At 47.7% G+C, this 57,671-nt stretch carries 56 protein-coding genes, 1 tRNA gene and 1 riboswitch (1 of these 58 running past the window's edge); of the genes, 14 read left to right on the top strand and 43 right to left on the bottom strand.

All coding sequences use genetic code 11. From position 1 onward, the window contains the following. The 11 genes from MOZ60_RS02895 to MOZ60_RS02845 form a co-directional block, all read right to left on the bottom strand. Window positions 1-1,200, bottom strand: the 5' portion of a protein-coding gene (locus MOZ60_RS02895) for a DUF6273 domain-containing protein (protein WP_370595587.1). Its footprint begins 237 nt before the window's first position; the window shows 1,200 of its 1,437 coding nt (coding positions 1-1,200); the start codon lies at window positions 1,198-1,200; its stop codon lies beyond the left edge, outside the window. Window positions 1,201-1,615: 415 nt separating this feature from the next. After that, a complete protein-coding gene (locus tag MOZ60_RS02890) occupies window positions 1,616-2,329 on the bottom strand; it encodes a class B sortase (RefSeq protein WP_370595586.1) in 714 nt (237 codons plus the stop codon). Then, window positions 2,326-2,805, bottom strand: a complete 480-nt coding sequence (gene lepB / locus MOZ60_RS02885; RefSeq protein ID WP_370595585.1) for a signal peptidase I — start codon at window positions 2,803-2,805, stop codon at window positions 2,326-2,328. Before lepB ends, MOZ60_RS02890 begins: the two co-directional genes overlap by 4 nt. A 134-nt stretch (window positions 2,806-2,939) precedes the next feature. Further along, complete coding sequence (locus tag MOZ60_RS02880; protein ID WP_370595584.1) at window positions 2,940-4,244, bottom strand: DUF7601 domain-containing protein; 1,305 nt, start codon at window positions 4,242-4,244, stop codon at window positions 2,940-2,942. A gap of 437 nt (window positions 4,245-4,681) precedes the next feature. Next, window positions 4,682-4,867 carry a RepB family protein gene (locus MOZ60_RS02875; RefSeq protein WP_370595583.1) on the bottom strand — a complete coding sequence of 62 codons (186 nt, stop codon included), beginning with the start codon at window positions 4,865-4,867 and terminating at the stop codon, window positions 4,682-4,684. Then, a complete protein-coding gene (locus tag MOZ60_RS02870) occupies window positions 4,868-6,067 on the bottom strand; it encodes a restriction endonuclease subunit S (RefSeq protein WP_370595582.1) in 1,200 nt (399 codons plus the stop codon). Beyond that, window positions 6,057-7,739, bottom strand: a complete 1,683-nt coding sequence (locus MOZ60_RS02865; protein ID WP_370595581.1) for an HsdM family class I SAM-dependent methyltransferase — start codon at window positions 7,737-7,739, stop codon at window positions 6,057-6,059. The genes MOZ60_RS02870 and MOZ60_RS02865 overlap by 11 nt, the downstream gene beginning before the upstream one ends. Before the next feature lie 11 nt (window positions 7,740-7,750). Then, window positions 7,751-10,813 (bottom strand): DEAD/DEAH box helicase family protein, encoded by a 3,063-nt coding sequence (locus MOZ60_RS02860; RefSeq protein WP_370595580.1) that lies wholly within the window; start codon window positions 10,811-10,813, stop codon window positions 7,751-7,753. Between the two features lie 195 nt (window positions 10,814-11,008). Further along, a complete protein-coding gene (locus tag MOZ60_RS02855; RefSeq protein WP_370595579.1) occupies window positions 11,009-11,251 on the bottom strand; it encodes a hypothetical protein in 243 nt (80 codons plus the stop codon). Window positions 11,252-11,338: 87 nt separating this feature from the next. Continuing rightward, window positions 11,339-11,710, bottom strand: coding sequence for a helix-turn-helix domain-containing protein (locus MOZ60_RS02850; RefSeq protein WP_370595578.1), 372 nt, complete (start codon window positions 11,708-11,710; stop codon window positions 11,339-11,341). A 165-nt stretch (window positions 11,711-11,875) separates the two neighbouring features. Further along, window positions 11,876-12,568, bottom strand: a complete 693-nt coding sequence (locus MOZ60_RS02845; RefSeq protein WP_370595577.1) for a hypothetical protein — start codon at window positions 12,566-12,568, stop codon at window positions 11,876-11,878. 150 nt (window positions 12,569-12,718) lie between these two features. Between MOZ60_RS02845 and MOZ60_RS02840 the strand changes: the two genes are divergently transcribed. The 4 genes from MOZ60_RS02840 to MOZ60_RS02825 all read left to right on the top strand — a co-directional run bounded on the left by MOZ60_RS02840 (window position 12,719) and on the right by MOZ60_RS02825 (window position 18,590). Further along, the gene (locus tag MOZ60_RS02840) at window positions 12,719-13,834 is read left to right on the top strand and encodes a tyrosine-type recombinase/integrase (protein WP_370595576.1); all 1,116 of its coding nucleotides are present in this window, start codon (window positions 12,719-12,721) and stop codon (window positions 13,832-13,834) included. Window positions 13,835-14,204: 370 nt separating this feature from the next. Next, entirely contained in the window at window positions 14,205-16,043 is a 1,839-nt protein-coding gene (locus MOZ60_RS02835) for a tyrosine-type recombinase/integrase (RefSeq protein WP_370595575.1), read from the top strand. Continuing rightward, window positions 15,985-17,832, top strand: coding sequence for a tyrosine-type recombinase/integrase (locus MOZ60_RS02830; protein ID WP_370595574.1), 1,848 nt, complete (start codon window positions 15,985-15,987; stop codon window positions 17,830-17,832). Before MOZ60_RS02835 ends, MOZ60_RS02830 begins: the two co-directional genes overlap by 59 nt. Next, window positions 17,829-18,590 carry a DUF6262 family protein gene (locus MOZ60_RS02825; RefSeq protein ID WP_370595573.1) on the top strand — a complete coding sequence of 254 codons (762 nt, stop codon included), beginning with the start codon at window positions 17,829-17,831 and terminating at the stop codon, window positions 18,588-18,590. Before MOZ60_RS02830 ends, MOZ60_RS02825 begins: the two co-directional genes overlap by 4 nt. A 167-nt stretch (window positions 18,591-18,757) precedes the next feature. Here the strand turns inward: MOZ60_RS02825 and MOZ60_RS02820 are convergent, their stop codons facing one another. The 12 genes from MOZ60_RS02820 to MOZ60_RS02765 form a co-directional block, all read right to left on the bottom strand. Continuing rightward, entirely contained in the window at window positions 18,758-19,306 is a 549-nt protein-coding gene (locus MOZ60_RS02820; RefSeq protein ID WP_510969404.1) for a DEAD/DEAH box helicase family protein, read from the bottom strand. Window positions 19,307-19,362: 56 nt separating this feature from the next. Next, window positions 19,363-19,509: a hypothetical protein gene (locus tag MOZ60_RS02815; protein WP_370595571.1), complete on the bottom strand. Its 147-nt coding sequence runs from the start codon at window positions 19,507-19,509 to the stop codon at window positions 19,363-19,365. Beyond that, entirely contained in the window at window positions 19,506-20,147 is a 642-nt protein-coding gene (ispD, locus tag MOZ60_RS02810; protein WP_370595570.1) for a 2-C-methyl-D-erythritol 4-phosphate cytidylyltransferase, read from the bottom strand. The genes MOZ60_RS02815 and ispD overlap by 4 nt, the downstream gene beginning before the upstream one ends. Before the next feature lie 66 nt (window positions 20,148-20,213). Beyond that, window positions 20,214-20,498 carry a hypothetical protein gene (locus tag MOZ60_RS02805; RefSeq protein ID WP_277010242.1) on the bottom strand — a complete coding sequence of 95 codons (285 nt, stop codon included), beginning with the start codon at window positions 20,496-20,498 and terminating at the stop codon, window positions 20,214-20,216. A gap of 3 nt (window positions 20,499-20,501) precedes the next feature. After that, window positions 20,502-21,509, bottom strand: a complete 1,008-nt coding sequence (locus MOZ60_RS02800; RefSeq protein ID WP_370595569.1) for an ABC transporter ATP-binding protein — start codon at window positions 21,507-21,509, stop codon at window positions 20,502-20,504. Continuing rightward, complete coding sequence (locus MOZ60_RS02795; protein ID WP_277010245.1) at window positions 21,506-22,498, bottom strand: ABC transporter ATP-binding protein; 993 nt, start codon at window positions 22,496-22,498, stop codon at window positions 21,506-21,508. Before MOZ60_RS02795 ends, MOZ60_RS02800 begins: the two co-directional genes overlap by 4 nt. A gap of 15 nt (window positions 22,499-22,513) precedes the next feature. Then, a complete protein-coding gene (gene opp4C, locus MOZ60_RS02790; RefSeq protein WP_108775165.1) occupies window positions 22,514-23,416 on the bottom strand; it encodes an oligopeptide ABC transporter permease in 903 nt (300 codons plus the stop codon). A gap of 10 nt (window positions 23,417-23,426) precedes the next feature. Continuing rightward, window positions 23,427-24,392, bottom strand: coding sequence for an ABC transporter permease (locus MOZ60_RS02785; RefSeq protein ID WP_108775166.1), 966 nt, complete (start codon window positions 24,390-24,392; stop codon window positions 23,427-23,429). Between the two features lie 162 nt (window positions 24,393-24,554). Next, window positions 24,555-26,204 carry an ABC transporter substrate-binding protein gene (locus MOZ60_RS02780; protein WP_370595568.1) on the bottom strand — a complete coding sequence of 550 codons (1,650 nt, stop codon included), beginning with the start codon at window positions 26,202-26,204 and terminating at the stop codon, window positions 24,555-24,557. Between the two features lie 296 nt (window positions 26,205-26,500). Continuing rightward, a complete protein-coding gene (locus tag MOZ60_RS02775; protein ID WP_277645669.1) occupies window positions 26,501-27,913 on the bottom strand; it encodes a glycoside hydrolase family 1 protein in 1,413 nt (470 codons plus the stop codon). Window positions 27,914-27,925: 12 nt separating this feature from the next. After that, entirely contained in the window at window positions 27,926-28,585 is a 660-nt protein-coding gene (locus MOZ60_RS02770) for an HAD-IA family hydrolase (protein WP_370595567.1), read from the bottom strand. After that, the gene (locus MOZ60_RS02765) at window positions 28,578-29,741 is read right to left on the bottom strand and encodes an alanyl-tRNA editing protein (protein ID WP_370595566.1); all 1,164 of its coding nucleotides are present in this window, start codon (window positions 29,739-29,741) and stop codon (window positions 28,578-28,580) included. Before MOZ60_RS02765 ends, MOZ60_RS02770 begins: the two co-directional genes overlap by 8 nt. Before the next feature lie 45 nt (window positions 29,742-29,786). Between MOZ60_RS02765 and MOZ60_RS02760 the strand changes: the two genes are divergently transcribed. Further along, window positions 29,787-30,095, top strand: a complete 309-nt coding sequence (locus MOZ60_RS02760) for a holo-ACP synthase (protein ID WP_370595565.1) — start codon at window positions 29,787-29,789, stop codon at window positions 30,093-30,095. Here the strand turns inward: MOZ60_RS02760 and MOZ60_RS02755 are convergent. The 5 genes from MOZ60_RS02755 to MOZ60_RS02735 form a co-directional block, all read right to left on the bottom strand. Continuing rightward, a complete protein-coding gene (locus MOZ60_RS02755) occupies window positions 30,085-31,194 on the bottom strand; it encodes a GGDEF domain-containing protein (protein WP_370595564.1) in 1,110 nt (369 codons plus the stop codon). The genes MOZ60_RS02760 and MOZ60_RS02755 overlap by 11 nt on opposite strands. Window positions 31,195-31,244: 50 nt before the next feature. Next, a riboswitch (cyclic di-GMP riboswitch) is annotated at window positions 31,245-31,321 on the bottom strand. An 89-nt stretch (window positions 31,322-31,410) separates the two neighbouring features. Next, window positions 31,411-31,821, bottom strand: a complete 411-nt coding sequence (locus MOZ60_RS02750) for a peptide deformylase (protein WP_370595563.1) — start codon at window positions 31,819-31,821, stop codon at window positions 31,411-31,413. A 66-nt stretch (window positions 31,822-31,887) separates the two neighbouring features. Continuing rightward, window positions 31,888-32,604, bottom strand: a complete 717-nt coding sequence (locus MOZ60_RS02745) for an acyl-[acyl-carrier-protein] thioesterase (RefSeq protein ID WP_370595562.1) — start codon at window positions 32,602-32,604, stop codon at window positions 31,888-31,890. Further along, window positions 32,597-32,851 (bottom strand): acyl carrier protein, encoded by a 255-nt coding sequence (locus MOZ60_RS02740; protein ID WP_370595561.1) that lies wholly within the window; start codon window positions 32,849-32,851, stop codon window positions 32,597-32,599. The genes MOZ60_RS02745 and MOZ60_RS02740 overlap by 8 nt, the downstream gene beginning before the upstream one ends. Further along, complete coding sequence (locus MOZ60_RS02735; protein WP_370595560.1) at window positions 32,851-34,185, bottom strand: class I adenylate-forming enzyme family protein; 1,335 nt, start codon at window positions 34,183-34,185, stop codon at window positions 32,851-32,853. The genes MOZ60_RS02740 and MOZ60_RS02735 overlap by 1 nt, the downstream gene beginning before the upstream one ends. 94 nt (window positions 34,186-34,279) lie before the next feature. Between MOZ60_RS02735 and MOZ60_RS02730 the strand changes: the two genes are divergently transcribed. After that, window positions 34,280-35,635, top strand: coding sequence for an FAD-dependent oxidoreductase (locus tag MOZ60_RS02730; RefSeq protein WP_370595559.1), 1,356 nt, complete (start codon window positions 34,280-34,282; stop codon window positions 35,633-35,635). 3 nt (window positions 35,636-35,638) lie between these two features. On the opposite strand, the gene MOZ60_RS02725 is transcribed toward MOZ60_RS02730, so the two are convergent. Next, entirely contained in the window at window positions 35,639-36,289 is a 651-nt protein-coding gene (locus tag MOZ60_RS02725; RefSeq protein WP_370595558.1) for a phosphatase PAP2 family protein, read from the bottom strand. A gap of 59 nt (window positions 36,290-36,348) precedes the next feature. Then, window positions 36,349-37,359, bottom strand: coding sequence for a sigma-70 family RNA polymerase sigma factor (locus tag MOZ60_RS02720; protein WP_108775180.1), 1,011 nt, complete (start codon window positions 37,357-37,359; stop codon window positions 36,349-36,351). A gap of 231 nt (window positions 37,360-37,590) precedes the next feature. Here MOZ60_RS02720 and MOZ60_RS02715 point away from each other — a divergent pair. The 3 genes from MOZ60_RS02715 to MOZ60_RS02705 all read left to right on the top strand — a co-directional run bounded on the left by MOZ60_RS02715 (window position 37,591) and on the right by MOZ60_RS02705 (window position 39,117). Beyond that, a tRNA-Pro gene (locus tag MOZ60_RS02715) sits at window positions 37,591-37,664 on the top strand. Between the two features lie 76 nt (window positions 37,665-37,740). Further along, window positions 37,741-38,235, top strand: a complete 495-nt coding sequence (locus MOZ60_RS02710; protein ID WP_277644958.1) for a VanZ family protein — start codon at window positions 37,741-37,743, stop codon at window positions 38,233-38,235. 21 nt (window positions 38,236-38,256) lie between these two features. Further along, window positions 38,257-39,117, top strand: coding sequence for a polyphosphate kinase 2 family protein (locus MOZ60_RS02705; RefSeq protein ID WP_370595557.1), 861 nt, complete (start codon window positions 38,257-38,259; stop codon window positions 39,115-39,117). 31 nt (window positions 39,118-39,148) lie between these two features. Here the strand turns inward: MOZ60_RS02705 and MOZ60_RS02700 are convergent, their stop codons facing one another. From MOZ60_RS02700 to MOZ60_RS02685, 4 genes are read right to left on the bottom strand one after another with little or no spacing between them, the layout of a single operon-like run. Further along, entirely contained in the window at window positions 39,149-39,457 is a 309-nt protein-coding gene (locus MOZ60_RS02700; protein WP_370595556.1) for a PTS lactose/cellobiose transporter subunit IIA, read from the bottom strand. Beyond that, the gene (locus tag MOZ60_RS02695; protein WP_370595555.1) at window positions 39,438-40,916 is read right to left on the bottom strand and encodes a glycoside hydrolase family 1 protein; all 1,479 of its coding nucleotides are present in this window, start codon (window positions 40,914-40,916) and stop codon (window positions 39,438-39,440) included. Before MOZ60_RS02695 ends, MOZ60_RS02700 begins: the two co-directional genes overlap by 20 nt. Then, window positions 40,916-42,247, bottom strand: a complete 1,332-nt coding sequence (locus MOZ60_RS02690; RefSeq protein ID WP_370595554.1) for a PTS sugar transporter subunit IIC — start codon at window positions 42,245-42,247, stop codon at window positions 40,916-40,918. The genes MOZ60_RS02695 and MOZ60_RS02690 overlap by 1 nt, the downstream gene beginning before the upstream one ends. After that, on the bottom strand, window positions 42,244-42,528 hold the full coding sequence (locus MOZ60_RS02685; protein WP_277634352.1) for a PTS sugar transporter subunit IIB: 285 nt from the start codon (window positions 42,526-42,528) through the stop codon (window positions 42,244-42,246). The genes MOZ60_RS02690 and MOZ60_RS02685 overlap by 4 nt, the downstream gene beginning before the upstream one ends. Window positions 42,529-42,809: 281 nt before the next feature. On the opposite strand from MOZ60_RS02685, the gene MOZ60_RS02680 reads away from it, so the two are divergent. Further along, window positions 42,810-43,319, top strand: a complete 510-nt coding sequence (locus MOZ60_RS02680) for a DUF3284 domain-containing protein (protein WP_370595553.1) — start codon at window positions 42,810-42,812, stop codon at window positions 43,317-43,319. A 7-nt stretch (window positions 43,320-43,326) separates the two neighbouring features. On the opposite strand, the gene MOZ60_RS02675 is transcribed toward MOZ60_RS02680, so the two are convergent. Genes MOZ60_RS02675 through MOZ60_RS02660 form a run of 4 tightly spaced genes read right to left on the bottom strand, consistent with a single transcriptional unit; the run spans window position 43,327 to window position 50,061 of the window. Next, window positions 43,327-45,777 (bottom strand): PRD domain-containing protein, encoded by a 2,451-nt coding sequence (locus MOZ60_RS02675; RefSeq protein ID WP_370595552.1) that lies wholly within the window; start codon window positions 45,775-45,777, stop codon window positions 43,327-43,329. Window positions 45,778-45,828: 51 nt separating this feature from the next. Continuing rightward, complete coding sequence (locus tag MOZ60_RS02670; RefSeq protein WP_370595551.1) at window positions 45,829-47,487, bottom strand: nucleoside kinase; 1,659 nt, start codon at window positions 47,485-47,487, stop codon at window positions 45,829-45,831. A 5-nt stretch (window positions 47,488-47,492) separates the two neighbouring features. Further along, window positions 47,493-49,625 carry a polyphosphate kinase 1 gene (gene ppk1 / locus MOZ60_RS02665; protein ID WP_370595550.1) on the bottom strand — a complete coding sequence of 711 codons (2,133 nt, stop codon included), beginning with the start codon at window positions 49,623-49,625 and terminating at the stop codon, window positions 47,493-47,495. Between the two features lie 4 nt (window positions 49,626-49,629). Then, a complete protein-coding gene (locus MOZ60_RS02660; RefSeq protein WP_370595549.1) occupies window positions 49,630-50,061 on the bottom strand; it encodes a GNAT family N-acetyltransferase in 432 nt (143 codons plus the stop codon). 94 nt (window positions 50,062-50,155) lie between these two features. Here MOZ60_RS02660 and MOZ60_RS02655 point away from each other — a divergent pair, with 94 nt between their 5' ends. Further along, window positions 50,156-51,007, top strand: a complete 852-nt coding sequence (locus MOZ60_RS02655) for a pyridoxamine kinase (RefSeq protein WP_370595548.1) — start codon at window positions 50,156-50,158, stop codon at window positions 51,005-51,007. Continuing rightward, a complete protein-coding gene (locus MOZ60_RS02650; RefSeq protein ID WP_370595547.1) occupies window positions 51,000-51,410 on the top strand; it encodes a hypothetical protein in 411 nt (136 codons plus the stop codon). The genes MOZ60_RS02655 and MOZ60_RS02650 overlap by 8 nt, the downstream gene beginning before the upstream one ends. 39 nt (window positions 51,411-51,449) lie before the next feature. Here the strand turns inward: MOZ60_RS02650 and MOZ60_RS02645 are convergent, their stop codons facing one another. The 4 genes from MOZ60_RS02645 to MOZ60_RS02630 form a co-directional block, all read right to left on the bottom strand. Beyond that, window positions 51,450-52,685, bottom strand: a complete 1,236-nt coding sequence (locus tag MOZ60_RS02645; protein WP_370595546.1) for an ATP-binding protein — start codon at window positions 52,683-52,685, stop codon at window positions 51,450-51,452. Window positions 52,686-52,881: 196 nt separating this feature from the next. After that, the gene (locus MOZ60_RS02640) at window positions 52,882-53,085 is read right to left on the bottom strand and encodes a hypothetical protein (protein WP_370595545.1); all 204 of its coding nucleotides are present in this window, start codon (window positions 53,083-53,085) and stop codon (window positions 52,882-52,884) included. Between the two features lie 231 nt (window positions 53,086-53,316). Beyond that, window positions 53,317-55,074 carry a dihydroxy-acid dehydratase gene (gene ilvD, locus MOZ60_RS02635; RefSeq protein WP_370595544.1) on the bottom strand — a complete coding sequence of 586 codons (1,758 nt, stop codon included), beginning with the start codon at window positions 55,072-55,074 and terminating at the stop codon, window positions 53,317-53,319. A 27-nt stretch (window positions 55,075-55,101) separates the two neighbouring features. Next, on the bottom strand, window positions 55,102-55,452 hold the full coding sequence (locus MOZ60_RS02630; RefSeq protein ID WP_370595543.1) for a FadR/GntR family transcriptional regulator: 351 nt from the start codon (window positions 55,450-55,452) through the stop codon (window positions 55,102-55,104). Between MOZ60_RS02630 and MOZ60_RS02625 the strand changes: the two genes are divergently transcribed. Then, complete coding sequence (locus MOZ60_RS02625) at window positions 55,452-55,601, top strand: hypothetical protein (protein WP_370595542.1); 150 nt, start codon at window positions 55,452-55,454, stop codon at window positions 55,599-55,601. The two genes, MOZ60_RS02630 and MOZ60_RS02625, sit on opposite strands and share 1 nt — an antisense overlap. A gap of 69 nt (window positions 55,602-55,670) precedes the next feature. After that, window positions 55,671-56,996 (top strand): MATE family efflux transporter, encoded by a 1,326-nt coding sequence (locus MOZ60_RS02620; RefSeq protein WP_370595541.1) that lies wholly within the window; start codon window positions 55,671-55,673, stop codon window positions 56,994-56,996. Between the two features lie 40 nt (window positions 56,997-57,036). Here MOZ60_RS02620 and MOZ60_RS02615 read toward each other — a convergent pair whose 3' ends face one another. Then, on the bottom strand, window positions 57,037-57,462 hold the full coding sequence (locus MOZ60_RS02615; protein ID WP_108775203.1) for an RrF2 family transcriptional regulator: 426 nt from the start codon (window positions 57,460-57,462) through the stop codon (window positions 57,037-57,039). Between the last annotated feature and the right edge of the window lie 209 nt (window positions 57,463-57,671).

Genomic DNA, 57,671 nt, shown 5'->3' with positions numbered 1-57,671 from the left:
GTTCTGTGCACCTAAAGCGACATTTCTCTGATACATTCCTTTGTGGCTCTCATCAGATCTAGAATAGTCATTCTCAACGCCCTCATAGATCTGATTTCCTCGTTGCCAGCTTGCGGCTGTGTTTGTCCTGACCGGATACAGTTCCGAGAACGAAAACAGCCAGAGTTTGTCATAAGTCGTTTTTAAGGATGAACCATCTGTTTTATTCCACTGTGTATCAGCTTTTACAGCTTTCTTTCCAATTGCCTGCTGAAGTTCTTCTGGGAAGCATGAGATCAGTGCATTTGATGATGTAACATTACTGATATCCGTGACCTGTCCTCTGTCTTTTGGACCGTTTGCAGCCCCGTCTCCATAATATCCAAACGCCCCATCATGAACGCCATTGGCCACATCCTTGTCTGTTGTGTCATCGGTTCCGTTCAGAACAGCGCGAATCCGAGAGCCGGCCCAGCCACTTTTAGTTGTGCCCCATGCGTCTGCGGTATTGTTATAGGTTTCGTTGTTGTAGGCGGATTCAACGCTTGCTGGATTCCAGATGGTATATTCATCTTTCAGCTCTGATCTGGTAAATGTAGAATATCCGTCGCCAATCATCGTATTATTTCCATGCTGAGTAAGACTGCCAATCGTATCGTTCATCGTAATTGGAACGGCTTTTGTGCAGGATAAAGTGTCTCCGCTTCCAATGCACTGCTCATAAACATCCGGATCTACAGAGTTCCAGTAAATAATCTGAGACCAAGTATCATCATGAATGCACCGGTGAGCATGCGACTGACCATCAATCGCGTTATCGCCTGTGGTATTGCCTGAAGGTGTGTGGCTGACAGACTTACTGGAGTAATCATCACCTGTTGCCGGGCCAAATGTCAGGCCCATAACTTTTCCGTTTTCGTCCACATCCTGTCCGATACCATAAACAGAAACCGCGTAATTAAAATCTGATTTCTGCTTTTTCTCTTCGATCTCCATGTTGATCTGCACGTTGTCAGGGCGGAGGTTTTCTTTACCAGTATCGCCTTCCCACTTTTTTGTCACAGTGATTGTTTTTATATTTTTTTCGTTTTCAGCGGCGTTGATACGGCTCAGTCCAAATGCTGAAGTTAAACCAATAATCATCGCCGTAGCGACTGTCATGCAGATAGAAAGTTTTGAATGTTTCTTTTTGTTTTTATTATCACTGGTCAGATTATTCATAATACCATCCTTTCATTAAATGCCAGATCAATGGCGGAGAACAGATCCTAGCTCTGCATCTGACTGCCATAGTGGAGCTGATCGTCTTTGACTTTCTCCTCCGTCTGAATGACGTAGGATTCCTGCCGGTAATTACCTTATGGCAATCACTAGCATTTCCTTTATGCAGAACTCAAGTGCCTGCAACGGAACAGGATTTCGTCTGCTTTTCACTTTCACACACTTGATCTGCAGACAGGTGCGAAGTCTGGCGCCTTTCGTTTGTTATATTCTGCAGCAATGAAAATAATACGGTTTACGGTGATGACCGCCTAACCAACGAGTGAAATACGTTGGCTTGCGGTGGCTCAGGGTAATCAACCAAGGCTTTTACAAGCCTGTGATTTTAGCTGTTTGCTGTTGACTCAAAAGTGCCTTATTCGATTGTGCAAAACAGTATTGTGCGATTGTCTGAATCTGACGGATCTGCCTTGCACGTTGATAAGGCAACAATCCTGAGTCTGCTATTATGTTCTGTCAGTGCAACAGAATCATTTTGTATGATTGTGCCAACATCACTGATTGACGTCGTTTCCGGATGTCCAAACACATAATCGTTTCTTTGCGAAACAGTACATAGTGCAAACGGATGAAGTTTATAAACAGTTTTTCCAACAACCAGAGTTCCGGAAGAATGACTCTCAAGATATGATTGGTTTGCAAACTCATCAAGTGCACCAAACATGGTTTTACCTTCTACGTGATGACCATAGATGAGGTTGAAACTGTCGGAAAAATCATCCGCATTTCTGGCATCAAGGAAGATGGAGCCGGTGATAGATGCTTTGCCATACGGATCGGTGTTGAGGTATTTTGTGTTGTCCTCCGCCTGCATAATCGGATAGTCGATCGTAGTATCGTTGATTGTGAGCCATGCAACTGATCCTGGTAAGTTGTGACTATCATCAACTGTGCCATCATCCAGCAGCTTTGGCTTGTATTGCAACAAGGTTTTATCGTTTGCCCTGTCGTACACCTTGATGGTGTCGTACAAAGAGTAAGCCGACAAAAATAACAGCAGTAAAAACAGTAGTGTCATTATCCTGTCCAGTACGTCACCTGCCCCATACCAGAATTTCTTAGCGGTCATATGCCCCTCCGCCTGATAACAAACACGACTTTGCCAACGATATCCTTTTTGACAATGGCACCCTGCGTACGGGAATCGTCAGTGTTGCGACGGTTGTCATTCAGCACAAAATATGAATCATCTGGCACAGTGTACGGATATGTGAGCGTGTCGCCAGGTTCTGTGGCGTAGAACACATTTTCCGTGATCTTTCCGCCATTGATACTAACTTCGCCCTTGTCCGATATATCGATCGTGCTGTCTGCAATCGCTTTGACTCGTCCGATCTTTTCTGTGCCGTCTTTGCTTTTGTAAAGCACCGGATCATCGGGATTGATCGTGTCCAGTCGGTAGACGATCACCAGATCGCCATCTTTTATGGATGGATACATTGCGCTTGAATAGGTAACCCTGAGACCAAAGATAAATCCAAACAAAACAACAAGAATGCCTGCATAAATCAGGACTTTCAGCAAGAATCTTTTGAAATAACGCATAATACCATCCTTTCTGTCGCCCGTTAGGTGGAGTGCCCCCCCCATTAAAAAAAGAGGACAAAGGCAGCAACTGCCCCTGCCCTCTTATTGGCGTCCTATGCTAATTGGACTGTCCGTGGAATCAGGGTTGGCTCTTATTCCTCGTCCTTCTTCTTGTGCTTGGAAACAATGACTGCACCTACACCAGCAATACCGGCAATGCCAGTTGTGGCAAACGGTGCAACTGCCATGATTACGCCTGTCGGCGTGTTGCCTTCCTTGACGTTTGTATATGCAACGGTTGTATCGGCCGTGATAGCGTCATCTGTCACAGTGTATGTGGATGCATCCATGGCAATATCCTTTTCTGCATCACCATCACCTGTCTTGGTATCACCAGTAACCTCAGCCGCCGGATCGTAACCTTCCTTATCCATCAGGTCGGCATCTTCATTGATAGAATATGCTGTCTTATCAGCAAGACCCTGAATCTTGATGGACTGACCGTTCTGTAACCAGAAATCCTGTGTAACTGTGCCATCTGCGCCAACTGTCAGTGTTGCGGGGTTGGTGTGAGCCTCTGTGTTGACACCGCCAGTCTTTGTTGTTGCGTCTGCATTGGACAGGTCTACATCGTAGACTGTGCCAGCAACGGCGTTGGACAGCTTGACCGTCATCTTGAAATACTCATCGTGGGAAGCCTGATTGCCAGATACGGTCTTGCTGATGGTCAGGTCGTGAGTGGTATAGTCGTTGGTATAGCCCTTAGACTTTTCAGCTGTACCTGTGCCATCACGCTTTACAGTTCCATCCGGCTCCGCATTCTGTAACACATAGCCGCCAATTTTCAGGGTGCCGTTGTCGTCATTGACATATACGTCCATTACTCTTGTGTTGTCTGCATCATTTGTAACGCCCTGGTTGGTTGTTGCCTGTTCAGTAATCAGATAGCGGTAAACGCCCGGCTCTTTGTACTGCACACCAGAGAAATCAACTGTCACATCGTGACGTGCATACTTCTTTCCAGTATCCAGTGTCAGCAGATCTTTGTTAGTGGTCTTGCCATCGTCCTGATTGCGAACTGTTACGGATGCCGGCTGATCCTGAATGGCATCATATGTTGTGTCGCCCTGGGCAAATACAGCATCGCTGATTGTCGGAGCGCCAACAACGTTGTTAGCATCGTTGCCTGCGTAAACATGCAGTGTAGATGTACCGTCAGAATCCAGTGCTGTTACACCACCATCGATGGAAAATTTGAATGTGGCGTTAGGAACCTCAGACTGAGAGTTCATTGTCAGGTACTTTTCAAATACAGCGTTGCCACCGGCAACTGGCGCATATGTAGTGCCCTCAGCGGCAAAAACGCTGGTTACGGGCATTGCGCCTGCCATAGCCAGTGCGCCAACAACGGCGCCAGCTTTTGCAAAAATACGTCTCCTTCTATTAGAATTTGTCAAAATATATCCTCCTTGTCGGCATGACGACCGGCTTACAATTCGTATTGCTGCGGGGGTAGGGCAGAATATAGACCGTATTTGGGTAACACCGGAAAAATAAAAAACTGCATGCTTTTCCATGCAGCTTTTGCAGTTGGCAAGAATAATCGCCTAAAAAATGGGAAAAGAACACTCTCCAATGATGGGGATGAGACACTTCCTGCATTGTTTTTAGGGGGCAGAAGCGCCATCCCTGTCCGGTTCATCTGCGCTGCTTGGCGCTACCAGTTGCAGCGGCACAGTGCTGTTCTGCATTGTCTTTCGGCATCTTAGGTGGAAAAGCGCCTTCCGGCCTATATCGCCGAACCTTCTGGCGGCACTGCGCTTGTTGCCGGGTGTGTTTGCGGCAGTTTCATGTGGCGGCAAAAGAAAAATCGGGCGGGAAATCGCCCGATTTTCTATTGAATAGGAATGCGTTTGCCTTCCGGCTGAGCGAAGTATCTGTTTAACTCTTCAGTAAGCATACGCTCAATCGCCATTGTCTGGGTCTGCCCGGTTTCAGCGCAGTACTGCTGGAGCCGCTTTTTTACAGCCCTGTCGATGTACAGGCTTAGGGTTTCTCCGTCTTTCTTAGGCCTTGCCATTTAAGCGTCCTCCTTGAACGTTACTTGCCCATTCATGAGCATGGGAAGAAGGAAATCGCGGAGAGAAGTGAGCTGGTTGGTTTCATCATTTATTCTGAGTAATTCTGCATCAATATTATCAAATATTGAGTTTGCTTTACTTTTTAATTTATCTGGAATATTAAGAACATGATATTTGTTCATATTCTCTTGATTGATTTTCATTTGTATTGAACCGGTTTTTATTAACACTACAGGAACATGCTTTAAAATCATCATTAGCAAGCGACAATGATATCCATTCGCTGGCTCTAATACGTGAGCATGATTATTAACCCATGTCTCGCCGGAGATTCTTTGTATTATAGGGTATCCATTCTCATCCATTACTGATCCATCTTCAGCAAGCAATACATAATCACCTTTGAAAATCGCACGGTTAACATATCCCATAATTCCTGTGGCCCCGTAATACGGGATGCGTCCTTGCATAGAAGAACGTTCTTTACTAGCTAAAGGAATGCGCTCCGAGTCGTGGTTGATTGTAATATCACCTATTGTGGTTGTATTCCACCCTTCCGGTATTTCTCTTTTTAACTCTTCATTCCATATCATTTTCCCGCCTGATGACTTGTATGGCTTGCCGTCCTCATTTGGAAACTCGAACTGTAAGAACCAGTAATCGTAAATGGTCTTGGCAAGGGATTCGAGCTGGGAAGAAATGGCGTTGTTGTTTTTGATTTTCTCATCTAATATTTTCAAGACCGAAATAAGCTGCTTTTGCACATCTATACTTTTAGGAAATGTGATCACCGCTCCCGAAATATTATCGTTATATAATCGCTGTATTGTACTTCCAGACGTTACTTTCCAAGGATTGGTTTTGTAATAGTAATAAAGATAATCATTTAAAACCATAGACTCATCGTTATCAATCCAGACAATATTTGAGTCTTGAAAAAAAGCATCTTCGCCATTATATATAACAGTTTTTCCAATCGTACCAGCAGCTGAAATAAGCACATCCCCTTTTTTTGGATAACTATATTTTGTCTTGTATTCGTTGTATAGTTTGCGACTAATAAATGTATCAGCCTTTCCACCAAATGTAGAAATTTTATAGAAAGGTATTTCTTCTGAAGGAGATGTCTGTTCCTTTAACACTCTTTTGCACATGCACACTTTTCCGATATCCCCTAAAGTGCAAGTTTCAGTCCTCATACTTCAGCCCCTTGAGATCCTTCTGGATTTCTTTCTGCAGCTCATCTCCTTCTGCGAACAGCTTATCCAGATTTTTCTCGTATTCTTTCAGCTTCGCGTTGAATTCATCCTCGGTTAATTCCACGTATTCAATCTTCACTTCAAAGTACTGCCCGGCAGAGAACGAGTAGTTCTTCTCCTTGATCTGGTCTGTGGTCACGACAACCGAGAAGTCTTCAAGAGCCTCACGGTTATTGAACGTGCTGATAATCTTTTCAATTTCATCGTTTCTGAGAACGGTGCGCTGGTTCTTGCCTTCCTTGCGCTTTTCACCAAGCTTGGATGCGTCAATCAGAATAACCTTGTCATCATCGTTCTTTGTCTTGTCAATGAAGAGAACGGATACGTTGGTGCCTGTATTAGCAAAGATATTGGATGGCATGGACACAACACCTTTCAACCAGTTGCTATCAATCAGTTTCTGACGGATCTTAATTTCAATTCCGCTCTGCGCAGTGAGGAATCCCGTCGGGCAGACAATAGCTGCCCTGCCGGTATCATTCAGTCTCCAAAGAACATCCTGGATGAAGCATAGATAAATGGGCATCTTGTCCTTTTTTTTCGGCGTTATGTTCGGCACTCCAGCAAAGAATCTGTCGGTCTCTTTCCAGTTATTTTCAATTTCATCTCTGGTGGACGAGAAGTCCGTTTTGAACGGTGGATTGATGGTCACATAGTCAAACTTTTTATATCCGCTGCTCGGGTCATGGTTAGCGTTGTACTGAGCAGGGCTGGTCAAAGAATCGCCCTGCACAATATTATCCAGTGATTCTGTAAGACCATTGAGCATCATGTTCATACGCAGAAACCGGGTAGACTTGGAGGAAACGTCCTGGCAGTAGACACGTGCCCTGTTGCCGAACTGCCCGTGCCCAAGTTCGTTAGCAAGATGAAGGACCAGGGAACCGGAACCGGCTGCGCAGTCTAGCACTTCGTAAAGCTTGTCATCTTTAACCTCCGACATTCCAACGAGAATACGTCCAATAATTGAAGAGACAGACTGGGGCGTAAAGTACTCCGCATAAGTGCCGCTGGCAACATTGTAGTTTTTGATAAGGTATTCAAAAATGGTGGAATAAAAGTCAAAGTTCTCTCCGAAAGCAGCACTGAAATCAAATTTATCTTCCGAAATGGTAGAGAATAAAGATACCGCAAATGTGTTTCTCTTATCACGGTCGATAATGGTTTCTGTGATTCTGGTAAACAGCGGTTCTTTTTCACCACCGGCGGTGCAGACCTTGAATTTGTCGTTCTCCGGATAGTTGGAAATGCGTTCCAGCGCATCATCAAAGAGCGTGCTGAAATCCTTTCTTCCGGTTCTGTTAATCAGGTATTCAATGGTATCTTCCTGATGGAACACAACATCTGTCGGGTGAGCATCGTAAAACGCATCCAGCTCATCATTTTCATTCTTGAGTACTTCATCCACGGATTCACCAAGTTCATCAGCGAATGCATGGAGGTTGTACATGTACTTGTCGTTCAGGAACTTATAAAGGAAGGTGGAAGTAACCACTACCTCTTCATTGGCGGTGTTTGACAAGCCATATTGGGAGCAAAGTCCCTGCAGCTCATCAATCATCTCATCAATCTTGGTTTCAAGTGCGTAATAATCGGTTTTGTTTTCTGACATTTTCTGTCTCCTCATCTGTAACTCTGCAGGTTGGTGTACATCTTAGACAGCAGCGTCTGAATCCACGTCTTCAGCCCCAGGTTCTTATACAGTCCCGCCTTGATAAGCGGTACAACCACTTTTTTCTTGGTTTCATCAATAAATCCCTGCCGTCCTTGAACAACCAGAATATTAGTGTCCACCCCAGCCTTAATCTCCTGATATATAAGTTTCAGCGCGTCTTCAATATCCTTATTGCTTAAATCCGGATGATTGGAGACTGCATCCTGATAAGTCTTTACCATGGCAAAGTTTCCATCATAGATAGAAGAGAGACGCTCGTTTTCTTTGTTGATGGCGATTGCCTTCATAAGAATCTCTTTCATCTTGCCGGTCAGCCCGCTCAGATCATCAATGTTCTTGATATCCATGCTTGAGAATAACTGCTGCAGAGCCAAATCCAACTTAATCATCTCGATGTCTGACTTATTGCGGTTCTTCTTAATCTGCTTTTTGACGGCGGTCAAAGTTTCTTTGAAATCCTTGTACACTGTGCTGCTTGGCTCAAATTTGCTAAGGTCAATCACCGAAATCTGTGTCTTAATAAACTCATAAACGATTTCAACGACCTCATCATCTGACAGAATATCCATCATTTTTGTTGGCTCTGACTGCAGATTCAGGAAGTCAATCCGTTCCTGTGTCACATGGAGCTTCTTCTTTGCAGCGTCATAATCTACATTAGCCGCATCATCCATGGCATTGGACAGCATGAATTCGACGTAGCAGTCCTTAATTCCATTCAGCAGCCGCTTGATTTTGAGAACAGTATCCTTGTTGTACAGAGTCAGACGCTGCTGAAACTTCTCAATGTCGTCTGTATCCACAAGGTCATTGAGCTCTGAGAGATAGCTATTGTATTTCTCGCGAATCGTGTCAACATCAACAACAAGGCCAGCAAGACTGTTATGCTCTTCATCGTCTGTATCGTTAAAATCCTTCTCAAGCTCCTTCAGGTAGTCATTCAGCGTCCGGTCATACTCCTCATCAATGTCAATGAAGTCTGTGATATAGCCGTAATGGTAAACCGTTCCGTTCGGGCTCTTGTAAGGTCTATTGACGCGTGAGATGGTCTGAAGAAGATTCTGCGCATGCGGTCCGCGGAGAAGATACATCTTCTTCAAACGACTGACATCATAGCCTGTCGTAAGCATGTATTCCACGATGAGCAGGTCAGGCTTGTCAGAAGTCTTAAACTCAACCTGGTTATGTTCATTGGCGTTTTCCTGCATTGGATTGCCTTCATCTGAGATGACAAGTCCTGTTATCAGGGATGAGTTCTTTTGAAACCATTCGTGCAGCTTTTTTGCCTGTGGATTGGAACGGCAGACAATCATTCCACCGATACTCTGGTCCTGATTCACCAGCCGGAAATTCTTAAAATCCTTTTCAATGTATTTGCCAAGATAGTTGATATACGGATCTGATTCATAGACATCAGCCTTGTCCAAATCCTGTCTTTCCAGTTCAAGATTGTTGTGAATATCAGTCTTAACGACAGTATCAATTTTTTCCTTCTTGATTCTCAACGTATACCCATCCGCAATAGACTTATCGTAAAAATATTTGTGGATGTAATCACCGAATTTAAGATTGGAACGTTCTTTCTTGGAGAGCAGCGGAGTTCCGGTCAGTGCCACAAAAACCGCATTCGGGTCGCAGAGTATCAGATTCTTAAAGTAGGCACCTTTCAGCGCATAAGAACGGTGTGCCTCGTCAATAAAGAAGACTCTCTGAATGTTGGAATTGTAGGCGTTTCCAGCCTTCGGAATAGCCTCTTCAAACTTCTGAATATTAACGACAACGAACTCTCCAATTGCGTCGGTCTTTCCGGAATGCGGAAGCACCTTATTCAGTTCCTTACTGAAACCGGCCTTGGACTGTGCATTAACCACATCAAAGTAGCGATTTGAGAATTCCGTATTATCCTGTCTGAGTAGTTCCAGCCGGTCAACCACAAAGTAGAAGCGGGTAATGATGTTCTTCTTTGCGTAATAATCCTTCAGAATCAGATTGATATACATAGCAAGCTCTGTCTTGCCGGAGCCCTGGGTATGCCAGATGATTCCACGCTTTTCACCCTTATCCAGTCTTCTGATAAGCGCACGGCTTGCGAAGAACTGAGGGTAACGCATGATGTGTTTCTGAGGACGTTTTCCCTTCAAATAGAGCAGTCCATAGTGCAGGATGAACAGGAATCTTTCCTTGTCAAACATGGACGTCACAAACCGATTGCAGGGCGTTGTAACAATGTTATTGGTTGCAAACTCCGGAGTGTCATAGATAGACGGACTGTACCCGAGGTCTTTGATGATAGCCCTCGTATAAGCTTCATCCAGTGCTTTGTATGGATAGTTCTTCAGATAACCTTTTTCGTCCTCGCGGAAGAACGAAAACGAAGTGTTCTGCCCGTTCGGAGTTGTGTAGAAAGAACCAGCACGAATCATGGACACATCATCTGAATCGTCATTTTCATACTCCATATTGTTGGAGAATGAGACGAGCTGTATCAGATTGAAATACTTTGTCCATGCACGATTCATCAATCGCTGGTTGACCATTCTGTTGAATTCCTGCTGGATTCCGCCCTCATTATTCGGCTTCTTTACTTCCAGAAATGCCAGTGGCATGCCGTTAAGCAGAACATTGATATCCGGGCGGAACGAGCCTTCCTTCGAGTCCTTCTCAACCGTAAACGACAGTTCATCAACTACAGCAAAATCGTTATTTTCGATGCAGTCAAAGTCTACCAGCTTTACATCCGCTGTTGTGTCGGTCAGTCTTCGATAGAAAGATCTGCCAAGATCATTATTTCGAATCAGAGAGTGGATCTCAGAAATCAGCCGCAAAATCTCATCATCAGTAAAAGATCTTCCGTTTATTTTTTCAATTGCCGGCTTGAAACGGTTTACAAAAATCTTCGTATCAAAGTCAATGTCAGAGTCCTGCAGAGACTGGTAATTATATCCGAGCCTCAGAAACTGCAGGGTTGCAGGAATTTTCACCCTTGTATTTTCGTCAAATGATTTTATCATATTTACTCCTAAGCTCCTGCTAATAGTATATGCCAAATCGTCAGCATAAATCATCAATTATCAGCATAATTGAAACTGGAAGAAAAGGGACGATGTGCCGTCCCTGAATCAGGCATATATTTACGGGCTAGATCGAGCCCGTTATAGCAGAATTGATGCAGAAACTACAGTCGGGAAGGACGGCGCCACAGCAGGCTATTCATCACCCCTTGCGTTTTCCACGAAGTTCACGACATCCTGATAGCTGTTCAGCTCATTAAAAACCCGTTTGGCTTCATCAAAGTCGGCACATGGTCTCAATCCCGGCATCAGCATGCCTGTCCCATCTCCGTTTTCTTTGTAATAGTACCCCTCTACGAAGTACTTTCCCCCGAATTCAGTCACGGAAGCCAATGTGCATCCGAAATATTTCCTTTTCACCGCCTTCTTCTGTTTCATATGTGCTCCTTCCCAAAAAATTTGTTTATTTATGTTATTGAGAAAGGTCTCAGATTATTACGAACAGATGATGCAAGAAGGAAAATCTCATGTAATTGAGGGCATTGCCTGCAAACGCAGGTAATCCTTGTTGGGTGATGCTGGATAATTAAAAAGACCAATGCTCATGCCGGATAACCAGCGTTTGTAAGCACTGCCGATATTGTCGATCGTACCTGTGAGAGATGTGGAATCGACCTCTTTCAACCATGGATGTTCTTCCTTCAGGCATGGCAGAAGGTAGTTGAGTTTCCTATCAAAAAGAAAAGGAGAATTCTGATCCAGTTCTTTCCGGCTGTTATTCATTTCCAGAATTTGGTTATACAGCCATCTCGAGCATCCAGTCGTGCTGCGAATCTGCTGTAACTGTTCCTGATTGGGATAAAGGCGAATAACAAAGCCCTTCTTGATCATTGACATCAGAGTTCTCCCTTCTGTTTGTATTATGCTAGCCGACGGCAAAATATCAGTAATGCCGTTACAATTCATCACGGCTTTGAAAAACCGTGTTTCCTTGCTCCATCTACAAAAAGAGCTATGACTCACCATTGCGAGCATAGCTTTTTTTATGCATTGGAAGGCGGATTATTCTTTTCCGGAAAGCTCTTTCTGTCTCTGTTTAACCCACTCAACGTCTGCTTTCAGCTCTTTCTTATATTTTGCATAGGTATGAGGATCAATCCCAAGTTCCTCCCGCATTTCCCTGTCACTCAGCGGGCCGCCGAAGATATTCAGCCGCATGATCATGATGTCTTTTTTCTCTTTTGCCTTCTTTGTCTCCAGCTTTTTTCCTTTGTTGTGGTCCTGGGTATCTCCACGGATTGCTCGAACATAAGCCCTTGCATTTGCAATTTCAGTTTTTTCGCTTCTATTTCGTTTATACATCTCTGAGATCACAGCTTGTGCGGCCTGCATAGACACATTTTCTCGCTTCAGAAAATCAGTATTCACCCATGGCGTTTCAAGGAACCTGAGAGCAATTCCTTTTTCCCATGCATAACCGTAAATATCATTTACAACCAATTCGTCCATGGAAATGTCAATCATTGACACCATTACCAGGACATCCCCATTTTCAAACCTCCCGATAAGTTCTTTTAGGTACTGGATATGAACGGGTTCAGGGCGCATCGTCATATTCTCGGTATAGATAATCGGAAGCTTCCCGTCGAGGTTGAAAAAATAGCTGTTGATTCGTTCGGTTTTCTCGATCGACATCCATTTTTTTATTCGCTGCATCTGCCCCGATCCGATGTACACATACCCATACCGCTTCATGGCTCTCATTTTAACAGCAGCACTCGGTTCAATGCGCATCTCTTTTGATTTACACAAAACTTTTCACATTATAATGTGAAAACCTTATATGTTATTTACTGGTTTTCACATTTTTATTAGAATACAGATAACTGAGAACGGAGACAAAACATGTTTAGAAGATATCTGTATAACAACAGGAAATCCATCGTTATCATTGACGATCGAACACATCTTCCTGTTCCTGAAATAACGGACTTTCTTGCACACCTGAAGACGCATGGGTCAGCGGACTTCACCGCTATCAGTTATGGCAGTGAGCTGCTGAAATGGTACAGATTCTGCGCCGGTCAAAATGCTGATCCGCTGCATGTTTTTGATAAAGATTCCGACACACAGGCATTATTTGATCAGTTCATTTTGTCAGAAGCGGAGCGCGGAAACTGCAATAGCACAATCAACCATGCGCTTGCGGCTGTTTACAGCTATTACAACTACCTTTATGTGCGGAAACTGATTCCCTCTGGTCCTTACCAGACATTCAGCACAACGTTTAACCGACATAATAAGAACTTTTTGAAAGGGCTCGCCAGCAGCTATTCCGAAAGTATCGGCAGGGATGCCTATGTGAGAAGAGATCCGGCGAATCCAGTCAACTTCATTTCATGGGAGCAGTACAAGAAAATGCAGGAAGCCTGTATTCATCCACGGGATAAAGTCCTCATTGGAATCATGTTTGAGTGTGGAGCCCGAATCGGCGAGGCACTTGGCATTCGCATTGAGGACATCAACCTGGAAGATAATGCGATCCAGCTCGTGTATCGAGAAGATAACCCGAACAATGCCTATGTAAAGCGGCATTCCGAGCGCTGCATTTACCTCTCAGACTACCTCTCCGGGCTGCTCTGTGAACTGCTGATCTCCATGACCGACTTAAACCCGAAATTTCTCTTTGTTGTCATGTACGGGAAAAACAAAGGCAGGCCGATGACCTACGACAACGCCAGAGATATTGTTGCCCGTGCCGGCAGACTTGCCGGGCTGAAAGTTCATCCGCATATGCTTCGACATGGATTTGCTCAAGTACGGCTGAACGATGAAAAATCTCCGTTCACCCTGGATGAAATTGGGAAGACCATGGGGCATGCCAGCGACGAATCAACGAGGATCTATGCAGGCTTGTCAGAAGAGACGATCCGGCGGAAATCAAAGGAATATCTGAAAGAAAGGAATCTGGATGAAATCACTGATAAGGAGTTTGACGGAAAAGACGGAAAAACAGATTAGCCGCTGCGTTGAAAATGATGTTCTGAATGCAGAGGCAGTCATAAATATCTCAAAGCAGAAGACAAAGTACACGGTGCCTGCTATTGATCTGAGCTTGAAATTCACCAGCGATGAACATCTGAGAAGAAACCTGTGTATTGCCTACTACTTAATGTCCTGGAAAGCGTCGATTACATTCTGCGTCCGCGGGATTCAGAATTTTATTCGGAATACGTATAAGGAAGGTGATGATCCGGATTACCACCGCTTTATTCATGATCTTCACGCTTCTTTTTCACAGAAAGACACCTATACTTCTCATCGGAAAAGCTGGTATGCAGAAATCCTTACTGCGGATCTTCTTCCTGTTCCCAGAGGCGCAGATGCCAAAATGTCGTTTTCATCGCATTGTGCTGAATACAAAATGCTGGATCTTCTTGGCGCCTGTATTCTTCTGAACAGGGAAAGAGATCTCGATTCTGCGCGAAACAATGCGCTTCGCATGTTTATCGATGTCTCCTATATGCCTGAGAACCTGATTAGGCTGCTGGCAGAATACATATATACGATGCTGGAAACGGGGAAATACTCGTATTTGAACCTGAGAAAAGGGCTTGTGAAATTGTTCAGTCACGGTCCCATCCCGGATTCTGCCATGAAAAACGCCGTGTCATTGACAGACTGGCTTAATTACGCACATCAAACATCTGGAATTGCACGAACTTTTACGAATTACGTCACTGCGGGATCGCCAAGACCATCCAATCTGATGGACTACGACGTTTGGTATTCGAATTGGTTCAGACATGGGGACCGCCGGATGAAAGGATTTTCCAGGCAGCATCGCTTTTCATTTGCAGGTCTTACTGACAGCGGCAATAAAGAGCTGGTTAAGGTTTATATCCTTCATCTTCTGGGGGATACCGAACTGTCATATGCACATGTATATGATCAGTTACTTCTTATCGCGATGGTTTTGAGGGAAATGGATCGCCCGGCACTTCAAATAAGCACGATTGAAGCAAATGATTACTGCACCTCAAAAGTACTTTTCAGAAATGCAGAAACCGGTTCTTCGGATAAGGCGCTCCGGTATGTTCAGGGAATAGCTTTTGCGATGTACTCATTCACCCATTACGTCGCAATAAAGAAGAAACTACAGGTAAACAATCCCTGGACTTATTCCAGAGACGCCTATCGGGTCAGAAAGCAGAACATAAAAAGAAGAGCCGTCTCATCCTACGTTCTACGCCAGATCTTCAAAGTTCTTCCGGATCTGCCGGAAAAGTATTCTCTGGTCTTCCTGGTGATGTTTGATACTGGGCTCAGAATCTGTGATGCCTGCTCACTTCGCAGACAGGATCTGATCGTGCATGGAAAAACCGCAAGCACAGGAGAATTCATCATTACCGGGGCACAGCTGAATTACTACAATCATAAATTTAATCACGAAGCGGTGGTGTTCGTATCAAAGTCCCTGGCAATTCTCCTGGACGCATGGAGATCAACATTAGATTCCAATTCAGAATATATGTTCAGCGGCTTTAATACACGCTCGACCCCCATACATACAAGCGCTGTTCGGAGAGCACTGCAGAAGTTCTTTGCGGAAAAAGGGATTGTTGAGGCAGACGGAACACCGTTTCACTTTGAACCGCACGGTCTGCGACACACCTGCGCCGTAAGAATGTTTGAGGCAGGCGTTCCGATTGCGACAATCAGCGCTCAACTGGATCATCAATCCATTGCTATGACAATTCGGTATCTGGATTCTATCGAGGTGGAAACAAAGAAAAAGAACCTGAAATATCTTAACCAGCGCGGAGAAGAAATGATTCTTGACGACGAGAACAGCCTTTCAGATGAGGATAAGACTCAAATCCGAAAAGCCAGGAATCGCCTCAGAAGAATGTTACTTCCCAATGGAATATGCGGACGTCCAGAGCTGCTGAAGGAATGCCCGCACTACTGCACCTGTGTTTCAGGACGATGCCAGTATTTCTACACGAACGCTGATTACCTCCCGGTACACGAAGCTCAGTATAAGGAGGAACTGAAGCTGATTGCCGCTTCGCAGTCTGAACCGGAAAGACTGACTCACCAGAAGAACGCGACCGAGCTCAAGCGTGTCATAGACATGATTACAGATCATAAAGGAGTCCAGAACATTCATGAAGAAAACAGCGAAAGAAGAAAAGAACAGGGTTCTGATGGTTATCGCACCGCATAATCCTAAATTCAATGGCCGCAGCATCCTTCTCTCTGATCCGGAGCTGTTTGAGAGCCCGTTAACTGGGGAAGCAGGCACAACTGTTCTCCCAAATGTAGAAAACACCTTTCTGAACAATGAGGTCAGAGGCTTTATCGAAGACATTATTATTGAAAGGCATTTCACCGTTGAGAGTGCCAAGCAGTATATCAATCACCTCTGCTGTCTTTCGTTCATCTGCAAAGGTGCTGCATATAAAAATGCAGAATCATTTTCAGAAATTGGTAAAAATATCTTTATTGACGACGTTCTGACTGGACTCCGGGAGCACGGATATGAGGTTACAAAGCGGTCACACCGCCGCTTTGACAACATAGTGCGGTTTTATGAATGGGTTTATGAGATTCAGAACCCGCATAACGGATTCCGCTTTGACGATGATATCTGGCGGACTTCTGATGTAATTGAAAAATTCCATCCGCAGACAGGCCCGCGAAATGCCGATCATATTTATTTCAACAATCTCGAGAATCCCTGGCTGAAGAACGCAGCAAAGCATGTATTTATCTGGCAGATTCATTCGGTGGGGCTTACGACTGACATTCAGTATCTTTATTTTCTGTCGCATCTGGATTCATTTATGCAGGAAAACGGAATACAGGACATGTCACACTTCGACCGTGATGATGCGGAAGCTCTAATTGAATATCTGCATGGACGTCTTCCGTCTTCTTCAACCTATAACCATGTACTCGGAGCAATTGAAGAGTTCATGAAGACAGCGGCATTGCGGCATCTGGAAGGCATGACAGAAGCAGACGTCTTCTTAAAGACGGACCGGCGCAGAAAACCAAAGCCGGACCCGCACCCTTATTCCGACCGTGAGCTGTCAGCGGTATTGAAGCACGCAGAGGATTTGTCGCCGATATGCAGGGATGCACTGATAGTGCTTCTTCTGCAGGGATATCGCAGCAGTGACCTGTGCGCCGCCAGAATTCTAAAACCGGATAGAACTCCGGCTCTGACTTTTGATGAAGATGAAGAAGGCGGCGGATGGATGATCTATCTGTACCAGTACAAGACGAGGAAATGGTCTCTGTTCCCGCTGCAGGGAGCTGCGGGAAGAATTCTAAGCCGGCGGATTGAGCTTTCAAAGCAGGAATATGGGCAGGATTGTGAATACATCTTCGCTTTCGGCACCGATTCGCACCTGCAGACAGAATATCTGAGGCGTGAACTCAGAAAGATGGTTAAGGCAAATGACATCAAGGGCGATGACGGCAAGCCGCTTCAGATTGGGAATCTGCACAGATTCCGGCAGACTGTAGCAAGCGAACTAATTCGTCTGAGCAATGATCCTGAAATGGTTCATGTCTTCCTGGGACAAGTCGATGATGAATCTCTTGGTCATTACATCAAGATTTCTGATGCAGAACGGATGGAAGGCATGAAGAAAATTCATCAGGAAAACGATGCGCTCATTCACAATATTGGCGAAGATACGAATGTTTTGGATGATAAGACTGTTCCACCTGATGCAGGAGAGAAACAGTTGATCCCCCTGTCTAACGGATTCTGCGGGAAACCAGGAAATGGCATCTGCTCGCACGCCAATGCTTGTCTGAACTGTTCAATGTTTTTCCCTTCCAGAAAATACCTTGAAGTATATCTGTTCCAGCGGCGCAAGTTGAGTATAGCCAAAACCGCAGCAGAAATGGAAGGATACGACACAATCGCTGAGCATGACGAAAATATGATACGTAAGCTCGACAAGATCATTCATGCAATCCAGGGAGGTGAAGCTGTATGAACGACGGAAAGAACCTTAACAAATATCAGGCAGAACGTTCAACTAAGAAGCACGAAGATGTAATAAATGCAGTAAAGCGTCTGAGAAAAAAAGGAACGCCATTTTCTCTTCGCAAGGTCGCTAAGGAAGCTCATGTTTCGGCTCAGTTCATTTACGCAGACAAAGAGCTGTTCGCTTTTGTGAAAGGCAATATGGATGAGGAGGTGCCTGCCGGAAGACCACCTAAGCATGGCGGTGCTTCCATAAAGGAAAAAATGGAAGCAGAGTTCAAACGGCTCAAGGAAGAAAATGCAGCATTGAAGCGCGAGAACGAGCGGCTGCGTAAAGATGAAACCTATAAGGAAGAACTTGAAGAATTAAAGCAAGCCTATAACGCACTTCTGCTCGTTCTTACTGAAAAGAAGAGAACGAGTGCCATACAGTCGTATGGAATTGTTGAGCCTGCATTAAAAGATGAGAAAACCGGAGTGTCAAGAACTCGTGAAAAAGGAAGACTTCCTATGAAAGATCAGTTGAGAATTGCGCAACAGAAAAACAAAGAACTTTTAAACCAGGTGAGCTTCAGGATTGCTCAGAACGATGAATTGAAAAAGAAATACGAAGAGAAATGCAGAGAATGCGATACCCTGAAGAAAGAGAAAGCTGATCTTCTGAACGGCAAAGGCAAATGTGAAACACCTGTTGACGACTCGGACGATGACATCATTGATATGGGTCTTGGAATCAGCTACAGCAAACCTGGAAAATACAAGGCGTGAAGTAACAGCCTCACGCTTTCTTTATGATTGAGACGGCATAAAAAAAACAGGAAATGCTATGCCTCTCCCTGCATGGATTCCGTCTATGTTATTTACGTTATTGACTATTAAATAACGTTAAAACCGTATAAACAAGCCATTTTTATGAGTTCAGCTACAGATAACTTTTAAAAGGCATCCGGCTCATCCAGGATTAATAGATCAAATGTATGACCATAGCGGAACAACTGATGGGTCGTACACACAATCAGATCCCCATCCAGATCATTTGTATGGCCGCCGCACACTGCCACAACCTTTGCCCGTACAAAGTACTGTGACAGTCTTTCGGCCACTTCCAGCACAACCTGTCTTCTGGCAATGGCAAAGCACACCCTCTTTTCTTCCCTTAATGCATCTGAAATTGCGCCCACAACCAGCTCGGTCTTGCCAGCACCGCACACACAGTCCATCAGCACATCCTGATCCCGGATAGCCCGGCGGCATTCCTGTGACAGTTTCTGCTGCCACGGAGTCAGATCATACTTCAGACTGTATTCCTGTGCTCCGATACTGCTTTCATGACGTATGGAGCCTTCCTGTTCATCTTCTGCCATCATTCTTCCAAAACCGATGCAACGACGGCAGTACCATCCTTTATGGCCATGGAAAAACCAGGCAGGATCTTCATTGCCGCATCTTCTGCACTTCATTCTGTTCTCCTCCTGCCAATATATGTCCTGTTATGCGGCCATTTCCCCATCAAAAAAGCAGAAAGGCAGCTCCTTTCTGCTCAATGCAGGTTTGCATAACTGACCAGCCTGACATTCTGCTGCTGCAGCCACTGACCGGTGGCAGGATCACACAGCATCTTCACTTCTTTCTCGCGATTATAGGTCAAAGAGGAAGATGTCAGCAGATCGGTATTCTGGGCGCTCACTTCAGATCCTCCGGCGTAGTGACTTTGAAATTGGCATAATCCCCCTGTACAGCCCTGATGCGGATATCACTGTATTTTTCCACCAGAGAACAGTCATCGGTGCCAGTATAGCCATCCGTCATGGCTTTGTGCATGCAGGCAAGAATATCCTTTGTATGGAATACCTGCGGTGTCTGGGCTGCCATCAATGATTCCCTTGGCAGAGTCTCTTCGATATAGCCGTCTTTGACAACTTTGATCGTATCCTTGCATGGCACCATCAGGCAGGCTGCCTGTTCTGTTTCCATTGCCTGTTTTAAAGCTGTAAGGGATGATGCAGAAAGGAATGGTCTGGCCCCGTCATGAATCATGACAATATCACACAGCATTGCTTCAAGACCATTACATACACTTTCCTGACGGGTACTGCCGCCGCAGGCAAGCGTAATCCGGCCGCATTCCGGCAGTTTCAACTGTTTGCAATACTGACCAGGATCGGTAACAACAACAATCTGGGCGCAATCCGGATCCGAGAGGAAAATCTGCACGGAATGTTCAAGGATGGAACATCCATCTTTGAGATCCGCAAATACTTTGTTAAACCCCAGGTGCATGCGGCTTCCCTTTCCTGCCGCTACAATGACTGCCCCGTATTTCATGTATTTCCTCCGTTTATTTCTTTGATTATAAGCCTGATACAACAAAAAAGGAGACGATTTGTCTCCTCAATGCATTCCCATATACCAGAAGTAAAAGACTACAAGGGCAGCCACAGCAAACATGATCAGAAAGATCGGCAGCAGGATCTGGAACACAGCAATGGACATTGCCACAACATCCTTTGCCGTAAAATCCTTGACAGCCTCATCATGCTGGCGGCGTTCTGCTTCCTTCGCCTCTTCTTCTGCCTGAATCTCCTGGGCAAGCTTCTCAGGATCAGCCTCAGCCAGTGTATACTGGCGGATCTTTTCTACATCCTCATCAACCTGTTTGCGATGGATAAAGAACATGAATCAGAAACCCTTCTTGGCGTAATCCATGGCAAAGTGGCAGCGGACCTTATGACCCGGTTCCACCTCATAGACCTGCGGCACTTCCTTTGCACAGCGTTCCGTTGCATACGGGCAGCGCGTATGGAAGCGGCATCCACTCGGAGGATTAGCCGGAGAAGGCAGATCACCCTGCAGAATAATGCGCTTATCGTTATTGCGCTTGCGCGGATCAAACGACGGCGCAGCAGACAGCAGCGCCTGCGTATACGGATGACAGAAGTGATCAAAGATCTGTTCCTTGGAACCAATCTCAACCAGTTCTCCCAGGTACATGACACCAACCTCATCGGAAATGAACTTCACAACCGAAAGATCATGTGAAATGAACAGATACGTCAGCTTGTATTCATCCTGCAGATCCTTCAGCAGGTTGATGATCTGCGACTGAATGGAAACATCCAGTGCCGATACTGCTTCATCACAAATGACAAACTCAGGATTGACTGCCAGCGCTCTGGCAATGCAGATACGCTGTCTCTGGCCGCCAGAGAACTGATGCGGATAACGCCCAGCCTGTTCCGGGAACAGACCGCACTTATCCATCAGCTCAAATACCTTGGACATCATTTCCTGCTTGTTGGCAACAATATGATGTTCCAGCATAGCCTCACCAATGATGTCATAGACCGGCAGACGCGGATTCAGAGAAGAATACGGATCCTGGAATACAATCTGCATCTTGGTTCTGTACTTGCGCATTTCAGCCGGCTTGAGCTTGTAAATATCCACACCGCGGTAAAGCAGTTCACCAGAAGTAGGCTTGATCAGATTCAGCATCGTTCTGCCTGTTGTACTCTTGCCGCAGCCGGATTCACCGACAAGACCCATGACCTTTCCTTCCGGAATCGTAAAGGATATGTCATCCACAGCCTTGACAGAACCTACCTGACGTGAGAACACGCCGCCCTTGATCGGGAAGTATTTCTTCAAATGGCGGACTTCAATCAAAGTCTTGTTTTCTTCAGTCATTTCTTACCTCCCGGGAAATAGCAGCGCACCCAGTGCTTCGGCTCAACCTCAACCAGCTCAGGCATTGCCTCCTGGCACTTATGCTCACAGAATGCACAGCGCGGTCCGAAGGAGCAGCCCTCCGGCAGTTCGGAAAGATCCGGTACATTGCCCGGAATCACCGTCAGACGCTTGGAATTGGTATGCAGATCAGGACGGGAGCCAATCAGACCCTGCGTATACGGATGCAGCGGACGTTCAAAGATCGTATTGACATCCGCAATCTCAACTACCTTGCCGGCATACATAACCATGACCCGGTCTGCCATTTCTGCAATAACACTCAGATCATGCGTAATAAAGATAATCGAAGTATTAAGCTCCTTCTTCAGCTGGTTCATCAGATCCAGAACCTGGGCCTGAATCGTAACGTCCAGAGCCGTCGTCGGCTCATCCGCAACGAGCAGCTGCGGCGTGCAGGCCAGAGCCATGGCAATCATGACACGCTGGCGCATACCACCGGAAAGCTCAAATGGATACTCATTGACAATACGCTCCGGATTCGGAATTCTCACCTTGTCCAAAGCTTCAATCGAAGCCTGCCATGCCTGCTTCTTATCCATGCCGCGGTGCAGACGGAGCACCTCGGAAATCTGATAGCCAATCTTAAAGACCGGATTCAGCGAAGTCATCGGCTCCTGGAAGATATAGGAGATCTTATTGCCGCGCATATGGCGCAGCTCCTCATCCGAAATCTTGAGCATATCCTTGCCATCCAGCAGGATTTCACCGCCCTCGTACTTTCCCGGAGGGCACTCTACCAGACGGGCGAGAGACATACATGTCATCGATTTGCCGCATCCCGACTCACCGACGATACCAAGCGTCTCACCCTGATACACCTCAAACGATACATCATTCACCGCTTTGACTGTCGTTCCATTGGAATGGAAGTAAGTCTTCAGATGCTTCACCTGCAGAAGCGGCTCATTCTTGTTTACTTCAGTCATCAGTCAGCCACCTCCTTATTTCTGCATCTTCGGATCGATGGCATCACGAAGACCATCGCCAAGCATATTAAAGAACAAAATCGAAAGGAAAATCATCACTCCAGGCGGTACCCAGTACCACCACTTCTGCTGAAGAATATACAGGTTGCGCGCTTCCTGGATCAGATTGCCCCAGGTCGGAGTCGGCGGATTGACGCCAAGTCCAAGGAACGACAGGGATGTCTCAGTCAGAATAACATTGGCCATGGACATTGTGACATAGACAATGACATAGGCCAGGACATTCGGGAACAGATGAATAAAGATCTGTCTTGTATTGGAAATACCCAGTGCCCGGCAGGCTTCCATGTAGTCCATTTCACGCAGAGAGAGGATCTGACCGCGAACGATACGACAGATGGAAGGCCAGGAAAGAACGGCCAGGATCACGATGAGTGTCCGGATCGAATTTCCAAATACGGCCTGCAGCGTGATGCAGATCATCAGGAACGGGAAGCACATGAAGATTTCCGAAATACGCATGATAACTGTATCAACAAAGCCGCCAAAGAATCCGGAGATCGAGCCAAGCACAACGCCGATCACGCACTCAAGAGCAGTTACCGACAGAGCAACACCCAGTGATACACGGCCGCCGGCAAACAGTCTGACCCACAGGTCACGGCCAATCTTGTCCGTGCCGAGCCAGTGAGCTGCACTCGGAGGCATATTTGCCTCTGCACTGTTGGTCTGTGAAATCGTATATTTGGAGAACATCGGCACAAAGATGCAAAGCAGAACAATGATGATCAGACCCACCAGAGAGATCATTGCCATCTTGTTCTTTCTCAGCCGGCTCCACACACCGCCCCAGTAGGAGTACTTCTTGGCGGCCCGCTTGATTTCTTCTTCACGGGAAAGCTGTTTTTCTTCCGTCATTTTTTCCTCCTTACTCATACTTGATACGCGGATCCACAGCCGCATACAGCAGATCTGCAACAAGCGTTGACAGCAGGGTTACAATACTCAGAATCGCATTGATGCCCAGCAACAGCGGATAGTCACGGTTGGTAACACAGTCAACTGAAATCTTGCCGACACCAGGCAGAGAGAAGATTGTCTCTGTCATGACAGCACCAGAAATCAGGCCTGGAATCTGGAAGCCCAGCAGCGTCACAATCGGAATCATGGCATTGCGGAATGCATGCTTATAGATAACGACCTTCTCGGACAGACCCTTGGCACGGGCTGTACGGATATAATCAGAACGAATTACCTCAAGCATACTGGAACGCGTATAACGCATGAAGCTTGCCGTCTGGGCAAGACCAAGCACAATCGCCGGCAGAACCAGATGATATGCTTCATTCATTACCTTGGCAAAGCCGCTGCTGAAATGACGGGTAGAATCTACCAGGCCAAATACAGGGAACCAGCCAAGATCTACAGCAAATACCTTCAGAAGCAGAAGACCAAAGAAGAAAGTTGGCAGCGCAAGTCCAATCAGGCAGAATACGGTCAGAAAGTTATCAAGAGCAGAATACTGCTTGGTTGCACTGATGATGCCGCACGGAATGCCAATCAGCATCGAAATAATCAGAGCACTCAGTGAAAGAGCAAACGTACAGCCAATGTTCTCCCCGATCACCTGAATTACCGGTTTGTACTGCTTGTAGGAATAGCCGAGATTGCCTTTCAGCGCTTCCCCGATCCAGTTGAAGAACTTCACATAGATCGGCAGATCCGGATCAAGCTTCTCCTGCAGAGCCGCCTTCATTTCCGCAGTCATTTTCGGGTTTACCATTGTACTGGTAATACTGCCAGGCGCGTGGTCAATAATGACGAACAAAATCAGCAGTATGCCCAGAAAGACTGGGATAATCTGAAGGAGTCTCCGGATGATATAGTTTTTCATAATACTCCTTTCATACACATTCTCCCGCCAGCCTGCGCACTTCAGAATAACGGAAGGAAAAAAGCAAATATCGGCAGTGCACTTTGTATCTGCAGGTGCACTGCCGATATGCCAGTCAATTTTAGTACGTAATCGTACTGAAGTCTAATGGAACCTTGACAATCAGGCCTGATCGAGTGATACGTCGAAGATCAGCTTTGTAAAATCCATGTAAGCGGACAGATCATCGAGACCCTTGACTCTGTTGGCAACGCCCCAGATTTCATTTCTGTAAGCAACCACAGCAGTCGCCAGCAGATCATTCTGACGAACAGCCCACTCCTTGTAAATATCAGCTCTCTTTGTCTGATCGAACTCAGTTACACCTTCATGCAGCAGTTCCTGAGAACGCTCATCATACAGTCCGGAAGAGTCATATCCACCGGCTCCGCCTGCATCAGCATCGAAGATGCCGCCCGTAGGATCCGGATCAATATCAACCTGCCAGCCCATCGTATAGATATCGAAGTCCTTTGCACCCGGTTCAGGATCCTGAACAGTGGACGCAACAGTTGCGAAATCCATCTGAACAACATTCAGCTTAACGCCAATCTGTCCCCAGGAATCAATTGCCATGGAGGCTAGTGTTCCAGGCCATGTGGAATCCGTATAAACGAGCCAGTTGAGTTCAAGCTTGTCGCCATCCTTGTCACGGATGCCATCACCGTCTGTATCAGTCCAGCCAGCCTCATCAAGCAGAGACTTTGCCTTGTCAAGATCATAATCATACGCATTCAGCTCAGAGCTGTCCGGGAAAGCCCAGGAGATCGGAGAGAACGGTGCCATACCAACAGAAGCGAGTTCATCAGAACCATATTCATTCTTGATGAATGTCTTTCTGTCCAGCGCATACATCAGAGCCTGACGTACCTTCTGATCCTGCAGAGCACCTGTATGATGATACTGCGTATCCGGATTAGCCGGTGTGCAGTTGAACTGCATATATGTATAGCCATTGCCGATATAGGAAATCAGATGTGCATTGTCCATTCCGTTGATGCCATCAACGTTTTCCTTCTTGGCAGCAGGCTGGCAGAGATCAATCTCACCAGACTGCAGTGCAGACAGAATTGTATCCTCAGTGACGTTCGTCATAGAGACACCATCGATCTGCAGCTTCTTGCTGGAATCCCAGTAATTCTCATTCTTCTTCAGATTTGTATACTGGTTTGCGGCATAGCTGTCCAGAACAAGTGGTCCGGAACCAACCGGATCCGTATTCAGCGCTGTCAGAGCATCCCAGTTGTCATGCTCATAATGGCTCTTCTCCAGAATGCCATAGCCGGCAATTTTGGAAATGTTGACAGGAGAAGCTTCCGTAAATGTGAAAGCAACAGTCTTGTCATCGATGACATCAATCTTGTCAATCGCAGCAGCCAGATCGCCACGAGGACCAGCATAGTCATCTTCCTTTGTCAGATTGAAGGAATACGCAACATCATCTGCAGTCATGGCATTGCCATCAGAGAACTTGATGCCATCCTTCAGTGTGAAGGTATAGGTCTTCTCATCATCAGATACCGTCCAGTCCGCCAGATAAGGAACGAAGTTGCCATCCTTGTCATTTGTTACCAGCGGTTCGAAAATCAGCTGACATACCCAGTTGTCGTATACCGTGCTGGAAATGAACGGGTTGTAAGTGCCAGTGAGTCCAGACAGGCCGAATCTCAGAATATTCTTGTTTTCTGAAGTGCCTGCTGAGGAAGATCCGCCGCATCCCACGAGGGAAAGCGCCAGAACTGCCGTCATAGCTGTTGAAGCAAGCTTTTTCATTTTCTTTCTCCTCTCTAGAAAGTATGTGCTCATTATAACTGCAAATTTCATGAAATGGGGTCTTTAATTTCACAATTTCTTCACTTTTTTCATTTTCATATACATTATTTTTGAAAACTTTTACATTCTGTTTTCCACATGTTTTCCTGTTTGATCTTTACAAAATGGACTTCAACTTATATGCATGCATAGATTTGTACAACCTAACTAACTTTTCTTCCACAAAGTATCTATTCTTCCCTGTACCCTGCAGACAAAAAGATGGAGCATCACACTCCATCCCTTTCAGCCATCGCTCAGTCGAGATCCTCACCATTGGAGGCAATAACCTTCTTATACCAGTAGAACGAATCCTTGCGGTAACGCTTCATGGTCTTCAAATCAAACTCATCACGGTCAACATACACAAAGCCATAGCGCTTGCGCATGCCTTCATGCGTCGAAATCAGATCAATGGCAGACCACGGGCAATAGCCCATCATCTCAACACCATCGGTAATCGCAAGACGCATCTGCTCAATATGCGCGCGCAGATAGTTGATACGGTACGTATCATGAATCTTTCCATCTTCGCCAAGTGTATCATACGCACCAAGACCATTCTCGGTGATGATGATCGGCAGATGATAGCGGGAATACACTTCTCTCAATGTATTGCGGAACCCAATTGGATCAATCTCCCAGTTAAACTCCGTTCTTGGCAGATTCGGATTCTTCACAGTCTTATAGACACCTGGAATACCGCCGGCACTCTGCTGGTCGCCATCTTTCAGTGCCTCAGAACCATCACTATAGGCAACCGTAGCTGTGGAATAATAGTTGAAGCCAATGAAGTCCGGATGGCCATTGGCCAGTGCTTCTTCATCACCCGGCGCAAATTCCGGTGTGGCATCATTTTCTTCCAGATAGCTCCAGACCAGATTGTTGTAGCGGCCATACACAGCCATATCCAGATACAGCCAGTTGCGAATCGCATTGAAGTTCTGGGATGCCAGCACATCCTCAGGCTTGCAGGATGCTGCATAGACCAGAGAAATGTTCGGTGCCGGACCGATCTTGGCATCCGGAATCATCTTGTGGCACAGAGCCATCGCCTTTGCCTGGGCAACCAGCATATGATGATTCTGCTGATATGTTTCCTTCAGCACATTGGTTGTGCCGGCAGGAATATGCAGCGTCCCGATCACCGGTCCCACCAGTGTCAGCATGTTCTGCTCATTGATCGTCAGCCAGTACTTCACTCTGTCACCAAAGTTTTCAAACATGACTTTGGCAAAGTTGACAAACCAGTCAACCGAATCCGGATTGGACCAGCTGCCACGCGCATCCAGTGCTGCCGGCATATCAAAGTGGAACATTGTTACCAGCGGCACAATATTGTACTTCAGGCACTCATTGATCAGATTGTTGTAATAGGCAATACCCTTTGGATTGACCTCACCGGTGCCCTGCGGAATCATACGGGACCAGCTGATGGAGAAGCGGTACACCTTGAAGCCCATTTCCGCAAACAGCGCAATGTCTTCCTTATAATGATGGTACTCATCGGCACACACCTTCAGATCAGAAGTACCAGCCGGCACTTCCTTGACGTCCTGGCAGGAAGGTCCCTTGCCATCTTCCAGACTGGCACCTTCTACCTGATACGCACTTGTGGATGCACCCCAGAGAAAATTCTCAGGAAAAGCTTTCAATTTCTTATGCAGCATATTTTCGCTCCTTTATTGTCTGTTTTCAGTGTAACTGTCCAGCAAAATCTTTTCAAGCTGGGCCGGCGTATCCACAATGATGCGCATTCCCGCTTCTTTCATCTGCTTCAGATCGCCAAATCCCCAGCTGACACCAACCGCATCAATGCCAAGCTCCTTTGCCCCGCAGGCATCATATACCGTATCTCCCACCAGCACGCAATGCTGATACTTCATCTGCTGCAGAGCATAGCGCAGCACCTCTGCCTTTGTATCTCTGCTGCCATCCAGACTGGCACCGGCAATCAATGCAAAATACTTTGAAAGATCAAAACGGTTCAGGATCTCCACGGCAAGATGTTCCGGCTTGCTGGTCGCAACACCAAGCTGAATCCCGGCAGAAGACAGATGAGACAGCAGCGCCTCAATGCCATCATACGGTGCATTTTCGTACTTTCCCCAATCCTCATAATTCTGCCGGAACACTGCAACCGCCTCTTCCACATCCGCCTGACTGACGCCAAAACGCGGAAACATCTTTCTCAGCGGCGGTCCCACGAACACTGTCAGATCCTTCTGCTCATAATGCAGGCCAAAATGATCCAGAGCCTTCTGCACACAGGCAGTAATGCCAGGGGCAGAATCTGTCAGCGTCCCATCCAGATCAAACAAGACTGTATCGTACTTACCCATGCAGCACCTCACGCAATACAGACGCAATCTCATCCTTTTCTTTCCGGAAGGTACCCTGGATCAGCTCATCTGAACCGCCGCCTCTGCCATCCAGCAGCTGATTTAACTGTCTGCATAATGCGCGAAGCGGCAGACATTTACTCATGATCAGATAGCTGTAACTGCCATCTGCTTCCAGAGAACAGACCGCAATCGTCTGCACTTCATCCCTTAGTAATGACTGTTTTGCACAAAACCGCAGATCATTGCGATTCACGCCTTTCCCAAACACAGTCACAAGTCCCTCTCTGATATCTGCCTGTTCCGTTTTCTGCAGCAGATCATTTCTGATCAACTGCTGCAGTTTTCCCTGGGCTGCCGCCTCCTCTGCCTGCAGCTTTTCAACAGAAGATGCCAGCTGCTCCATCGGTACTGATAACAGATGGGAAATCTTCTGTCCCTGTTCAAACAGCATCGACATATATGCATATGCCTTTGCGCCGGCCAGCATTGTCAGTCTGACACCATCCTTGTGCTTTTCACATGTCAGCACTTTGAGCAGACCGATCTCGCCGGTAAACCTGACATGGGTCCCGCAGCAGGCACACACATCTTCATTTCCAACTGTCACAATCCGGATCTTTCCCTGCAGTTCTTTCTTGGAACGATAGTCCATCACTGCCAATGCCTGTGCATCCGGATACTGGATCTGAACCGGTTCATTCCTCCAGACTGCCTGATTCGCCAGCCGTTCCACACGCCTGGCATCATTCCAGCTTAATGGTCCGTTGAAATCCACCTGAATGACTTCACCCATATGAAAGCCGACATTGTCATAGCCATACAGATGATGCACGATGCCCGAGAACAGATGTTCACCAGTATGAGCCTGCATGTTGGCAAAACGCTTGTTCCAGTCCAGCACGCCATGCACCGATGTTCCCGTCGCAATCGGTTCTTTTGTCATATGGACAACCCGATCATCTATGCGTTTTGTATCAAACACAGCGATCTCATTCAGATAACCAGTATCACCCGGCTGGCCGCCGCCTTCCGGATAAAACGCTGTATCATCCAGCACAATGACATATCCATCCTTGTATTTTTCACAGGAAACCACCATGCCTTCAAATTCCTTTACATAGGCATCCCTGTAAAACAGCTCATTCATTTCCATACTTTTTCCCCGCTTTTTTACTTTGGCATTGTATCATGGAACCATATGACCGGCATTGATATTGTCCAGCTTTCACGCATCCGTTTAGATCAGCCTTTGATCCGCAAAATCCTGACTGAAAAAGAACAGATGGAATATGCAGAGCTTAAAACAGACAGACGGCGCATGGAATACCTGGGCGGCCATTTTGCGGCCAAAGAAGCCATCTTCAAAGCAACCCAGGATCAAAGCTGGCTTTCCTATTCGATTCTGCACAAAAAAAATGGCCGTCCGTATATTGACAGCCATCCTGACTGGCAGATCTCCATTGCCCATGATGGAGACTATGCCATTGCCATTGTGATCATTCCTTGATGCTGTAAGCGCCGGATAAGACCGTACCCTTGCCTGATTCCTTGGCTTGATACAGTTTGCGGTCTGCCTGACGGATAAAGTCCGGCAGATCCACATCAGACCGGCAGCGTCCATACACAAATCCCATCGAAGTACCGATCGGCCCGGTTTTACCGCAGTTCCGTCCTTCTTTCAGCGCTTTCTGCACGTTCTTTGCTTTCTCCATAAACAGCAGCGGGGCAGTATCTGAAACAACCAGGAACTCATCGCCGCCATAGCGGTAACAGGCATTATCTCCGAATGCCTCTTTCAGTGCCCCCGCAAAGTACTGCAGCACAAGATCACCCGCATCATGTCCATATGTATCGTTATAATGCTTGAAATTGTCCACATCACACATCATGACGCAGATGGTGCGTCCCCGCCACAGCACGGTGTTTCTGTTTAATCCATAGCGGTTGAAAAGCCCGGTCAGAGAATCACGCACACTGGCATTGCGCCATGTCTCATTATCCTGCAGCAGCAGTGTATTGACATCGGCCATGTTGCCTTCCTGTACAAAATTGGAAAAGGATGTATGCCAGCCGACCAGCGACACCAGCTCGGTGAGCACCAGAAAGACAATGTAGGAAAAGTGGGAATGGGTGATCCAGAATTGATAGTGTGAAGTGACATGCATCATCATCAGATGAATGCCCGTTACCGTGCCAAGTGAAACAATCGGCCGGATCCGGAACAGGCAGAGACTGCCGACAACCGTCGACAGCATGATCAGGAAATGATCTCCCTGATTGATCATGGCAATGCTTGTTACCATACCGAAAACGATTGTTTCGCCAAGACAGATCTGGCCATACACCTGCATTGCCAGCGGATGGCGAAATGTACGACGCACTGTTTTGACGCACAGAAAGCATGCGGCTGCCATACTGATCAGATACATGATACAGAACAGGATCTTCAGCGCATTTGTTCTGTCCACAAACAGTTCACCTGTTCCATACAGCATCATGGCAATTGAACAGCCGATGCCGCACATGGCATTATGCCGTGTAATCTTTTTATATACAGCGGGGCTGATATGTTCCAGTCCCAGCAGATGACGGATCTCTCTTTCCATCGTGCCTCCAATGTTTTCACCGCCCCTTTAGCGCACAAAAAAAGATTTGATCTTGCAGCTGGCTGCCATTTTCAGGCCCTGTTAGCTTTGCGCCGCCGGGTTTCCCTCGGTTATGCTCATCAAATTTTGAGTTTCCTAAGTACCGTACATCGCAAATACGTTCTCGTCAAGTCCTATACATCACCCGGAGAGAAAAGATTCTCCCCGGGCTGCCATTCAGATCAGAATTCCCTGCAGATGATCGCATTCATGCTGGATCACTTCTGCGGTAAAGCCATTGTAAGTCATCGTATGCCACTGCATATACATATCCTGAAAGCGCAGCGTAATCTTCTGATATCGCTTTGCTTTGCGCAGGCCGTCCAGGCTCAGGCACCCCTCCATGGCATCATACGGTTCCTTCTTCTCTGTGATCTCCGGATTGAAGAACAATGTACATACAGAGCCAATCATCACACAGATGATGGCCACATTCTCACCAACCATGTTAGCGGCAATGCCGGCACAATTCTCCCGGTTGGCATCCAGCGTATCCGCCATATCACAAGCCAAAGCGATATCATTGGATGATGCCTTGCGTGCCTTCATCTGCAGCAGCAGCGGATCACGGACAATTGTTCTGATCATAAACAAATCCTCCTTTTTCTATGCTGATATCCCTTTATTAATAATAGAAGAATCTGTCTGCCGTTACTACTGGGAAATGTGTGCATAGTCCAGAGAAATTCGGCAGATACACCGTTCATGATTCAGCTGCAAATAGGCATGGTCCTCTTCTTCCCTCCATGCGGCCTCAATCTGCTGATGCAGCCGTGCCTCCGTCCGGTACTCACATTCAATCCGCATCGGAACAATCCCTTTCTCAGCATGTACAAGCAGATCATCGCACAGATCCAGGTAACGGGCATTATTCATATGGCCATTCATATCACACCACGAAAAAGGCACAGAAAAAACACGCTTCTGCAAAGTATCCTGGGCCTTTACCTGATCAGGAAGCGGTGCCTGCCCGCTTCTTTCATCTCCCGGCACAGCAATATTCCTTCGCTCCGGAAAGATCACCTTCCGGGTGCCCGCATCCATGAGTGCCCACAGCGCACTGCCTCTGACAAGAACACTGCCATGATCATCCGTTAGTTCATAATAGCGGGGAAACAGTACATGTACACACGTGCCCGGCCATGAGGAAATACAGACATGTTCCCCATACTTCGGCAGCCTTGCAATCTCTGTGCGCTGCTGCACAACAACCCAGAGAATTCCTCTGTCCCGGGTAGCCTTTTCACCAGCCCCAAGCTGTTCTGCATCCAGTATCGATACCTCCTGCAGATATTCATACAGACGGGAAAGACGCATTACGGAAAACATGTTGACGTCTTTGTTCTGTAACGTGATTTCTCTTTCAATCATGTAACTCCATATGTCTCAGAATGGCATCCGCAGCATCACCAACAGACACAATCCTGTCCCATTCCGCATCCGGGATCTTCACCCCATACATGCCTTCCAGCTTTGTCATCACCAGAATAAAGCCCATCGAATCCATATTTGTCTCAGTATTCAGCCGTGTACCTGCATCCATAGTCCCCTGTGCAAGCTCCGGAACATTCTGCCGTACAACCTGAATCACACTTTCCACAATTTCTTCCCTTGTCATCACAATTCCTCCATGATCAGATAACGCCTGACTTTGCCATTGGCCGTGCGGGGCAGCGCATGTCCCAGCATCACCACATCCTGAATGCGGTGTGAATACGGCACATCCCGCATCACCCTGTCAAGAATCTCATCTACTTCCATCTTAGTCCTGCTGCCCCCATAGACAAGCACAAGCCGGTTATTCTTCATCACCAGAGCAGCTTCCTGATCCCCCAGGGCATCGCCAAGCATCTTTTCATACTCCGGCAGAAAGATCTTGGTGCCATCTTCCAGCACGATCATTTCCTTCCTGCGGCCAAGGATATGCAGTCTGCCCCTGTCATCAAAACTGCCAAGGTCTCCTGTATGCAGCACACCGTCCCGCAATACCTCTGCCGTATGCACAGGATCCCTGTAATAGCCCTGCATCATGCAGGCTTCGCTGCGTATGAGGATCTCCCCGTCATCTGCCAGCATGATCTCATCCGCAATGCATACCGACATCGCCGCAGGATCCTCGTTCACGCTGATTGCCGCACCGGAGCTTGTCTCACTCAGACCATAGCCAAAGGCAACATTCAGTCCGATTTCCCGTGCTCTTGCAATCAGAGCAGGATCACAGGCAGCACCTCCGATCAGAATCTGCCGCAGGCTGTCAGGAAACAGCCTGCGTCTGAGCCAGAAGGAAAACAGCGCCGGCACAAGCGACACGACGGTCGGCTGAAAAAACATGCCGTCATCCCCAAGATGCCGCCGGCCTCTGCCAAGGGCAACCGTGCATCCGCAGTTAAGTCCCCACAGGATGCCGCAGACAAAGCCAAAGACATGATCCAGAGGAAGCAGGCACAGCAGGATATCATCCCGCCGCAGAGGAAGACTCCAGGAGCCATTCCAGGCAGCTTTGACAAGCGAAGTCCCGGTCAGCACAACCGCCCGTGAAGAAGACGTTGTACCGGAAGTAAAGAACAGAATCCGGTCAGCGCCATCGTGCACACCACTGGCAAAATCAAAGTGTCCCTGGCGGCCATAAAGGCAGTCAATATCCATTCGCATGATCAGATTCTGTATCTGATCACCAGACAGAGCAGGAGAAAGCATCACCACCTGCAGACCGGCAAGATTTGCCGCGAAAATCTCAACAATTGTTTCATAGCCCAGCCTGCAGACAATGCCAATGCATGTATGTCCCTGCTCTTTCAGCGCTGCGGCACGATTCTTCACATCACTGGCAAAACAGCGGTACGTATGCACTGTCCGCTCACCGTTCTCCTCACACACAAAGGCAGGATAATCACCATTTTTTCCTGACATTTTGCTGATCATGTCAGACATATTCGCATTTTCAATGATCATGTCCTTGTTTCCATCCTGAAAGTACTATAACATATCTTTGTGGATTTTTTAGCAAGCATTGCTTGTAAACCCCGAAAGGGTAAGGAGAACAACAATGGATCATAACATTCGCATCGCTATTATTGGCGGCGGACCTGCCGGACTTTCAGCAGGTATGTACCTCGAACAGAAGGGATATGAAAACTATTCCATTCTGGAAAGAAGCGATCATGTCGGCGGCAAGTGCAGCTCCCCTCACTATGGTGAAAGACGCTACGAAATGGGCGCCATCATGGGCGTTCCTACCTACTATGCCGTGCATGATGTCGAGGAATTCTGCGGCATCACCCATGACGGACCAAACCTCATCCGCGAATACCGCAACAAACAGGGCAGAACAATAGAGCCTTTCAATCCGAAAAAGAACCCTCTGAAGCTTCCCCACCTGCTGGCCATGAAGAAGGCCGTCAAGACATTGGGAGAACTTCTTGAGACAAAGTACAAGGGCTATGATGTCAACGGACACCGCGGTGTTTCCCAGGGCAGATATGACGGCTTTGAAGTCACCAGTGAACGCAAGCCTGTTTCCGGCACCAACGAAAATCTCAAGGATCTCTGCCTGCCGTTCTCACAGTTCTGTGCCCTCAACCACATTGAACCGGTCATGGATATCTGGATCGGCCCGTTCACATCTTTCGGCTACGGCTACTTCGATGAAATACCCGCTGCCTATGTGCTGAAATACCTTGATTTCCGCACGACCATGGATTTCGTCAAACTGAATCTGTGGACATGGAAAGACGGTACACAGTCCATCTGGGAACATCTTAATGATAAGCTGAAACACAGTGCCAGACTGAATTCTTCCATCACCAGGGTGGAAAGAAGAGACGGCAAAGTTTATCTTACTGTCAATGGTCAGGAAGAGGAGTATGACAAGCTGATTGTCACTTCCCCGCTGGATCAGTTTGTTCAGTATGCGGATGCCAGAGATGATGAAACAGAACATTTCAATAAGATCATCCATGAAGAATATGATGTGATGGCGATCAAAACAAAGCCCCAGCATCAGCCGGTCATGTCCTATTACATCTTTGAAAACATGGTGAAAGAGCGCCTCGGCCACCTGATGGTTCTGTACAGAAGATGGCGCGATGATGATACCCAGCCGCTGACAACCTATGCCCTGCGCAATCATCAGGATATGCGTGAGGTCCCCTATGATGTATGCAAGAAGACCGTGCTTGCCGACTTGGAAACCATGGCCACCCCTGCCACAGAAGTCATCAGGGAAGAAGACTGGTATTACTTCCCGCATGTTTCAAGCCAGGATTACAGCAATGGCTGGTATGAGGAAGTTGAAGCCATGCAGGATAAGTACAATACATTCTATGCCGGAGAGGTCATGTCCTTTGGCGACATGGACGAAACAGCGGAATATTCAAAAGAACTGGTCGACAGATTCTTCTGATCATTAACGGGAAGGGCACTGCCCTTCCTTTTCTTTATGGGCAAGATGACGGTCAACACACAGAACAATGAGTGCCACCACAATGCCGCCCAGCACATCCAGCACACTGTGCTGTTTGACAAACACCGTTGCCGCGCAGATCATCAGCGCAATGATATGAGAGATCCACTTGATGCAGGGATGTCTTTGCGCAGCCTGAGAAGACTGCCAGTAACCATCAATCATCAGCGAGATAAAGACATGGATGCTGGGAAATACATTGTTGGGTGTATCCGCTGCCCAGATGCTTCTCATCATGGCAACAGACAGCGAATTTCCAGAGACAGCAGAAGGCCGGATATCGGTGCCATTTGGCACCAGGCAATAGAACAGTAAGGTAAGCATCATTGCAATGACGCAGGACAAAGAAAGACGCCAGAAGGAGGAACGTTTCTCCTTCTTCAAAAACCAGAACAAAGTCAAAGCAATATAGGGAAACCACAGCACATAGAACCAGATCATCTGCGGTACAAACGGAATCAGATCATCCAGCCGGCAGTGCATGATGAGCTTTGGTACGGTGACATATTTCTCGACTCTGGTGAAGCAGAAGTAATAGAAGCCCCAGAGAACCAGATTGACCAGGATCGGATGTTTTACCAGCTTTTCGCGCATGACAGGATTGTAGCACAGCGGCAAAAGAAAAAATCTCTGCAAATGCAGAGATCTGTCTTTTAAGCGTCCGCAGAATCCATGAACGGCTGCAGATGACGGGATCTGGTCGCATGCTTGAGCTTGGTCAGGCCCTTTTTCTCAATCTGACGGATGCGCTCTCTTGTCACATCCATCTCACGGCCAACCTCTTCCAGCGTCATCGGCTCATTGCCATCCAGGCCAAACCGCTTGATCAGCACCGTCTTTTCACGGTCTGTCAATGTATCCAGCAACATGAAAATCTGATCATGCAGGGCATTGGCCTCCGCATACTGAGACGGTGTCATCGTATGCTCATCCCGGATCAGATCACCAAGAGAAGTGTCATTCTCCTCACCAATCGGTGTTTCCAGAGATACCGTATCACTTGCCATCTTCTCAATCTCAGCAATCTTCTCTGCGGTCATATCATCCATCTTGGCGGCAATCTCTTCCAGAGAAGGCTCACGGCCCAGCTCCTGGGACAGCTGTCTTCTGGTCTTATGGATCTTATGCAGCGTCTCATTGACATGCACCGGAATACGAATATTGCGGGAATGGTCCGCAATGGCACGGGTAATGGCCTGGCGGATCCACCATGTCGCATACGTAGAAAGCTTGAAACCCTTCGTATAATCAAACTTGGAGACAGCCTTCATCAGGCCGATATTGCCCTCCTGGATCAGATCCATGAACGACATATTAAAACCACTGTAACGCTTGGCAACCGAAACCACCAGACGCAGATTCGATGTCACCAGCATATCACGGGCAGCCTCATCCCCATTAGCCGCCTTAATCGCAAGATCCTGCTCCTGCTCCGGCGTCAACAGAGGAATCGTACCAATCCGCTTCAGATAATTGTGCACCGCATCCGTACTGTTCAGTGTGATATCCGCACTTGAACTCTCCAGATCCAACTGCTGCCCATCATCCTCACTGACATCTTCACCATCGTTCAGATCCTCATCTTCCTGAGCATCATCCTCATCAAAATTCAGGTCCTCGTCTTCAACTTCGGCTTCTTCGTTTTCGTTCTTTTCTTCATCCATCACAGCATCGTCCTCATTTCAAAAAGGGAGGCAGCGCTTCCCTTGGTTAATCCTATTGCGATCCATTTTTATCGCATCCTGTAGTAGTATAATGATTTTCCAAACGTTGTAAATGCATAAAACCCTGAATTTTACACATATTTGGCTGTAACCGCATTCATCGCGCCAAAAGCAAATTTCAAATTCATAGTAGCTTTTTATAAATCCCCTTGGTATAATGAATGACGCGATCGGGATTTAGCGCAGTTTGGTAGCGCGCTTCGTTCGGGACGAAGAGGTCATGGGTTCGAATCCCGTAATCCCGACCTGAAGGAAAGTTCAAACAGAACTTTCCTTTTTCTTTTGCAAGTACACTGCAAACGGAATAGAATCGAGGCTGCTATGTACACTGCTGTCAAATACATCGACTGCCTGATCCTGCTGGGTCTCTACCTTTTTTTCTTTCTGCCCCGTCTGAAAGGACAGCCGAAAAAGAATATTCTACTCAAATCCATCTATTACCTATACCTCTGCATCGTCTTCTACGGCACCCTTGCCCCTATCGTTCCAACCTTCGATGCCCCCAGCATCAACCTCATCCCCTTCCGTGACTATTTCTTTGCCTATGGAGACTATCACCGCCAGATCATCCTCAATATTCTCCTGTTTATGCCCATGGGCTTCTTCATGGCATGGCACCGCAGAAAATCCATTCTTTCCACAACATTGATCTGTGCCGCAATCTCCTTTGCCATTGAAGTCCTGCAGCCATGGATCACCATTAACAGAGTATGCGACATCACCGATCTGATCACCAATACCTTTGGCGCCCTGCTTGGCTGTCTGCTCTATCGTGCTTTCCACCGCTTTCTCGATGCACATAACGTGCTATCATGAGGGCGAAAGGATGTGAATCAAATGCTATCGCAATATTGCTTTGACGGCAGTAAGAAATTCAGGATCAATGAGGCTTCTACCAGTGAAACCCACATGTGCAAAGACAAGGAGGAAGCCGCACAGAAGCTGGATCAAAACAACAAGAAAATCGATGAACTCCAGCAGAAGCTGTATGCCGAAAAGAAAGAAGGCGTCATCTTCCTGTTTCAGGCCATGGACGCCGCCGGCAAGGATGGCACGATCCGTGCAGTCCTGCAGTGTCTGTCACCCCATGGTGTCTTTGAGGCAGCCTTCAAGCAGCCTTCTTCCAATGAACTCGCCCATGACTTCCTGTGGCGTGTAGAGCAGCAGGTGCCTGCCAAAGGTGAAATTGCCATCTTCAACCGTTCTCAGTATGAGGATGTCCTGATTGGCAAAGTCAAGAAACTGTATGAAACCCAGGGCCATGCCGACAGAATCAAGAATGATGACGTCATCAAAGACCGGTATGAAGACATCTGCCACTTTGAGAAATACCTGTACCGCAACAGTGTACGCACCGTTAAATTCTTCCTGCATGTTTCCAAAGAAGAACAGGCAAAACGCTTCCTGGCACGGCTGGATGAACCGGAGAAGAACTGGAAGTTCTCCGCAGGTGACTACAGTGAACGTCAGTACTGGGACGCCTACCAGAAAGCCTTCGAGGATGCCATCAATGCCACAGCCACAAAGGAATGCCCATGGTATGTCATCCCGGCAGACCACAAATGGTATATGAGATACCTCGTCTCTGAGATCATTCTGAAAACACTCAAAGATATGGATCCGCAGTATCCAAAGGTCACAAAAGAACGGGAAGCAGAATTTGCCCGTTACCGCAAAGAGCTCGAACAGGAAATCTGAATCACGTCAAAAAAGCCTCGGTGTGAAGTGATCACATCGAGACTTTTCCTTTTTCAGCAGCTTTGATAAAACGGGCAGCCATCACTGTAAACAGTTCTGCACTCATGAGCAGATCTTCCGCATGCACAACGGCAAAATCCACATCCTGATCCTCACTTGCCAGCATCGCCGCATGGATACGGTGTGCCTGTACAAACTGCCGCATACCATCATCCAGCAGATGCTGTGCCTTTTGATACTGGCCAGACAGGCTGGCATCGATCGAAGCCAGACATAACTGCCTGGCTTTATGCAGAAGCGCAGTCAGCTCTGAAATCGAGTCAGTCGAGATCTTCGCCATCGCTGGCAATCACTTTCTGATACCAGCCAAACGAATCTTTCTTACTTCTGGCCAGAGTGCCCTGTCCCTTGTCATCACGATCGACATAGACAAAGCCGTAGCGCTTTCTCATTTCGCCAGTTCCTGCCGAAACAAGATCAATGCATCCCCACATGGTATAACCCATCAGCGGAATGCCATCCAGGCATACCGCATCACGCATGGATGCGATATTCTTGCGCAGATAATCAATCCGGTAGCTGTCATGCACGGAACCATCCGCCTCTTTGACATCATTCCAGCCAATGCCGTTCTCCACAACCCACAAAGGCTTGTGATAGCGGTCATACAGCGTATTCAGGGCAATCCGCAGGCAGTCAGGATCCGTTTCCCATCCCCAGGCATTGCTTTCCAGATACGGATTTTTCACCGCACCAGGCATCATATTGCCAGAGCCTGCCGCTTCCTTGTGGGTAGATACTGTTGAAGAGCCGTAGCAGGAGAAACTCAGGAAGTCTGCGCTGTAATCCTTCAGAAGCTGCAGATCACCAGGTTCCATCTGTACTTTGACGCCTTCACGCTCATACTGCTTCAAACGCCATGCAGGATATGCACCGCCGGTCTGTACATCCGCATAGAACAGCGTATTATGCTGCATTTCCATCACTTTCAGCTGATCCGCAGGATCACACGTGTAAGCATAGGTTGGCTGATAAGCCAGCATCTGTCCGACCTTGATCTCCGGATCAATTTCATGGGCAGCCTTTACCGTCAGGGCGCTTGCCACAAACTGGTTATGTGCACCCTGCGCACGGGACTGCGCATCCCCAGTCATGATGCCGCCTGCCATGAAGGGCATCATATCCATGCAGTTGATCTCATTGAAAGTCAGATAGTACTTCACCTTGCCCTTATAACGCTTCATGACTGTCGTTGCATAGCGGACATAGAAATCCACCAGGCGGCGGTCTGTCCAGCCATTGTACGCAATGGCAAGATGCAGCGGCGTCTCATAGTGGCTCAGCGTAACAAGCGGCTCAATACCGTACTTTTTGCACTCATCAAACACATCATCATAGAAGCGCAGACCAGCTTCATTGGGCTGTTCATCATCCCCATTGGGATAGATGCGTGCCCAGTTCATGGACATACGGAAACACTTGAAGCCCATCTCCCCCATCAGGGCAATATCTTCCTTGTAATGATGATAGAAGTCCGTAGCTGTATGACTCGGATAATATTCCCCATCAACAACTGCCGGCTCTGCCCCCTGCGGGAACTCCATACTGCCGCCAAAAGCCATCGGAATACTGCCGGTTTTGCCATCTGCCATGCGCCAGGTAATGCGCCGCGGCGTCGTATGGGAGCCATTGGTAATCACATCTGATGTATTGGGGCCTTTGCCATCCTCATTCCAGGCACCCTCATACTGATTGGCAGCAGTAGCACCGCCCCAAAGAAAATCCTTCGGAAACTTCATCACGCAGCCGCCTTCTCTTCCGCAGCAGCCTTCTGCTCCTGCTCATACAGCTGTTTGTCATACACCTTCATAAACGGGATCCAGATCAGCGCATCCGGGATCAACATAATGTAATCCCAGACAAAGTTATGCCAGCTCAGTGATCCCAGGAAACCGCCAAAGCCCATCGGCAGCAGCGACATGATGGCAATGTGGCTTGGAACAAGGAAGCCTGTACGCCAGCCAAGGAAGTATGTAATCAGCATATTGACCGGAATGGTCAGTACATACGGAATGCCAAGCACCGGGTTATACATAACCGGGAAGCCGAAGGTAACCGGCTCATTGATGCCAAACCAGCCCGGCACAAGAGCGATCTTTGAAACAGCCTGAATCTGCTTTGACTTTGCCCGGCGCGTGCCCCAGATGACAGCCGGCCATGTATTGCCGGTACCGCCGCAGACAGCCATGCACCCAAACAGGAAGGAAGCATTGAAGCCATTGGCAAACGTCAGCTTTGTGCCGGCCGCAAACAGCGCTTCATTGGCAGCGATTGCCTGAATCATCGGTGCCATCAGTACTGAGACAAGAATCATTGTGCCATGGATGCCAAACAGCCACATCAGACCGGCAAGAATGCCGAGAACAATCATGCCAGGCACAGAAATCAGCGCATTCAGCGGATAAGACAGAATAAACATGAATCCTGCGCACAGACCAAGCGATCCACCCGATACAGCGCGGATGATGATATCAACAAGGTAACACGGAACAACGGCAAACAGCAGCGGGAGAATGGCAGAGAAGCCATTGACCAGAGCCGGCGGACATACATCCGGCATCTTGATGCGGACATTGTGATCCACGCAGAACTTTTCCACCCGGATCGTAACCCAGCAGATCAGGAAGCCAATAAACATGCCCTGCGCGCCAAGATAGGTCATATCCATCACGGATACGCCGGCTTCTGTTACAGAAACAGAAGAAGCGACGATCAGGAAAACAACCGCACTGTCAATACCGGACATGACCGGTGACTTGAGACCGCAGTTTTTGGCATAGTTGTAGCCAAGCAGGAAGACAAGCCAGATGGAAATCGTATTCATGGTAAATTCATAAGGCTTGTAGATAGTCAGATAGATCGTGGAGTCTGCTGTCCACAGATGGAAAAGATTGCAGCATACAGCATCAATGATTGTGAAGATTGCGCCAACCATAATCGGAGCCATCATTGACATCATTGCTGACTGCAGTGCAGAAACAAACGGATTGGTTGCCAGCTTCTGGCCGCCATTCTGCAGTCCCTGCATGAATTTGGAATTAAAGAAACCGTCCATAGTTACCCCTTTCATTGATCCGTCATCTGACGGACCAGATCTGCAATATGAGAACAATTTCCTGTCGCATAATCAAAGGCATCCAGCACCGCACAAGGAACACCAGACTGACGCCTGACATCCTGCAGCTTATAGCCAACCTGCGGCGCAATCAGCACAGCATCCACACGCTGCCGGCTGTCATACACAAACACTGTTTCCGCCTGAATCGTCCAGTTTAATCCATGGCTCTCACTGTACTGATTCATCTTTTTCACCAGCAGTCCGGATGACATTCCAGCCGCGCACAGAATCATGATCTTCACAGGCACATTGCTCCCATCACAGTATGAATTGTATTCGCTTCCATTTCTGCATCAACCTCCCTGCGTATGCCTGAAAATATTTATTTATACACTTTGCCTGTGTATTCCATCCGTTTTTTACGTGATTTCCGTCTCATTTGCGGAATGTGTATAAAACTTGTAACGTTTTACCACATTTGTGTATATTCATCTGTGATTCCGTATCGCTGTAAATGCTTTTGTGCAATTGTACAGGTCTGGCAAATCTGTGCCAGGCACATTACAATAGCCCTATGAAACTGATCAGAACATGGGATATCAGCAGTGATGCTTTCTATGATTATCTGGAAAAGAAGATCGCAGAAGAAATCCGGCAGAATACCGGCAGAACGGTGAAAGCGCAGGACTTCAGCGGCTTTCGCTACCGCCGCAAAGGCGCTGACGGCGGCGCAGACACTGTCATTGTTATTGATGATTATCAGCGTGGAAAAATCTATCAGGTGACTGCCCGCAGTCTGCAGGAAACCATGACAAATACATTTTGTACAAGAGAAAAGGATGGCAGGCTGGAAGTCACGATGACATCCGCCATCAGCGCCTATGACCAGAAAAAGGAAGGCATGTCAGCTCTGAAACGCAGCTTCTATTCCTTTGCCTGGCATTCCCGCATGGCCAGGGTCCTTGGCAGTATGTATGAGGATCTGCTGCGGGAAAAGAACCATCTGCCCGAACCAAAGCCGATGCCCGGCACCAGAACAATGAAGCATCTGTCAGAAAAGCTGTCAGGGAAAAATAAATCCTGACAGCTTTTTACAAATGCTTGAGCATGATAACCAGAGTCACCAGATCATCATCCGCAAACACAAGATGGAAGCCCTTCTCCAGACGGCGCATAATCCTTGCCACATTATTCAGATCATCACGGCAGGCACGCCACACCTTATCCTTCTGTTCCTTTTCCACCGAAGGCGCCGGCTTCCCGGCAAGAATGCGCTCAACCGCACAGGCAATATGAATAAAGATTCCGTCTTCCTGCTGATCATTCAGGCCATAGTCATCCCGCAGCGTATCAACCACTCCCGGCAGCAGCTCCTTCAGCCGGGGAATGGACGCATAATGGAACTCTCCCTGCAGGAATTCATATACCTGATCATAGTTTTTCCCACTGGTGCGCACTGGTGCAAAGGTCAGCACCTGATCCAGCACTTCCTTCGGATTGGCAAAAATACGTGATACCGGAATAAACGGTATGCCAAACATATGCGGATTGAATGTGCCGACAAAAGCATGAACCCAGCATGTCCGCCTCAGTATTTCGATCCTTCTGGCAAGTTGTTCCCGGTTGTCAATCGACATGGCAATCGCCGGCATGCCAAGATGTGAATACTGGTCAATATAGCGTTTGAGCTCCATTGCCCCGCCTTCTCCCGTCTGGCACAGGGTTACAATAACCTGCTGCTTCTTCTCCGGATCCGACCGAAGTTCCCTGTTCTCCAGCATGAAGCCATGATACACATCATCCGCATTGTCTGTCCGCGAACACATTCTGGCAAGATCCAGTCCCCACAGCGTCACCGGCATATAGATGCACCGGATGACTGTTTTTACAGCAGCAGAAATGCTCTCCAGCATCGCCCTGAAGGAACCCATATCATAGATCGCAACAATGCCGGCACCACGGTCAATGCGGCGTACAAGCTGTTCCAGCTGCTGCCTTGCCAGGGAGGGGTCTTTGTCCAGATCCATATCAAATCCATAGGCATTATGCAGATGCGTCAGGGCATTGGTCGCATCGGCAAGAGCAGCTGCTGCTCCAGAGCCATGAAAGGCATACAGCAGCACGGGATGATTCTCCTGGTGGGAATGAACAAGCAGATATTCTGCCAGATCCGCAATCTCTTTTGTATTCAGTTCAAGGCCAATGGCATCATACAGCGTCCTGGCAAGAGAAAAGGCACACTGGTATTCCTCCGCATGATTTTCCACCACATCCTGCAGTTTGTCATCAGGCAGCACCGAAGGCTGAAAAGACCTGTGCGCATAGGCATTCAGATGCAGGCAGATGCCATAAAAGACCTGTGGTGCAAAACTGCGGTGCAGCGTCTCCTTTGTCTTTTCCAGCCAGATCGACACCATCTGAATCAGGCGGGGATCCACCACCTTAGCCAGCTCCCCTGTTTCAGACATTTCTGCATTTCCGGAAGGCAGGCGCCTTTCATCCTCCTGCCTGACGATCTGATAAATCTCCTTCCGCATGGCATCAAAACTGAGAAATCCCAGTTTATGATCAAACTGCAGCACATCCCCGGAAACCAGATCTTTCAACGAGCGCATCTGCCGCCCTGCCACCACGCTGTAATCCTTCACCGCAGCAGACAGATCATTCACAACAACATGCATCACAGGTTTTTCCTGCCCAGCACTGCGCCGATAGGCAAGCGCACAGGCAGAGCGTATCTCATGCTGCAGAACCTGCAGCTTTTCCTTCTGCTCATACAGCACAAAATCCAGAAATGCTTCCCGGGAAATATCCAGATCGCATCCAGTATTCTTTGCCTCCTGAGCAAGAATCATCTCCACAATGCGCATCTGTTCCTTCATGCCAAAAGCAGAAAGCGGAGGCAGCACAATCACTGGGGCGCCACTGTCTTCATTTTTTTCATGCGGCACAGAGAAAACCCAGATGCGTTTCTTCTGACGGCAGGCAGCATCAACCAGGCGTGCCATCTCCTGAGGCGCAGGCACCTCTGTGTGCGTCACCAGCACCATGCCCGCATCACTTTTGACTTCCTTCTGCAGGCTGGCCGCATCCGGCTGAACCAAGGCACAATTGAGCAGCTGCCATCCTGTCCCATCCGAAAGCACCCTGTTCTGGCAGGCAAAGGCATACATCAGACGGGCAAAGCCAAAACTGACCGTATCATCCTGACTCACCAGCAACAGTGCGCCGGGACGGCTGGGATACAGCAGATACGCCTGGGCAGCCTCAATCGCACCGGCAAGAACCGTATCCGCACCAATCAGCTTGTCAAAGACAGAAGCAGTGCTGTCCTGACTGTCAGCCGGCAGTCCATAGGCAACCGGACGGTGTCCCGTCTTGGTCAGTCTGCCCTCCTTCACCAGAGCATTCAGGGCACTGGACACATTGGAACGCTGCAGGCCAAGAGCCAGAGCAACCTGTTCCGTCGTTATGCCATCCATCCTGCCAGTCAGCACACTCTGCTGCACATAGACAAATATTTCTTCTTTCTTGCGTTTCACGTCCTATATTGTACCAGAACAGGAGCACATAAAAACCCGGGCCCCCCCGGGTCAATCTATCAGAATAGAACCTCCGATAAATTCACGCAGAATCGAATTATTGGCAATGCAGGCATCATCCGGCATCACCGCAAAGAACTTCAGGAATTCAATCATTCTCTGTGCCTCCGGATACTGATCACTGCTGGGATCAATCTGCTTTAATAACGGATCGGCATATTTTTTCAATGCTGCAATTTCATAGACAAGCGAAGAGTTAAAGAAGGCATCCGCGGTATCGTTGTACGGAAAGATCCACTTCTCCTCGCCCCTGCGCACACTTGCCCAGTCATGCAGTGTCATCGCAGCCGAACGATTCCGGGTACGGGCATCCCGCACAATCCTTCTCAGCATGCGGGCATCCGTCGTCGGCACCCGGTGGTGAGGATCAATTGAGATGGATGTCAGCGGCGAAATATAGATGCGGAACTTTTCATCATCCGCAATTCCCCCTGTCAGAGCCGGATTCAGGCCATGAATGCCCTCCATCACAATCGGCTGGCTGCTTTCAATCGAAGTGATGCGGCGTCCATAGACCTTCTTTCCCGTAATAAAGTCAAAAGTCGGCAGATCCACTTTCTTTCCCGCCAGCAGATCATTCATCTGAGCTGTAAACAGATCCGTATCCACAGCATCCAGCGATTCAAAATCCAGATTGCCATTTTCATCCGGAATCAGCTCGTCCCTGTTTTTAAAATAATCATCGGTGCCAAGATACAAAGGATGCAGACCGCACACCCGCAGCTGAATGCACAGACGGCGGGCAAAGGAAGTCTTGCCGGAGGAAGAAGGACCGGCAATCAGCACCATCCTCTTTTTCTGCTGTGCTATGCGCTGGGCAATTTCACCAATCTTCTTTTCATGCAGGGCTTCTGAAAGCATGACAACTTCCTGATAGTCTGCCTTCATGCAGGCATTGAGATCCCCGGCATAATCAATCGACAGCAGATGTTCCCAATGCGTCTCCTCAGCAAAGGCATCATACAGCAGCTTCTGCTCCACAAACGGTGCAATGTGGTCCGGATCAGACTGCAATGGAAACTGCAGCAGAATGCCATTGCGGTACCTCTTCAGCGAAAATGGCTCGCAATAGCGGCTTGAGGGAAGCAGATGCACATAGAACAGATCTTCACAGCCAGCAAACCGGCACAGGCTTGCACTCTCCAGAGAGTCACTTGTCTGCATCAGCCGCAGCCTTCTGCCAGTGGAATGCGGCAACTGCTTCAGATGATCCATCATCTCCTGCTTTGTCAGCTTCTCTTCCTGAAACGGCAGATCCTGCCGCACAAGATCATGCATGACCTGCTCAATTCTGGCAGTATCATCACTGTTCAGCGTTGCTCTGACCGTTGTATACAAACCTTTGCTCAAAGAATTCAGCACCGTAATATGGGCTTCTCTGCCAAGCACTCTGTGCACTGCCTCCATATACAGGAAGATCAGAGAGGACTGGAAGGACATGTTGGCATAGTTATCCCGCAGATCCAGCAGGTCCAGATGGCAGCTCTTTGTCAGCACAGTATCCAGACGCATATTCACATTATTGATACGGCAGGAAAGGATGGCATGGGGATAGTTTCCCATGGCAATGACTTCCGGCACACTGGTGCCTTCCTTTACCTGCAGGTAATGCTCCTGACCATCCGGATCCTTCAAAAACAAATCAATCATTTTATCTATTTACTCTTTTTCTTTCCAAACCGGGTATCAAATACAACTGCCTGTCTTGTTCCCTTATGACGATGCGGCTGATCCGGTGCCCCCTTGGTCAGCTTCATGCACTCATCCTGGCAGGACAGCGGCTCCGCAGCCGAATGCACCTTGCGGTAGCGGCCTGTGGTACCCATGACACGTGCCTTGACATTATCCTTCAGGCACAGATCCACATAAGCCAGAATCCGCTTGCGGATCTCTGCATCCTTGATCGGGCAGGCAATCTCCACACGTCTCTCCGTGTTTCTGGTCATAAAGTCAGCCGAAGAGATATACATACGCTGGTTTCTGCCTGTGCCAAAGATATATATGCGGGAATGTTCCAGATAGCGTCCTACAATCGAACGGATATGAATGTTTTCTGTCTTTCCTTTGATACCCGGCAGAAGACAGGAAATACCGCGGATGACCATATCAATCCTGACACCAGCCTGAGAGGCCTCAATCAAAGCGCCAATGAGATCCTCATCCGTCAATCCATTGATCTTGACAAAGATATATCCTTTTGGCCCCTTCTTTGTTTCACGTTCAATCAATTCCAGCAGCGTCGGCTTCAAAGACACCGGTGCCACCAGCAGAGACTTATAGGTGCCATCCAGCTTGCCAATCATCATGTTCTGGAAGAAATTGACTGCATCCGCAATGATTGCTTTGTCCGCAGTTAAGAAGGCAAGATCGGTATACTGCCTGGCTGTATTCTCGTTGAAATTGCCAGTTGCCACCAGTGCGACATGCTGAGGCTTGCCACCGGCATCCTTACGGGTGATCAGGCAGATCTTGGAATGCACCTTGTAGTGTTCAAAACCATAGAAGACATTGCAGCCGGAATCCTCCAGCTTCTGGGAATAGTCGATATTATTCTGCTCATCAAAGCGTGCTTTCAGCTCAATCAGCACATCGACTTCCTTGCCATTCTCTGCAGCCTGGCACAGGTACTCCACCAGACGGGCATGGGAGGCAAGACGGTAGATCGTGATCTTGATCGCGACAACATTATCATCATCTGCACTCTGCTTCACCAGATTCAAAAATGGTGCCATGGATTCATATGGATAAGACAGCAGGACATCCTTCTTCAGAATCTGATCAAACAGCGGCTGATGATAGTCGAAGGCAGGAGAAAGCTTTGGCTCATATGGCGGATACAGATACTTCTTCTGCTGTTCTTCATTCAGGCAGCGGCCCAGCGAGAACGCATACTTCAAAGAGAAAGGAACCGTGCAGACAAACTGCATCTGGGTGGTCACATCCAGATGACGGAACAGATATTTGCCAAGGGCACGGGAAGGATGGTCAGACAGCACAATACGGGTGACATGCATCTTACGGCGCTCCTTGAGCACCTTGAGCATCTTCTTCCGATAGTCATGAATATCATCAAACGCTTCATCTTCCGGATCAATATAAGCAGAACGCGCAATCTTGAATTTCAGTGTCTCCTGAATCTGTGCATCCGGGAACAAAGAGCCCGCATAATAGCGCACCAGATCTTCGGTATGCACAAAGCGCAGCTGCTGTTCATTAGGCAGAATGACGATATCACCCAGACTCGGCGGAATCGCCACAAAGCCAAACACACCATGCTTTTTCAAACGGATCACAGCGGCAATATAGATATGATCATTCAGCAGGTTCGGGAATGGATGGTGGGTATCCACAATCTGGGCTGTCAATACCGGTTCAACCATGGTCTTGTAATACTTCTTGAGGTACTTCTGCTCGTCCTTGGTCACCCCATCCATGTCCAGATCACAGATGCCTTCTTTTGCCATCTCCTGGCGCAGCTGGGCATAGACCTTGTCACGTTTGCGGCACCCACGTCTTGCGGCCGGATAAATCGCATCCAACTGTCCCTTCGCCGTCAGGCCAGACTTATTATCCACGGCATCAAACTTGACCTTCTCCATATCATAGAGAGAGCCGACTCTGACCCGGAAGAACTCGGTCAGGTTGGAAGTGTAGATCGAGACAAACTTCAGTCTCTCCAGCAGCGGCACGCTTTCGTCTTTTGCCTCATTCAGCACGCGGTCATCAAAGCGCAGCCAGGAAATTTCACGGTTCTGTGTGCAGCCCATTTCATATAAGTCTTTGATCATATTGTCACCACCCCACTTTAGCTATCTTATCAGTCGATTGTAAATGCCTTGTAAAATACAGCAAATGATCTGCAGCACTATCGATCTGAAAGCCATTTGCTTTCAGAACAGCAATGCTTTCCACATTATCCCTCTCCACTCTTGCCCACAGATCCATCGGATGCCTCTGGCAGAACAGGCACACGGCCATACTGGCAAAGCCATGATGACGCCATGGTTTCTGGATCCGGTAGCTGATCTCACCATGATCCGCAGAAACCATGCCAATGCATGCAGAGCCAAGACAGACCAGCTCATGCACCGCACCATCCTGCAGGCATGCAGTCACAAACAGACGGCACGCTTCATCGGGCATCGCAAAGTCAAACAAATTCCGCACAACGTTTTCATCCTGTTTCTGTATCCTGCGCAAAGTGACGGATTCTGTCTGTTTCATTGTCAACACTTCCCCATTTTACACCCAAACACCGCCGCCAATGCGTCACACATGCAAATCCTGCTATAATGTCAGACGTATCCGGAGGATGTCAATGAAAAAGATTCTTACCATGCAGGATCTCTCCTGTGTCGGCAAATGTTCCCTGACCGCAGCACTGCCAGTGATCAGTGCCATGGGCATTGAATGCGCAGTCCTGCCAACAGCAGTCTTATCTACGCATACCGCCTTTTCCCATTTTACCTTTCTTGATCTGACCGGCGACTTGGAAAAGATCATCCATGTATGGAAACAGGAACATTTTGCCTTTGACGCCATCTATACAGGCTATCTTGGCTCCCTTGACCAGATTGCCATTGCGGCCGGACTGTTTGCACAGTTCGGAAAAGACCGCCTGCGGCTGGTAGATCCCTGCATGGGAGATGAAGGAAAACTGTATCCAGGCTTTGGCACAGGCTTTGTTCAGGCAATGAAATCCCTGTGTGCAAAAGCAGATGTCATCGTACCAAATCTCTGTGAAGCGTGCTTCCTGCTGGACATGCCATACAATCCCTCCCCTGATGAGGCACAGTTGAAATATATGTGCAGTGCATTATGTGCCAATGGTGCCCAGACAGCCGTCATCACCGGCGTATCCAGAGAGGCAGGAAAGCTTGGTGCCTTTGCATACAGCAGGAAAGAAGACAGGTTCTTCTGGGCCATGGCAAAGGAACAGCCCGTTCATTTTCACGGCACAGGAGATCTGTTTGCCTCGGTGCTGGCAGCCGGACTTACAAAGGGCATGGCAATGGAAGATGCACTCCAACTGGCCTGTGAATTCATCTCCCGAAGCATTGAAGCAACCCTGCAGGAGAAAGATCACAATGACTACGGCGTCAACTTTGAGCAGGTACTGCCTTGGCTTTGCCGGCAGTGTGCAGAGATAAAGGAACAGAACAATGGATAAAAAACACGAAAAGATGCTGGCCAAGGCACAGCAGTATGCGGCCAATGCCGTGATTACGTATGAAGGCATTGCCCAGATGTTTGACAAAGATCCTTCCTTCTCAGAACCATTGCTTAAAGCAGCACGCAGCCGCCAGAAAACCATCACTGCTCTGACCGTGATCACAAAGAAGGAAGTGACCGGCACAGATGCCGATCTGAAGTTTCTCAAGCGCTGGTCCATACTCGGAAAGCGCAGGCTGTTTCTCGATATGGCAGGAAGTGAAAAAGAACAGGGAGATGTTCTGCGCGAGCTTGCCAAAGAATATCCAGCTTTGAAAACACATGCACAGGATTACTATCTGCAGGCATCTGCACTGACCAGAATGGCAGACCGCCTGAAACACAAGAAAAAGAAGAAATGACAGGAATATCGGAAGGCAGCATCGCTTTCCGGTATTTCTTTATGCATCCAGACCTGGATCCAGCAGCCAATCAACTGCATTGACCACTTGAATACCATTGTAATTTCCCAGAGAAAAGCGATCCAGCGTCAGTATTGTCTTGGGATAATTATCCTTTATTTGTTCAAACGGCTTCATTTCACGCTCAAATGTTTTCTGATCCGTAAGACTCGCCGTGACCTGATAATAACGGTAAAGATCATTCTTTTTTGCCACAAAATCAACTTCCAGCATACCAATCCTGCCTGAATTGACTTCAAATCCTCTGCGGAGCAGTTCAAGATAAACCACATTTTCCAAGGAAAAACCAAGGTCATAGTTCTGTCGGGGAAGAATATAGTTGCGCAAGCCAAGATCCGCAATGTAATACTTGCAGACTGTATCCAAAAGCTGCTTTCCGGAAACATTAATTGGTTGAACCCGATAGAAAATATACGGTTCACATAAGGCTTCCACATATTCTGCCACTGTTGTCGGCGATACTTTACGGCCAGTTGAAGTGATATAACCAGCAATCTTGTTCAAAGACACAGGACTTCCAACTGTACTTGCCAGGAAACGGGAAATATTTTTCAGCAGCGTAACATCATTGATTCTGCGTTTATTTGGATCATCATTCCGTCTTTTTTCACGATCTTCAATATCTTTAATCAGAATTGTATTGTATATACCCTCCAGATAGGTATCAATCCGATTCGCATCCTGTCCCAGCTGGACTGCATACGGCATGCCGCCAAATTTCATATACTGTGCAAAAACCCGATCGGGGTTCTCACCATTCACCTCATCCATATATTCCCTGAAAGCCAATGGCAGCATATTGATTTCAATATATCTTCCCGACAAGAATGTCGCGAGATCTCCTGAAAGCAGAAATGCATTTGATCCGGTAATGTACACATCGACAGAATCTTTAATATACAAGCTATCAACCACTTTTTCAAAATCCTGTACTTTCTGAATCTCATCCAGAAATACATACATTCTTTTCCCCGTCAGTAGCCTCGCCGTTATGTATGCATAGAGTTTCTGATAATCCAACAGTTCTTCGAAAGCAAGATCTTCAAAGTTGATTGCAATGATCTGCTTTTCAGATATACCCGTTTGAATCAGAAAATCCTGAAACTGCTGCAGAAGTGTAGACTTGCCACATCTTCTGATTCCAGTAATAACCTTGATGATCTTCTGATCTTTCCACTGTTCAAGCTGATGCAGATACTCTTTTCTGATGATCATAACATGTCCCTCATTCTATTGTTAGAATATATCATTTTGCAGTCATTAGCAATTATTTATCCCGAGATCGGAATATTCTTTGAATATATTAATATTATATCCCGATTTCGGGATACTATTTACTGCTGCTGATTGTCTCCCTGATCTTGAATATGACCATGATTTTCATGCCAGCAGCCGTCTCTGGCTATGCCTATTACTTCAGCTGGCTTTTCCTGACATCCTCTTTGTTTGTCATCTTTCTGCTTCTGATCATCCGCTGTCTGCACAAAGACCCGATGACCCTGCATCTTCCGGACGGAAAAGGAACATCTGGGGAATCGTATTCTTTCTGGCTCTGGATCTGCTTGCCTTCTATTTCATGCGGCCGCTTGCCATGGATATCCCATCTCTTTTTCATCCATCCACTGTCGAAATCACAAAGCCTGACTTTGATGTTTCCTCAGGCAACGAAGACAATTATGACTGCCTTTCCGGAAAAGATGAAAATGGCAGTTCTTATACATTCCACCTGCCTTCACAGCAGTATCATGCCTGCCAGAACGCCTGTAAATCAAAAGAAAATGCTGTGATAGAAGTTACGTATCTTCCTCACAGCAAATATCTTCTTCAAGCAGAAGTGAAATCAATATCACTTTTTCTGAATGTGATCATAGTCCAGCCAGGCACCCTGCATCGGTGACGCTGCCAGCATGCCAAACAGACGCAGCACCCCTTTTTGATACTTATGCGGATGCGGAGCGAGATTGTCCTTTCTCTCCTGCAATACAGCATGGATTTTGTCTGCGCTCATCTTTTCTCCATGAATGCCGACAATCTCCAGCTTTCTTTCCGGAATATTAATCTGGATCAGATCGCCTTCTTCTACCAACGCCAGCGGCCCGCCAGCCTGTGCTTCTGGTGATACATGGCCAATAACCGGACCAGTGGAAGCACCGGAGAAGCGCCCATCTGTAATCAAGGCAATACTGCGGCCAAGTTCTGGATCTGAAGAAATGGCCTCGGTTGTATAGAACATCTCCGGCATGCCGGATCCCTGCGGTCCTTCATACCGGATGATCACGGCATCACCCGGCTGAATGCGATGATGCAGCACGGCATCCAGTGCATCTTCTTCACAGTCAAACGGTCGTGCCTTTAATACCGCATGAAACATCTCTTTCGGACATGCTGTATGCTTGATCACCGCACCTAATGGAGCCAGATTGCCATGCAGTACCGCAATCGAACCATCACTGTCAATCGGATCACTGCCATCACGGATGATATCCTGCCTTCTTAAATGCAAATGATATCGCTGGTTGGCTTTCTCCAGTTCTGCCTGGCAGCGTGCATAATAGCCATTCTGTTTCAGCTCTTCCAGATTCTCACCAAGTGTTTTCCCGGTGACTGTCATCACATCCAGATGCAGTTCCTCTTTGATCTGTTCCATGACCATCGGCACACCGCCGGCATAATAGAAGAATTCCGCCGGATACTTTCCCGTTGGGCGGATATTAACCAGATACTTTGCCTTGCGGTGCAGGCGGTCAAAGTCATCACCAGTGATCGTGATGCCAAGCTCATGGGCAATCGCCGGCAGATGCAATAAGGCATTGGTGCTGCCGGAGATGGCCGCATGCACAAGAATCGCATTCTCAAATGATTTCATGGTCACAATGTCTGATGGACGCAAACCTTCCTTTGCTAATGCAACCGCGCGCTTGCCAGCAGAAACAGCAGCCTGTTTGAGCATTTTACTGCCATATGGCAGCAGTGCCGTTCCGGGCATTGCCAGTCCCAGAGCCTCTGCCATGATCTGCATCGTGCAGGCTGTGCCAAAGAAAGAACAGGCACCGCAGCTCGGACAGGCATTCTGTTTTGCCCAGGCTAGTCTGTCAGCACCAATCTCACCACGCTCATACTTTGCACTGTAATAGCCAAGCTCATTCAGGGTCAGAAGATCCGGTCCAGCTTTCATTACACCGCCGCATACCACAAGAGAAGGAATATTCACACGGCACATGCCCATCAGACCGCCAGGAAGACCCTTGTCACAGGAAGAAATATACACACCGGCATCAAACGGCGTTGCATTCTCCTGAATCTCAATCATGTTGGCAATCATCTCTCTTGAGACAAGGGAATAGTTGATGCCATCATTGCCCTGGCTTTCCCCATCACACATGTCCGTGACAAAGTATCTTGCCCCAAAACCGCCGGCATCATTCACACCCGTGCGCACATCTTCCACAATTCGATCCAGTCCGGCAGAACCCGGATGAGAATCCCCGAACGTACTTTCAATATAGATCTGTGGTTTGCCAAGATCTTCCTTTTTCCATCCACTGCCAAGCCGCAGCGGATCCATCTCCGGAGACACTTCTCTCATCTTCTGACTTTTCAGCATCTTTCCTTACCTCTTTTCCGCAAAAAATTACCGGATCAATTCCTGGTTATGCATCATATGTGCTCTCATTGCCTTTTCAGCCGCATCCGGATTTTTTGTCTCAACTGCCTGACACACGGCCTCATGTGACTGCAGCGTCATTTCGATCTGACCATGGTTCTGATAGTCAATGAACACACCTACACCATCATGGATCATTGGCGTGATGCGCACAAGCACTTCATTGTGCGCTGCTTCGACAATCGCACTGTGAAAGGCAATATCTGCCTGCAGATGCAAGCTGCCATTGTGGATATCATCTGCACAGGCATTACAGCACTGGCGTATTTTCGCAATCTCCGCTTCATCGGCCCGCTCTGCCGCAAGGGCTATGGACAATGCCTCCGGGAATCATGGCCTTCGTTGCCTCCGGCGGCGATGTCGGTGCCGTTATTACCCAGCTGCTCTGCATCGTGATTTTCTTTGCGATCTATACACCATTCGTGCTGATTTCCAATCACACAAAGCCCGAATCACAGGAAGCGTAACACATACTGCAGGTCGACAAGACCTGCTTTTTTAGTATCATATAAATCGTTTCAGAAAGAAGGCTTGCTATGGTAAAGGATATGACAAAAGGGCCGCTGCTCAAGGAGATCATCTTCTTTACAATTCCACTTGTATTGGGCACCCTGTTACAGCTGACCTATAACGCTGCCGATGCCATGATCGTCGGCCGGTTTGTCGGCAAGGAAGCCCTGGCTGCCATCGGTACAACCAACCCGGTTATCACGCTTGTATTGCTGTTCGTCAACGGTATCTGTCTGGGAGCAGGAATCCTGGTCAGTATGCTCTATGGAGCCAAAGATATTCCCGCTCTTAAAAAGCAGGTATCCACCGGCATGATTGCCGGCGGCATCTTCTCCCTTGCCACCGCAGCGATACTCTTTCTGCTGGCAAAGCCGGTATTGACCATCCTGCAGGTTGAGACTGATATTCTGCCCTTGGCAGTACAGTATATGCGCATCATCCTGTTTGGCCTGTTCTTTTCCTTTATTTATAACTACCTTGCCTCAATCTTGCGGGCAATGGGTGACAGTGCTTCCCCGCTGATCTTTCTTGCTGTCTCAGCAGGTCTCAACATTGCCGGCGACCTGTTCTTTGTCATCATCCTGCACGCCGGTATTGCCGGTGCTGCCATCAGCACAACCCTGTGTGAGATGCTCAGTGCCATCATGTGCCTGCTGTATATCAAAAAACACATTTCCGTGCTGCGCTTAGGAAAAGAATGGTTCGTCTTTGACCGCCGCATGTTTGTCAAAACCGTATCGTTTGGCTTTGTGTCGGCCATGCAGCAGTCATCCGTGCAGATCGGCAAACTGTGCACCCAGTCCTTTGTTAATACCATGGGTGTCAATGCCACTGCGGCCTTTAATGCCGTCAACCGCTTTGATGACTTTGCGACCATCCCCCAGCAGAACATTGCCCACGCCATGACTTCGGTAATGGCACAAAATGAAGGCGCCCATCTGGATGACAGAGTCAGGAAATCCTATTTCCTTGGCATGCGGATCGAAATCATCTACGGTATTGCCATCGGCCTTGTCACATGGCTGTTCTCCCGTTTCCTGATGACACTGTTTACAAGTGATGAAGCCGTCATCCAGGAAGGTGTCCATTACCTGTCCATCATGGCATGGTTCTATATTTTGCCCGGTATCACCAACGGCATCCAGGGCTATTTCAGAGGCATCGGCGATCTGCGCATCACGCTGTATTCGAGTCTTGTCAACATCGGTGTCCGCGTACTGTGCGAAATCCCGATGGTCTTCTGTTTCCACATGGGCTTTGCGGCCATCCCGTGGACCTATTTCATCGGCTGGATCGCAATGCTCGCCTTTGAAGCACCACTCCAGCACCGTTATTTCCGAACCAGAACTTAAAAAGGACTGTAACAGTTGAATACCTGTTGCAGCCCATTTTCTATTCACTGATATCCCGGTACTTTCCGGCCGCCAGATCCGCAATTGAAATCTTTGCAAAATAGTCATGCAGCACAGCTGTAACACCACGCCAAAGACCGATCGTTGTACAGGACTCCCGGCTGTCACACTGGGAATAATCTCCATTGGAGACACACTCCACCGGTTCCAGTCCATCCGTCACTTCCAGCACATCGGCGACATTGATCTCATTGGCCGGTTTTGCCAGCTGATAGCCGCCGTTTTTTCCTCTGGTTGTAATCAGCCAGCCCTTTTTGACAAGCGGTGCCGCCAGCAGTTCCAGATACTTCAATGACAGTTCCTGCCGCTTGGCAGTGTCATTCAAAGATACCGGCCCTTCATCCTGGTGGCTGGCAATATCAGCCAAAAGCCGCAGTGAATATCTTCCTCTTGTTGAAACTTTCATATTCACACCTTCGTCCCTATCCTAGCACATTAAAAAAGACATCGGGCTATTGATGCCCAATGTCTGAAAATGTCTTACTTGCCGGGACTTTGACAGTTTGTTTTGAATAGAATTTCTCGAAAACCGCATGACTGCGGCTTTTTCTTTGTCTATTTTTGTCAAATTTCTTGCATTTTTATGTTGTATGTGTTGTATGTTTTATGGTACAA

Origin of the sequence: Grylomicrobium aquisgranense, from assembly GCF_033971865.1 — a bacterium.
Lineage (GTDB): Bacteria > Bacillota_I > Bacilli_A > Erysipelotrichales > Erysipelotrichaceae > Bulleidia > Bulleidia massiliensis.
Note: the sequence above shows the minus strand (reverse complement) of the source record. Positions and strands in the feature narration are given on the sequence as shown.

Coding starts and splice junctions, on each gene's coding strand:
- MOZ60_RS02890 (WP_370595586.1), bottom strand. CDS start 2,329: ATGACCGCTAAGAAATTCTGGTATGGGGCAGGTGACGTACTGGACAGG.
- lepB (WP_370595585.1), bottom strand. CDS start 2,805: ATGCGTTATTTCAAAAGATTCTTGCTGAAAGTCCTGATTTATGCAGGC.
- MOZ60_RS02875 (WP_370595583.1), bottom strand. CDS start 4,867: ATGGCAAGGCCTAAGAAAGACGGAGAAACCCTAAGCCTGTACATCGAC.
- MOZ60_RS02870 (WP_370595582.1), bottom strand. CDS start 6,067: ATGAGGACTGAAACTTGCACTTTAGGGGATATCGGAAAAGTGTGCATG.
- MOZ60_RS02865 (WP_370595581.1), bottom strand. CDS start 7,739: ATGTCAGAAAACAAAACCGATTATTACGCACTTGAAACCAAGATTGAT.
- MOZ60_RS02860 (WP_370595580.1), bottom strand. CDS start 10,813: ATGATAAAATCATTTGACGAAAATACAAGGGTGAAAATTCCTGCAACC.
- MOZ60_RS02855 (WP_370595579.1), bottom strand. CDS start 11,251: ATGAAACAGAAGAAGGCGGTGAAAAGGAAATATTTCGGATGCACATTG.
- MOZ60_RS02850 (WP_370595578.1), bottom strand. CDS start 11,710: ATGTCAATGATCAAGAAGGGCTTTGTTATTCGCCTTTATCCCAATCAG.
- MOZ60_RS02845 (WP_370595577.1), bottom strand. CDS start 12,568: ATGAAGCGGTATGGGTATGTGTACATCGGATCGGGGCAGATGCAGCGA.
- MOZ60_RS02840 (WP_370595576.1), top strand. CDS start 12,719: ATGTTTAGAAGATATCTGTATAACAACAGGAAATCCATCGTTATCATT.
- MOZ60_RS02835 (WP_370595575.1), top strand. CDS start 14,205: ATGTCGTTTTCATCGCATTGTGCTGAATACAAAATGCTGGATCTTCTT.
- MOZ60_RS02830 (WP_370595574.1), top strand. CDS start 15,985: ATGAAGAAAACAGCGAAAGAAGAAAAGAACAGGGTTCTGATGGTTATC.
- MOZ60_RS02825 (WP_370595573.1), top strand. CDS start 17,829: ATGAACGACGGAAAGAACCTTAACAAATATCAGGCAGAACGTTCAACT.
- ispD (WP_370595570.1), bottom strand. CDS start 20,147: ATGAAATACGGGGCAGTCATTGTAGCGGCAGGAAAGGGAAGCCGCATG.
- MOZ60_RS02805 (WP_277010242.1), bottom strand. CDS start 20,498: ATGTTCTTTATCCATCGCAAACAGGTTGATGAGGATGTAGAAAAGATC.
- MOZ60_RS02800 (WP_370595569.1), bottom strand. CDS start 21,509: ATGACTGAAGAAAACAAGACTTTGATTGAAGTCCGCCATTTGAAGAAA.
- MOZ60_RS02795 (WP_277010245.1), bottom strand. CDS start 22,498: ATGACTGAAGTAAACAAGAATGAGCCGCTTCTGCAGGTGAAGCATCTG.
- opp4C (WP_108775165.1), bottom strand. CDS start 23,416: ATGACGGAAGAAAAACAGCTTTCCCGTGAAGAAGAAATCAAGCGGGCC.
- MOZ60_RS02785 (WP_108775166.1), bottom strand. CDS start 24,392: ATGAAAAACTATATCATCCGGAGACTCCTTCAGATTATCCCAGTCTTT.
- MOZ60_RS02780 (WP_370595568.1), bottom strand. CDS start 26,204: ATGAAAAAGCTTGCTTCAACAGCTATGACGGCAGTTCTGGCGCTTTCC.
- MOZ60_RS02775 (WP_277645669.1), bottom strand. CDS start 27,913: ATGCTGCATAAGAAATTGAAAGCTTTTCCTGAGAATTTTCTCTGGGGT.
- MOZ60_RS02770 (WP_370595567.1), bottom strand. CDS start 28,585: ATGGGTAAGTACGATACAGTCTTGTTTGATCTGGATGGGACGCTGACA.
- MOZ60_RS02765 (WP_370595566.1), bottom strand. CDS start 29,741: ATGGAAATGAATGAGCTGTTTTACAGGGATGCCTATGTAAAGGAATTT.
- MOZ60_RS02760 (WP_370595565.1), top strand. CDS start 29,787: ATGACCGGCATTGATATTGTCCAGCTTTCACGCATCCGTTTAGATCAG.
- MOZ60_RS02755 (WP_370595564.1), bottom strand. CDS start 31,194: ATGGAAAGAGAGATCCGTCATCTGCTGGGACTGGAACATATCAGCCCC.
- MOZ60_RS02750 (WP_370595563.1), bottom strand. CDS start 31,821: ATGATCAGAACAATTGTCCGTGATCCGCTGCTGCTGCAGATGAAGGCA.
- MOZ60_RS02745 (WP_370595562.1), bottom strand. CDS start 32,604: ATGATTGAAAGAGAAATCACGTTACAGAACAAAGACGTCAACATGTTT.
- MOZ60_RS02740 (WP_370595561.1), bottom strand. CDS start 32,851: ATGACAAGGGAAGAAATTGTGGAAAGTGTGATTCAGGTTGTACGGCAG.
- MOZ60_RS02735 (WP_370595560.1), bottom strand. CDS start 34,185: ATGATCATTGAAAATGCGAATATGTCTGACATGATCAGCAAAATGTCA.
- MOZ60_RS02730 (WP_370595559.1), top strand. CDS start 34,280: ATGGATCATAACATTCGCATCGCTATTATTGGCGGCGGACCTGCCGGA.
- MOZ60_RS02725 (WP_370595558.1), bottom strand. CDS start 36,289: ATGCGCGAAAAGCTGGTAAAACATCCGATCCTGGTCAATCTGGTTCTC.
- MOZ60_RS02720 (WP_108775180.1), bottom strand. CDS start 37,359: ATGGATGAAGAAAAGAACGAAAACGAAGAAGCCGAAGTTGAAGACGAG.
- MOZ60_RS02710 (WP_277644958.1), top strand. CDS start 37,741: ATGTACACTGCTGTCAAATACATCGACTGCCTGATCCTGCTGGGTCTC.
- MOZ60_RS02705 (WP_370595557.1), top strand. CDS start 38,257: ATGCTATCGCAATATTGCTTTGACGGCAGTAAGAAATTCAGGATCAAT.
- MOZ60_RS02700 (WP_370595556.1), bottom strand. CDS start 39,457: ATGGCGAAGATCTCGACTGACTCGATTTCAGAGCTGACTGCGCTTCTG.
- MOZ60_RS02695 (WP_370595555.1), bottom strand. CDS start 40,916: ATGAAGTTTCCGAAGGATTTTCTTTGGGGCGGTGCTACTGCTGCCAAT.
- MOZ60_RS02690 (WP_370595554.1), bottom strand. CDS start 42,247: ATGAAAGGGGTAACTATGGACGGTTTCTTTAATTCCAAATTCATGCAG.
- MOZ60_RS02685 (WP_277634352.1), bottom strand. CDS start 42,528: ATGATTCTGTGCGCGGCTGGAATGTCATCCGGACTGCTGGTGAAAAAG.
- MOZ60_RS02680 (WP_370595553.1), top strand. CDS start 42,810: ATGAAACTGATCAGAACATGGGATATCAGCAGTGATGCTTTCTATGAT.
- MOZ60_RS02670 (WP_370595551.1), bottom strand. CDS start 47,487: ATGATTGATTTGTTTTTGAAGGATCCGGATGGTCAGGAGCATTACCTG.
- ppk1 (WP_370595550.1), bottom strand. CDS start 49,625: ATGATCAAAGACTTATATGAAATGGGCTGCACACAGAACCGTGAAATT.
- MOZ60_RS02660 (WP_370595549.1), bottom strand. CDS start 50,061: ATGAAACAGACAGAATCCGTCACTTTGCGCAGGATACAGAAACAGGAT.
- MOZ60_RS02655 (WP_370595548.1), top strand. CDS start 50,156: ATGAAAAAGATTCTTACCATGCAGGATCTCTCCTGTGTCGGCAAATGT.
- MOZ60_RS02650 (WP_370595547.1), top strand. CDS start 51,000: ATGGATAAAAAACACGAAAAGATGCTGGCCAAGGCACAGCAGTATGCG.
- MOZ60_RS02645 (WP_370595546.1), bottom strand. CDS start 52,685: ATGATCATCAGAAAAGAGTATCTGCATCAGCTTGAACAGTGGAAAGAT.
- MOZ60_RS02640 (WP_370595545.1), bottom strand. CDS start 53,085: ATGAAAAAGAGATGGGATATCCATGGCAAGCGGCCGCATGAAATAGAA.
- ilvD (WP_370595544.1), bottom strand. CDS start 55,074: ATGCTGAAAAGTCAGAAGATGAGAGAAGTGTCTCCGGAGATGGATCCG.
- MOZ60_RS02625 (WP_370595542.1), top strand. CDS start 55,452: ATGCCTCCGGGAATCATGGCCTTCGTTGCCTCCGGCGGCGATGTCGGT.
- MOZ60_RS02620 (WP_370595541.1), top strand. CDS start 55,671: ATGGTAAAGGATATGACAAAAGGGCCGCTGCTCAAGGAGATCATCTTC.
- MOZ60_RS02615 (WP_108775203.1), bottom strand. CDS start 57,462: ATGAAAGTTTCAACAAGAGGAAGATATTCACTGCGGCTTTTGGCTGAT.